At 39.4% G+C, this 57,052-nt stretch carries 62 protein-coding genes, 12 tRNA genes, 1 pseudogene and 1 other annotated feature (1 of these 76 cut by a window edge); of the genes and pseudogenes, 60 read left to right on the top strand and 15 right to left on the bottom strand.

The window, feature by feature from the left end:
• From L2716_RS16875 to L2716_RS16810, 14 genes are all read left to right on the top strand, one after another.
• Positions 1 to 391: the 3' portion of a Type 1 glutamine amidotransferase-like domain-containing protein gene (locus L2716_RS16875; RefSeq protein ID WP_236338209.1), read on the top strand. 230 nt of this gene lie to the left of the window's left edge; the window shows 391 of its 621 coding nt (coding positions 231–621); its start codon lies beyond the left edge, outside the window; its stop codon occupies positions 389 to 391.
• A gap of 127 nt (positions 392 to 518) precedes the next feature.
• Positions 519 to 893 (top strand): ArsR/SmtB family transcription factor, encoded by a 375-nt coding sequence (locus tag L2716_RS16870; protein WP_236338206.1) that lies wholly within the window; start codon positions 519 to 521, stop codon positions 891 to 893.
• Complete coding sequence (locus L2716_RS16865; RefSeq protein ID WP_408005353.1) at positions 859 to 3,012, top strand: heavy metal translocating P-type ATPase; 2,154 nt, start codon at positions 859 to 861, stop codon at positions 3,010 to 3,012. The genes L2716_RS16870 and L2716_RS16865 overlap by 35 nt, the downstream gene beginning before the upstream one ends.
• A gap of 192 nt (positions 3,013 to 3,204) precedes the next feature.
• Positions 3,205 to 3,465, top strand: coding sequence for a metal-sensitive transcriptional regulator (locus L2716_RS16860; protein ID WP_236338197.1), 261 nt, complete (start codon positions 3,205 to 3,207; stop codon positions 3,463 to 3,465).
• A 165-nt stretch (positions 3,466 to 3,630) separates the two neighbouring features.
• Positions 3,631 to 4,116, top strand: coding sequence for a DsrE/DsrF/DrsH-like family protein (locus L2716_RS16855; RefSeq protein WP_236338188.1), 486 nt, complete (start codon positions 3,631 to 3,633; stop codon positions 4,114 to 4,116).
• 74 nt (positions 4,117 to 4,190) lie between these two features.
• Positions 4,191 to 4,496 carry a rhodanese-like domain-containing protein gene (locus tag L2716_RS16850; RefSeq protein WP_236338334.1) on the top strand — a complete coding sequence of 102 codons (306 nt, stop codon included), beginning with the start codon at positions 4,191 to 4,193 and terminating at the stop codon, positions 4,494 to 4,496.
• A gap of 23 nt (positions 4,497 to 4,519) precedes the next feature.
• Positions 4,520 to 5,083, top strand: a complete 564-nt coding sequence (locus tag L2716_RS16845; protein ID WP_236338186.1) for a sulfurtransferase TusA family protein — start codon at positions 4,520 to 4,522, stop codon at positions 5,081 to 5,083.
• A 24-nt stretch (positions 5,084 to 5,107) separates the two neighbouring features.
• On the top strand, positions 5,108 to 5,503 hold the full coding sequence (locus tag L2716_RS16840; RefSeq protein ID WP_236338185.1) for a DsrE/DsrF/DrsH-like family protein: 396 nt from the start codon (positions 5,108 to 5,110) through the stop codon (positions 5,501 to 5,503).
• Between the two features lie 18 nt (positions 5,504 to 5,521).
• Entirely contained in the window at positions 5,522 to 6,655 is a 1,134-nt protein-coding gene (locus L2716_RS16835; protein WP_236338183.1) for an MBL fold metallo-hydrolase, read from the top strand.
• A 23-nt stretch (positions 6,656 to 6,678) separates the two neighbouring features.
• Positions 6,679 to 6,906 carry a sulfurtransferase TusA family protein gene (locus tag L2716_RS16830; protein WP_236338180.1) on the top strand — a complete coding sequence of 76 codons (228 nt, stop codon included), beginning with the start codon at positions 6,679 to 6,681 and terminating at the stop codon, positions 6,904 to 6,906.
• Between the two features lie 93 nt (positions 6,907 to 6,999).
• On the top strand, positions 7,000 to 7,782 hold the full coding sequence (locus tag L2716_RS16825) for a sulfite exporter TauE/SafE family protein (protein ID WP_236338179.1): 783 nt from the start codon (positions 7,000 to 7,002) through the stop codon (positions 7,780 to 7,782).
• A 262-nt stretch (positions 7,783 to 8,044) separates the two neighbouring features.
• A complete protein-coding gene (locus L2716_RS16820; protein WP_236338177.1) occupies positions 8,045 to 8,614 on the top strand; it encodes a class I SAM-dependent methyltransferase in 570 nt (189 codons plus the stop codon).
• Between the two features lie 36 nt (positions 8,615 to 8,650).
• The gene (locus L2716_RS16815; protein WP_236338175.1) at positions 8,651 to 9,688 is read left to right on the top strand and encodes a peroxiredoxin family protein; all 1,038 of its coding nucleotides are present in this window, start codon (positions 8,651 to 8,653) and stop codon (positions 9,686 to 9,688) included.
• Between the two features lie 95 nt (positions 9,689 to 9,783).
• The gene (locus L2716_RS16810) at positions 9,784 to 10,167 is read left to right on the top strand and encodes a DUF302 domain-containing protein (RefSeq protein WP_236338332.1); all 384 of its coding nucleotides are present in this window, start codon (positions 9,784 to 9,786) and stop codon (positions 10,165 to 10,167) included.
• A 305-nt stretch (positions 10,168 to 10,472) separates the two neighbouring features.
• Here the strand turns inward: L2716_RS16810 and L2716_RS18460 are convergent, their stop codons facing one another.
• Positions 10,473 to 10,556, bottom strand: a complete 84-nt coding sequence (locus L2716_RS18460; RefSeq protein WP_225066452.1) for a putative holin-like toxin — start codon at positions 10,554 to 10,556, stop codon at positions 10,473 to 10,475.
• A 257-nt stretch (positions 10,557 to 10,813) separates the two neighbouring features.
• On the opposite strand from L2716_RS18460, the gene nadE reads away from it, so the two are divergent.
• Positions 10,814 to 11,653 carry an ammonia-dependent NAD(+) synthetase gene (gene nadE / locus L2716_RS16805; protein ID WP_236338173.1) on the top strand — a complete coding sequence of 280 codons (840 nt, stop codon included), beginning with the start codon at positions 10,814 to 10,816 and terminating at the stop codon, positions 11,651 to 11,653.
• Between the two features lie 179 nt (positions 11,654 to 11,832).
• On the opposite strand, the gene L2716_RS16800 is transcribed toward nadE, so the two are convergent.
• The gene (locus L2716_RS16800; RefSeq protein WP_236338153.1) at positions 11,833 to 12,297 is read right to left on the bottom strand and encodes a hypothetical protein; all 465 of its coding nucleotides are present in this window, start codon (positions 12,295 to 12,297) and stop codon (positions 11,833 to 11,835) included.
• Positions 12,298 to 12,534: 237 nt separating this feature from the next.
• Between L2716_RS16800 and L2716_RS16795 the strand changes: the two genes are divergently transcribed.
• The 3 genes from L2716_RS16795 to L2716_RS16785 all read left to right on the top strand — a co-directional run bounded on the left by L2716_RS16795 (position 12,535) and on the right by L2716_RS16785 (position 16,883).
• Complete coding sequence (locus tag L2716_RS16795) at positions 12,535 to 13,362, top strand: cyanophycinase (protein ID WP_236338152.1); 828 nt, start codon at positions 12,535 to 12,537, stop codon at positions 13,360 to 13,362.
• A complete protein-coding gene (cphA, locus tag L2716_RS16790) occupies positions 13,359 to 15,998 on the top strand; it encodes a cyanophycin synthetase (protein WP_236338151.1) in 2,640 nt (879 codons plus the stop codon). Before L2716_RS16795 ends, cphA begins: the two co-directional genes overlap by 4 nt.
• A gap of 111 nt (positions 15,999 to 16,109) precedes the next feature.
• Positions 16,110 to 16,883, top strand: a complete 774-nt coding sequence (locus L2716_RS16785; RefSeq protein WP_236338150.1) for an SDR family NAD(P)-dependent oxidoreductase — start codon at positions 16,110 to 16,112, stop codon at positions 16,881 to 16,883.
• Between the two features lie 222 nt (positions 16,884 to 17,105).
• Here L2716_RS16785 and L2716_RS16780 read toward each other — a convergent pair whose 3' ends face one another.
• Genes L2716_RS16780 through L2716_RS16765 form a run of 4 tightly spaced genes read right to left on the bottom strand, consistent with a single transcriptional unit; the run spans position 17,106 to position 21,189 of the window.
• Entirely contained in the window at positions 17,106 to 17,447 is a 342-nt protein-coding gene (locus L2716_RS16780; RefSeq protein WP_236338149.1) for a DUF3905 domain-containing protein, read from the bottom strand.
• Between the two features lie 58 nt (positions 17,448 to 17,505).
• Entirely contained in the window at positions 17,506 to 18,588 is a 1,083-nt protein-coding gene (locus L2716_RS16775) for a Ger(x)C family spore germination protein (protein ID WP_236338148.1), read from the bottom strand.
• A 1-nt stretch (position 18,589) separates the two neighbouring features.
• On the bottom strand, positions 18,590 to 19,675 hold the full coding sequence (locus tag L2716_RS16770) for a GerAB/ArcD/ProY family transporter (RefSeq protein WP_236338147.1): 1,086 nt from the start codon (positions 19,673 to 19,675) through the stop codon (positions 18,590 to 18,592).
• Between the two features lie 17 nt (positions 19,676 to 19,692).
• The gene (locus L2716_RS16765) at positions 19,693 to 21,189 is read right to left on the bottom strand and encodes a spore germination protein (RefSeq protein ID WP_236338146.1); all 1,497 of its coding nucleotides are present in this window, start codon (positions 21,187 to 21,189) and stop codon (positions 19,693 to 19,695) included.
• Between the two features lie 213 nt (positions 21,190 to 21,402).
• On the opposite strand from L2716_RS16765, the pseudogene L2716_RS16760 reads away from it, so the two are divergent.
• Positions 21,403 to 21,954, top strand: a pseudogene (locus tag L2716_RS16760) (sigma-70 family RNA polymerase sigma factor); the annotation flags it as partial.
• The gene (locus L2716_RS16755; RefSeq protein ID WP_236338144.1) at positions 21,941 to 23,152 is read left to right on the top strand and encodes a GerMN domain-containing protein; all 1,212 of its coding nucleotides are present in this window, start codon (positions 21,941 to 21,943) and stop codon (positions 23,150 to 23,152) included. The pseudogene L2716_RS16760 and the gene L2716_RS16755, both read left to right, overlap by 14 nt.
• Positions 23,153 to 23,192: 40 nt before the next feature.
• Here L2716_RS16755 and motB read toward each other — a convergent pair whose 3' ends face one another.
• Positions 23,193 to 23,951, bottom strand: a complete 759-nt coding sequence (gene motB, locus L2716_RS16750; protein WP_236338143.1) for a flagellar motor protein MotB — start codon at positions 23,949 to 23,951, stop codon at positions 23,193 to 23,195.
• Positions 23,944 to 24,744 carry a flagellar motor stator protein MotA gene (gene motA, locus L2716_RS16745; RefSeq protein ID WP_236338142.1) on the bottom strand — a complete coding sequence of 267 codons (801 nt, stop codon included), beginning with the start codon at positions 24,742 to 24,744 and terminating at the stop codon, positions 23,944 to 23,946. The genes motB and motA overlap by 8 nt, the downstream gene beginning before the upstream one ends.
• A gap of 301 nt (positions 24,745 to 25,045) precedes the next feature.
• Here motA and L2716_RS16740 point away from each other — a divergent pair, with 301 nt between their 5' ends.
• Positions 25,046 to 26,368: a Glu/Leu/Phe/Val family dehydrogenase gene (locus L2716_RS16740; protein ID WP_408005352.1), complete on the top strand. Its 1,323-nt coding sequence runs from the start codon at positions 25,046 to 25,048 to the stop codon at positions 26,366 to 26,368.
• A 216-nt stretch (positions 26,369 to 26,584) separates the two neighbouring features.
• Here the strand turns inward: L2716_RS16740 and L2716_RS16735 are convergent, their stop codons facing one another.
• A complete protein-coding gene (locus L2716_RS16735; RefSeq protein WP_236338141.1) occupies positions 26,585 to 28,429 on the bottom strand; it encodes an LTA synthase family protein in 1,845 nt (614 codons plus the stop codon).
• A 229-nt stretch (positions 28,430 to 28,658) separates the two neighbouring features.
• Positions 28,659 to 28,870, top strand: a binding site (T-box leader).
• Between the two features lie 46 nt (positions 28,871 to 28,916).
• Here L2716_RS16735 and argS point away from each other — a divergent pair.
• Positions 28,917 to 30,614, top strand: a complete 1,698-nt coding sequence (gene argS, locus L2716_RS16730; RefSeq protein WP_236338140.1) for an arginine--tRNA ligase — start codon at positions 28,917 to 28,919, stop codon at positions 30,612 to 30,614.
• A 14-nt stretch (positions 30,615 to 30,628) separates the two neighbouring features.
• Positions 30,629 to 31,033, top strand: a complete 405-nt coding sequence (locus L2716_RS16725; RefSeq protein WP_236338139.1) for a VOC family protein — start codon at positions 30,629 to 30,631, stop codon at positions 31,031 to 31,033.
• Between the two features lie 137 nt (positions 31,034 to 31,170).
• On the opposite strand, the gene L2716_RS16720 is transcribed toward L2716_RS16725, so the two are convergent.
• On the bottom strand, positions 31,171 to 32,016 hold the full coding sequence (locus L2716_RS16720) for a hypothetical protein (RefSeq protein ID WP_236338138.1): 846 nt from the start codon (positions 32,014 to 32,016) through the stop codon (positions 31,171 to 31,173).
• Positions 32,000 to 32,590, bottom strand: a complete 591-nt coding sequence (locus L2716_RS16715; protein ID WP_236338137.1) for a sigma-70 family RNA polymerase sigma factor — start codon at positions 32,588 to 32,590, stop codon at positions 32,000 to 32,002. Before L2716_RS16715 ends, L2716_RS16720 begins: the two co-directional genes overlap by 17 nt.
• A 157-nt stretch (positions 32,591 to 32,747) precedes the next feature.
• Here L2716_RS16715 and L2716_RS16710 point away from each other — a divergent pair, with 157 nt between their 5' ends.
• On the top strand, positions 32,748 to 33,275 hold the full coding sequence (locus L2716_RS16710; protein WP_236338136.1) for a DNA-3-methyladenine glycosylase I: 528 nt from the start codon (positions 32,748 to 32,750) through the stop codon (positions 33,273 to 33,275).
• Positions 33,276 to 33,299: 24 nt separating this feature from the next.
• On the opposite strand, the gene L2716_RS16705 is transcribed toward L2716_RS16710, so the two are convergent.
• On the bottom strand, positions 33,300 to 33,788 hold the full coding sequence (locus L2716_RS16705) for a hypothetical protein (protein WP_236338135.1): 489 nt from the start codon (positions 33,786 to 33,788) through the stop codon (positions 33,300 to 33,302).
• A 14-nt stretch (positions 33,789 to 33,802) separates the two neighbouring features.
• Entirely contained in the window at positions 33,803 to 35,059 is a 1,257-nt protein-coding gene (locus L2716_RS16700) for a helix-turn-helix domain-containing protein (protein WP_236338134.1), read from the bottom strand.
• A 239-nt stretch (positions 35,060 to 35,298) separates the two neighbouring features.
• On the opposite strand from L2716_RS16700, the gene L2716_RS16695 reads away from it, so the two are divergent.
• The 9 genes from L2716_RS16695 to L2716_RS16655 all read left to right on the top strand — a co-directional run bounded on the left by L2716_RS16695 (position 35,299) and on the right by L2716_RS16655 (position 42,293).
• Positions 35,299 to 36,102 carry a hypothetical protein gene (locus L2716_RS16695; protein ID WP_236338133.1) on the top strand — a complete coding sequence of 268 codons (804 nt, stop codon included), beginning with the start codon at positions 35,299 to 35,301 and terminating at the stop codon, positions 36,100 to 36,102.
• Positions 36,103 to 36,260: 158 nt separating this feature from the next.
• Positions 36,261 to 36,653: an NUDIX hydrolase gene (locus L2716_RS16690; RefSeq protein ID WP_408005348.1), complete on the top strand. Its 393-nt coding sequence runs from the start codon at positions 36,261 to 36,263 to the stop codon at positions 36,651 to 36,653.
• A 121-nt stretch (positions 36,654 to 36,774) separates the two neighbouring features.
• On the top strand, positions 36,775 to 38,004 hold the full coding sequence (locus L2716_RS16685; protein WP_236338131.1) for a D-alanyl-D-alanine carboxypeptidase family protein: 1,230 nt from the start codon (positions 36,775 to 36,777) through the stop codon (positions 38,002 to 38,004).
• Between the two features lie 172 nt (positions 38,005 to 38,176).
• Positions 38,177 to 38,656, top strand: a complete 480-nt coding sequence (locus tag L2716_RS16680; RefSeq protein ID WP_236338130.1) for a PH domain-containing protein — start codon at positions 38,177 to 38,179, stop codon at positions 38,654 to 38,656.
• Positions 38,649 to 40,073, top strand: a complete 1,425-nt coding sequence (locus L2716_RS16675) for a PH domain-containing protein (protein WP_236338129.1) — start codon at positions 38,649 to 38,651, stop codon at positions 40,071 to 40,073. Before L2716_RS16680 ends, L2716_RS16675 begins: the two co-directional genes overlap by 8 nt.
• Positions 40,074 to 40,204: 131 nt before the next feature.
• Positions 40,205 to 40,510: an antibiotic biosynthesis monooxygenase family protein gene (locus L2716_RS16670; protein WP_236338128.1), complete on the top strand. Its 306-nt coding sequence runs from the start codon at positions 40,205 to 40,207 to the stop codon at positions 40,508 to 40,510.
• On the top strand, positions 40,507 to 40,869 hold the full coding sequence (locus tag L2716_RS16665) for a hypothetical protein (protein ID WP_236338127.1): 363 nt from the start codon (positions 40,507 to 40,509) through the stop codon (positions 40,867 to 40,869). The genes L2716_RS16670 and L2716_RS16665 overlap by 4 nt, the downstream gene beginning before the upstream one ends.
• Before the next feature lie 16 nt (positions 40,870 to 40,885).
• Positions 40,886 to 41,581 (top strand): cobalamin B12-binding domain-containing protein, encoded by a 696-nt coding sequence (locus tag L2716_RS16660; protein ID WP_236338126.1) that lies wholly within the window; start codon positions 40,886 to 40,888, stop codon positions 41,579 to 41,581.
• Positions 41,532 to 42,293 carry an STAS domain-containing protein gene (locus tag L2716_RS16655; RefSeq protein WP_236338125.1) on the top strand — a complete coding sequence of 254 codons (762 nt, stop codon included), beginning with the start codon at positions 41,532 to 41,534 and terminating at the stop codon, positions 42,291 to 42,293. Before L2716_RS16660 ends, L2716_RS16655 begins: the two co-directional genes overlap by 50 nt.
• A gap of 64 nt (positions 42,294 to 42,357) precedes the next feature.
• Here the strand turns inward: L2716_RS16655 and L2716_RS16650 are convergent, their stop codons facing one another.
• A complete protein-coding gene (locus L2716_RS16650; protein ID WP_236338124.1) occupies positions 42,358 to 42,945 on the bottom strand; it encodes a rhomboid family intramembrane serine protease in 588 nt (195 codons plus the stop codon).
• Positions 42,946 to 43,056: 111 nt separating this feature from the next.
• On the opposite strand from L2716_RS16650, the gene acpS reads away from it, so the two are divergent.
• The 14 genes from acpS (at position 43,057) to L2716_RS16580 (ending at position 54,700) form a co-directional block, all read left to right on the top strand.
• Entirely contained in the window at positions 43,057 to 43,416 is a 360-nt protein-coding gene (gene acpS, locus L2716_RS16645; RefSeq protein ID WP_236338123.1) for a holo-ACP synthase, read from the top strand.
• A 265-nt stretch (positions 43,417 to 43,681) separates the two neighbouring features.
• Positions 43,682 to 44,689, top strand: coding sequence for a LolA family protein (locus tag L2716_RS16640; protein ID WP_236338122.1), 1,008 nt, complete (start codon positions 43,682 to 43,684; stop codon positions 44,687 to 44,689).
• Positions 44,690 to 44,939: 250 nt separating this feature from the next.
• Positions 44,940 to 46,094 carry an alanine racemase gene (gene alr / locus L2716_RS16635; RefSeq protein ID WP_236338121.1) on the top strand — a complete coding sequence of 385 codons (1,155 nt, stop codon included), beginning with the start codon at positions 44,940 to 44,942 and terminating at the stop codon, positions 46,092 to 46,094.
• 143 nt (positions 46,095 to 46,237) lie between these two features.
• Positions 46,238 to 46,507 (top strand): CopG family ribbon-helix-helix protein, encoded by a 270-nt coding sequence (locus L2716_RS16630; protein WP_236338328.1) that lies wholly within the window; start codon positions 46,238 to 46,240, stop codon positions 46,505 to 46,507.
• Between the two features lie 4 nt (positions 46,508 to 46,511).
• The gene (locus tag L2716_RS16625) at positions 46,512 to 46,862 is read left to right on the top strand and encodes a type II toxin-antitoxin system PemK/MazF family toxin (protein ID WP_221569017.1); all 351 of its coding nucleotides are present in this window, start codon (positions 46,512 to 46,514) and stop codon (positions 46,860 to 46,862) included.
• 158 nt (positions 46,863 to 47,020) lie between these two features.
• Positions 47,021 to 47,845: an STAS domain-containing protein gene (locus tag L2716_RS16620; protein WP_236338120.1), complete on the top strand. Its 825-nt coding sequence runs from the start codon at positions 47,021 to 47,023 to the stop codon at positions 47,843 to 47,845.
• 11 nt (positions 47,846 to 47,856) lie between these two features.
• Positions 47,857 to 48,213, top strand: coding sequence for an STAS domain-containing protein (locus L2716_RS16615; protein ID WP_236338119.1), 357 nt, complete (start codon positions 47,857 to 47,859; stop codon positions 48,211 to 48,213).
• Between the two features lie 2 nt (positions 48,214 to 48,215).
• A complete protein-coding gene (locus L2716_RS16610) occupies positions 48,216 to 48,617 on the top strand; it encodes an anti-sigma regulatory factor (RefSeq protein WP_236338118.1) in 402 nt (133 codons plus the stop codon).
• Between the two features lie 11 nt (positions 48,618 to 48,628).
• Positions 48,629 to 49,642 carry a PP2C family protein-serine/threonine phosphatase gene (locus L2716_RS16605; protein ID WP_329610146.1) on the top strand — a complete coding sequence of 338 codons (1,014 nt, stop codon included), beginning with the start codon at positions 48,629 to 48,631 and terminating at the stop codon, positions 49,640 to 49,642.
• 60 nt (positions 49,643 to 49,702) lie between these two features.
• A complete protein-coding gene (locus tag L2716_RS16600) occupies positions 49,703 to 50,038 on the top strand; it encodes an STAS domain-containing protein (protein ID WP_236338117.1) in 336 nt (111 codons plus the stop codon).
• Positions 50,035 to 50,508 (top strand): anti-sigma B factor RsbW, encoded by a 474-nt coding sequence (gene rsbW / locus L2716_RS16595; protein ID WP_236338116.1) that lies wholly within the window; start codon positions 50,035 to 50,037, stop codon positions 50,506 to 50,508. Before L2716_RS16600 ends, rsbW begins: the two co-directional genes overlap by 4 nt.
• Complete coding sequence (gene sigB, locus L2716_RS16590; RefSeq protein WP_236338115.1) at positions 50,474 to 51,268, top strand: RNA polymerase sigma factor SigB; 795 nt, start codon at positions 50,474 to 50,476, stop codon at positions 51,266 to 51,268. The genes rsbW and sigB overlap by 35 nt, the downstream gene beginning before the upstream one ends.
• A complete protein-coding gene (locus L2716_RS16585; RefSeq protein ID WP_236338114.1) occupies positions 51,261 to 51,866 on the top strand; it encodes a PP2C family serine/threonine-protein phosphatase in 606 nt (201 codons plus the stop codon). Before sigB ends, L2716_RS16585 begins: the two co-directional genes overlap by 8 nt.
• A gap of 671 nt (positions 51,867 to 52,537) precedes the next feature.
• The gene (locus L2716_RS16580; RefSeq protein ID WP_236338113.1) at positions 52,538 to 54,700 is read left to right on the top strand and encodes a Tex family protein; all 2,163 of its coding nucleotides are present in this window, start codon (positions 52,538 to 52,540) and stop codon (positions 54,698 to 54,700) included.
• Positions 54,701 to 54,723: 23 nt separating this feature from the next.
• On the opposite strand, the gene cmpA is transcribed toward L2716_RS16580, so the two are convergent.
• On the bottom strand, positions 54,724 to 54,837 hold the full coding sequence (gene cmpA / locus L2716_RS16575) for a cortex morphogenetic protein CmpA (RefSeq protein ID WP_221569009.1): 114 nt from the start codon (positions 54,835 to 54,837) through the stop codon (positions 54,724 to 54,726).
• Between the two features lie 142 nt (positions 54,838 to 54,979).
• Here cmpA and L2716_RS16570 point away from each other — a divergent pair, with 142 nt between their 5' ends.
• From L2716_RS16570 to L2716_RS16510, 13 genes are all read left to right on the top strand, one after another.
• A complete protein-coding gene (locus tag L2716_RS16570; RefSeq protein WP_236338112.1) occupies positions 54,980 to 55,429 on the top strand; it encodes a SprT family protein in 450 nt (149 codons plus the stop codon).
• 170 nt (positions 55,430 to 55,599) lie between these two features.
• Positions 55,600 to 55,674, top strand: a tRNA-Asn gene (locus L2716_RS16565).
• A gap of 1 nt (position 55,675) precedes the next feature.
• Positions 55,676 to 55,766 (top strand) — tRNA-Ser (locus L2716_RS16560).
• A gap of 18 nt (positions 55,767 to 55,784) precedes the next feature.
• Positions 55,785 to 55,859, top strand: a tRNA-Glu gene (locus L2716_RS16555).
• 29 nt (positions 55,860 to 55,888) lie between these two features.
• Positions 55,889 to 55,964, top strand: a tRNA-Asp gene (locus L2716_RS16550).
• A gap of 33 nt (positions 55,965 to 55,997) precedes the next feature.
• A tRNA-Gln gene (locus L2716_RS16545) sits at positions 55,998 to 56,072 on the top strand.
• Positions 56,073 to 56,078: 6 nt separating this feature from the next.
• A tRNA-Lys gene (locus L2716_RS16540) sits at positions 56,079 to 56,154 on the top strand.
• A gap of 6 nt (positions 56,155 to 56,160) precedes the next feature.
• Positions 56,161 to 56,246 (top strand) — tRNA-Leu (locus tag L2716_RS16535).
• A 70-nt stretch (positions 56,247 to 56,316) separates the two neighbouring features.
• A tRNA-Leu gene (locus L2716_RS16530) sits at positions 56,317 to 56,402 on the top strand.
• A gap of 32 nt (positions 56,403 to 56,434) precedes the next feature.
• Positions 56,435 to 56,511: transfer RNA gene (locus L2716_RS16525), tRNA-Arg, on the top strand.
• A gap of 4 nt (positions 56,512 to 56,515) precedes the next feature.
• Positions 56,516 to 56,592 (top strand) — tRNA-Pro (locus L2716_RS16520).
• A gap of 12 nt (positions 56,593 to 56,604) precedes the next feature.
• Positions 56,605 to 56,678: transfer RNA gene (locus L2716_RS16515), tRNA-Gly, on the top strand.
• 9 nt (positions 56,679 to 56,687) lie between these two features.
• Positions 56,688 to 56,764, top strand: a tRNA-Ile gene (locus tag L2716_RS16510).
• Positions 56,765 to 57,052 lie beyond the last annotated feature (288 nt).

Below are 57,052 nucleotides of genomic sequence, written 5' to 3'. Positions count from 1 at the left end.
ATCGCTAGAAACATGTGACGCCATTTTTCTCTCTGGTGGCAATACATATTACTTTTTAAATAATCTCAAGAATCGAGGACTGATTTCGGTCTTACAAAGGTTTGTACAGAATGGAGGATTACTGATTGGAGTAAGTGCAGGAGCAATGATGATGTCCCATACGATTGAGATCGCAGCGAATCTTGATCCTAACGACATAGCGTTAAAAGATTTGGATGCATTGAACTTCATTCCGTTTCATTTTCTGCCCCATTATGATGAGGAGAAACACGATATACGAAAAATTGTATCAGAGCTTGGTGCTCCTGTTTATACGTGCAAAGACGGTGCAGGTATCATCCTAAGCCATGACACCAAACTCACAACCTATGGGGAGATTGAAAAATGGTAATCGTAACAAAGATATATGGTACCACTGCCTAATATCGTTCGTGCCAAACGTCTTGACATTTAGACTGGACCACTAATATACTAATATTCAAATGAACGTTTGAATGTATAAGTGAGAGGTGAATATATTGGCAAAAGAAGATGTGTGCAAAGTGACGTGTGTTCATGAAGATAAAGTCGAACGCATTTCAACAGATATAAAAGAACGGGATACGATGACTGCCGCCAAAATCTTCAAAGCGTTATCTGAAGATACACGGATTAAGATTGCATATGCTTTATCGATTGAAGAGGAGCTATGTGTTTGTGACGTCTCAAATATTGTAGAGTGTACGGTTGCAACTGCTTCCCATCATTTACGATTACTACGAAATATGGGGCTAGCGAAATATAGAAAAGAGGGAAAGCTCGTTTATTATTCATTGGATGATGATCATGTTCGGAAAATCATTCAAATGGCATTCTCTCATGCAGAGGAGGGGAAACATCTTGGCACAAGCTGAACATATGAATCAACCCCAACATGTATTTCGAATTTCAGGATTTACCTGAGCGAACTGTGCGAAAAAGTTCGAAACGAACGTTAAGCACCTGGATGGTGTTTATGATGCAAAAGTAAACTTCACAGCCTCCAAGCTAACTATAACAGGAAGTGCTGAAATCAAGGATATTGAAAAAGCCGGGGCGTTTGAGAATTTGAAAGTACGCCCGGAACATGAACAAGAAGAAGAAACGAAAGAACCTTTTTGGAAACAACATCTAAATGTCATTATTTCTGCAATCTTACTCGTACTTGGGTGGACAGTAAGTCTAACAAGTGGTGAAAGTTCTATACTCTCAAACGGACTTTATGCTGGTTCGATTCTCGTCGGTGGGTATCGTTTATTCCAGACCGGTTTAAAGAACTTAGTGCGATTTGATTTTGATATGAGAACATTAATGACGATCGCGATTATAGGTGCTGCAATTATAGGCGAGTGGGGAGAAGGCGCGATGGTCGTAATTCTGTTTGCGATCAGTGAAATTCTCGAAGCTTATTCCATGGATAAAGCGCGTCAATCGATCAAAGGCTTAATGGAGATTGCGCCGAAAGAAGCGACCATTCGTCGAAACAATGAGGAATTGACAATACCCGTTGATGACGTCCAAATTGGTGATACGATGATCGTCAAACCTGGTCAGAAACTGGCGATGGACGGAGTTGTCACAAACGGTACCTCTTCCATTAATCAATCAGCGATCACAGGTGAATCTGTACCTGTAACGATGACAACAGATGATGAAGTGTTTGCTGGCACCTTAAATGAAGAAGGATATTTAGAGGTTAGAGTGACGAAAAGGGTTGAAGATACGACGTTGGCGAAAATCATACATCTTGTAGAAGAAGCGCAAGAAGAGCGTGCGCCTTCACAATCTTTCGTAGATAAATTCGCCAAGTATTACACACCTGCAATTATTTTAGTAGCCATTGGTGTTGCGACTATTCCACCATTATTCGGTGCAAGCTGGAGTGAATGGGTATATCAAGGATTAGCCGTACTTGTCGTCGGTTGTCCGTGTGCACTCGTCATTTCTACACCTGTATCAATCGTGACGGCAGTTGGTAATGCCGCACGAAACGGAATTTTAGTAAAAGGCGGCGTATATCTAGAAGAAGCAGGTAAATTAAAGTCTATTGCTTTTGATAAAACAGGGACTTTAACGAAAGGTGTTCCTGAAGTAACGGACATCATCAACCTTTCAGACCAAGAAGATGACCATGTTCTACGAATTACGGCCCTTCTTGAAAGTAGATCGCAGCATCCACTGGCATCAGCAATCATAAAGAAAGCGGATAGTGAGAACATCAGCTTTCATTCAAACGATCTCGATGACTTTCAATCGATTACCGGTAAGGGTATTAAAGGGACGATGGGAGATGTCGTTTATTATGCAGGAAGCCTATCCTTATTTACGGATGACTTAAAGTTGGATGTACCTTCAACAACGGTTGAAACAATCGATCGATTACGTGAAGAAGGGAAGACTGTTCTTGCCGTTGGTTCAGATAAGGAACTGCTTGCGATGATAGCTGTAGCGGATACAATTCGTAAAGAAAGTGCTGACGTTATAAAATCACTACACCAATTAGGTATTCAAAATACGATTATGCTTACTGGGGATCATGAACGTACGGCACAAAGTATCGCCAAACAAATGAACCTCACAACTGTAAAAGCAGAATTGCTTCCAGAAGAAAAGCTTGAATACATTAAACAATATGAGCAAAAGTATGGAAAAGTAGCGATGATCGGAGATGGAGTGAATGATGCACCTGCCTTAGCTGCATCTACTGTTGGATTCGCAATGGGAGGAGCAGGAACAGATACTGCGATTGAAACAGCTGATATCGCATTAATGGGCGATGATCTACGCAAGCTTCCTTATGCAATCAGGCTTAGCCGTAAAACATTGAACATCATTAAACAGAACATAAGCTTTTCAATCGGAATAAAGGTACTTGCACTTCTACTCGTTGTGCCTGGTTGGCTGACATTATGGATTGCAATCTTTGCCGATATGGGTGCTACCTTGATCGTCACCTTAAACAGTCTAAGACTGTTGCGGTTAAAAGAAAAATAAGAACGGAGTTGGCTTCTCACCTAGGAGCCAACTCTTATTTTATACGCAAGGGGGTATAAACAGAACAGTTGATTAAACGTTCCATAACCCTTAAACTCGAATCAAGATACAAAGTGAATTTGCATATATTTAATAACTGTTGTATTATACCTATAGGGGTATTAAAGAAAACATAAAGGAGGGCGTTCCCTCATGGAATATACAGATCAAATGAAGAACCGCGTCAAAAGAATTGAAGGACAAGTTCGAGGGCTTTTAAAGATGATGGAAGAAGAGAAGGATTGTAAAGATCTTGTGACGCAAATGTCTGCTGTACGCAGCGCGTTGGATCGTACAATTGGTTTAGTCGTCGGAAGCAACCTTGAACAATGTGTACGCGAGCAAATGTCTAAAGGCGAAAGCACGGATGAAATGATTCAAGAAGCCGTGAACTTACTTGTAAAGAGCCGCTAAAGGCGACTTTGCAAAGGCATCACTATTAAATATAAAACAAAGGTGTTGACACATTGGCTGATGTGTAATAATATACCCTTAGGGGTATCAAAAAAACACCTTTTTATTTTTAAATAAATTAATACCTATAGGGGTATGAGTATACAAATTATTGGAGGGAATATTATGACTGAAGTAAAGAAAGATAAGACAACGATTGTACTGTTTAGTGGAGATTTAGACAAAGCGATCGCAGCATATATCATTGCTAACGGTGCTGCAGCTTACGACCATGAGGTGACAATTTTCCACACATTCTGGGGATTAAATACACTTCGTAAAGATGAGCAAGTACCTGTGAAAAAAGGAATGCTTGAGAAAATGTTTGGCAAAATGATGCCTCGTGGAACAAATAAGCTAGGACTTTCAAAAATGCACATGGCTGGAATGGGTCCAAAAATGATCAAAAAAGTCATGAAAAAGCACAACGTCCAATCACTTCCTGATCTAGTCGAAATGGCTCAAGAACAAGGCGTTAATCTTGTCGCTTGTACGATGACAATGGATCTTCTAGGATTGCAAAAAGAAGAACTCCTTGATGATATCGATTATGCCGGCGTTGCTGCTTACCTTGGAGAAGCAAACGAAGGTAAAGTGAACCTATTTATTTAATTTTTACGTTTAAAAAAAATACCCTGAGGGCTATTGTACAAATGTCATCCCATATGAGGAGGAATTTCCAAATGGTGAAAACAATTCAACCAAAACAAGTAGAAGAACAATTAACAAACAATGAAAAGATTAGTATTATCGATGTTCGTCAAAACGAGGAAGTTGCGAACGGAATGATTCCTGAAGCGACTCATATTCCTCTTGATGAACTACCAGAACGTTATAACGAAATACCAAAAGGTGAAGAGCATGTAATGGTTTGTCGTTCAGGTAATCGTAGTGGAAAAGCCGCTCAGTTCTTACAAGAGAAAGGTTTCTCAGTACTGAACATGGATGGCGGCATGTTGAAATGGAACGGTCAAACTGAACCTAAGAAGTAATCACTTTAAGGAGGAAATCAGAAATGATTAAAACAGACAAATTATTAGATGCAAAAGGACTTGCTTGTCCTATGCCAATCGTAAAAACGAAAAAAGCGCTAGGAGAAGTGGAACCAGGGCAAGTACTTGAAGTGCAAGCTACTGACAAAGGCTCCACTGCAGATATTCAAGCGTGGGCTAAGTCAACTGGACATCAATATTTAGGAACGAAAGAAGAAGGGGATGTACTGAAACATTACCTTCGAAAAGCAAGCCCTGAAGAGACGAAAGAAGATACAGAATATCCACATGTAATCAATAACGAGGAGTTACAATCGAAACTCGAAAATGATGATATCGTCGTATTAGACGTAAGAGAACCAGCAGAATATGCGTTCAGCAGAATTCCTGGAGCAAAATCGATTCCTTTAGGTGAGCTTGAAGAGCGTCATAGTGAATTGAATAAAGATGACAATATTCATGTTGTGTGCAGAACAGGAAACCGTAGTGATCGTGCATCGCAACTATTATCGGACAAAGGCTTCAACAATGTATGGAATGTTGTTCCTGGAATGTCCGACTGGAAAGGCCAAACAGAAAACGACTAATCATTAAATAGGAGGTTTTTTAACATGGCAAAGAAAGTAGCAATTATCGCAAGTAATGGAAGCTTATTTGACGCATACAAGGTGATGAACGTAGCAACAGCTGCGGCAGCATCTGATTCGGAGGTAGCAATCTTCTTCACATTCGAAGGTTTGAATCTGATTCATAAAGAGGGACACAAGCAATTACCGATTCCAGAAGGTAAAGAGCACTATCAAGAAGGATTCGAAAAATCTAACGTACCATCCATTCCAGAGCTCGTTGAAATGGCAAAAGAATTGAATGTTAGATTGATCGGTTGTCAAATGACAATGGACGTCATGGGTCTAGAGAAAGAACATTTTGTAGATGGAATTGAAGTTGGCGGAGCTGTGACATTCCTTGATTATGCAGAGGATGCAGACGTTACGCTAACGTTTTAAGAAAAGGAGAGATGAAGAATGGCATTGAAAGAAATGACTGCAAAGCAAGTTGCAGAAAAAGTAATCAATAAACAAAACTTGTTCATTCTAGATGTTCGGAATGAAGAAGCACATCAAGATTGGAAAATTGAAGGGGATTCAGTGGAAACGATCAACGTCCCATATTTTGAGTTGCTTGAAGGTGTCGATGACATTCTTGATCAATTACCTGATGATACAGAAAAGCTTGTTGTCTGTGCGAAGGAAGGATCATCTAAATTCGTAGCTGAACAGCTCGTTGAAGCTGGTGTTGAGAATGTTTCATATCTCCAAGGTGGAATGAAATCATGGAGTGAACACCTTGAGCCAGTCAAAATTGGTGATTTGAAAGATGGCGGTGCGATTTATCAATTCGTTCGCATCGGAAAAGGTTGCCTATCTTATCTCGTGGAATCAAATGGTGAAGCGATGATTATTGATAGTAACCGTATGACAGAACCATATGAAAAGTTTGTTAGTGAAAATGACTTGAAGGTGAAATACCTTGCCGATACGCACCTGCACGCAGACCACATCTCTGGTGGACGTACACTTGCCGAATTATTCGGCGCAGAATATTACCTTCCACCAAAGGATGCGACGGAAGTTACTTTCGATTATAACCAGCTTGAAGAAGGCAATGATTTAACTGTAGGAAACACGAGTATTCAAGTCCAACCGATCTACTCACCTGGACACACGATTGGAAGTACGTCATTTATTGTTGATGATCAATATCTATTAACAGGTGATATTCTGTTCGTCAAATCCATCGGTCGTCCAGACTTAGCAGGAAAAGCAGAAGATTGGGTCGGTGACTTGAGAGATACGTTATATCGTAAATATAAAGATCTATCAGATGAATTGGTTGTTCTTCCTGCTCACTTCTCAAAAGTGACAGAATTGAACAATGACGGATCTGTGAAAGCAAAACTTGGGACTCTCTATGCTGAAAATACAGGGTTGAACGTTGATGATGAGGGTGAATTCCGTAAGATGGTTACTGAGAACCTTCCTCCTCAGCCAAATGCATATCAAGAGATTCGTGAAACGAACATGGGTAAAATCAACCCTGAAGAAGAAGAACAACGTGAAATGGAAATTGGACCAAACCGCTGTGCGGTTGAAGGGTAAACAATACTAGGAGGTTTTACAATATGAACGCAGATAAAGTATTAGACGCAAAAGGACTTGCATGTCCAATGCCAATCGTCAAAACGAAGAAAGCTATCGATGAAATCGATTCTGGTCAAGTGCTTGAAATTCACGCAACAGATAAAGGTGCGAAAAGCGACCTTACAGCATGGGTGAAATCAGGTGGTCACGAACTTCTTCAAGATGCTGAGGAAGACGGCGTCTTTAAATTCTGGATCAAGAAAGCATAAGAAGCCAACCAGAATGAAACACAATTTAAGGGGCTGGCCTTCACAGAATGGCAGCCCCTTTTCTATTTGATAGAAATAGGAGGGTGATGAAACATGGAAATAGGATTTATGATAACCATATTCCTAATTGGGTTTGTTGGCTCCTTCGTTTCCGGAATGGTGGGAATCGGTGGATCCATCATCAAGTATCCAATGCTTTTATATATACCTGCGTTACTCGGTTTCTCAGCTTTTACATCACATGAAGTTTCTGGCATTAGTGCTGTTCAAGTATTCTTTGCTACCATTGGTGGTGTATGGGCATATCGTAAAGGTGGATATTTGAACAAAACGTTAATTATTTATATGGGTACGAGTATTTTACTTGGTAGTTTCATCGGTGCATATGGCTCGAAGTTACTATCTGAAGATGGAATCAACATTGTATATGGCGGACTTGCAACGATTGCTGCTATTATGATGTTTATTCCTAAAAAAGGACTAGATGATCAGGATATGCATAGTGTCACGTTTAACAAATGGTTAGCAGCTGGCCTCGCATTTGTCGTAGGAATTGGTGCAGGTATTGTTGGTGCAGCGGGTGCATTTATCTTAGTACCAATCATGCTAGTCGTATTGAAGATCCCTACTAGAATGACGATTGCAACCTCACTGGCAATTACATTCATCTCTTCAATTGGATCAACAGTTGGTAAGCTTTCTACAGGTCAAGTGATGCTTATTCCGGCATTGATTATGGTTGTAGCAAGCTTAATTGCTTCACCACTTGGTGCACAAGCAGGCAAAAGAGTGAACACAAAGATTTTACAATGGATTCTTGCCTTACTTATAGCAGGTACATCCATCAAAATATGGTTGGATGTATTTAGCGGATAACGCTTAGGTCATTGTAAGTTTCTATATACGTTTCTAAGGCAGGGTGGTACTCTTTTTCGAAGTGAAGATCAGGACAGTGTTTGATCGTCTTCAAATTGAAGAACCCCTGCCTCTTACTTAATAATGCTTTCTGACAAACGGGACAATTCTCTTTCAGAAGGCTCATTTTGAATTACACCTCCACGATTTTTAATTCATATGTGATTACTAGGAATTATAACATGTATTTACTTGTTTTTCTATTCTTAAGGAGTGGTCGATCTTGTCAGATAAACGATTCAATCCAGAATTAGCGGAAAAGTTATTTAGTGATGAACGGAAGAAGCTACTTCCACCTGATGAAATCATCAGTTCCATTGAAATAAATAAGGGAGATGTCATTGCCGATCTTGGAGCAGGAAATGGTTATTTCACCGTTCCATTTGCGAAAGCTTCTCAAAAGGTATTCGCTTTGGATATCGAACCGAAAATGTTAGATCTATTGAAAGAATATGCAGACCAAGAAAATACATCTAACATAGAATATGTCGTTAGTGGGGTAGAGGAGATAAATATCGACTCAGATAAAGTAGATTTAGCTTTTATCGCCTTTGTCATACATGAGGTAGAGCATATAGAGAAAGCTCTTTCTGAGGTTAAAAGAATTCTAAAGCCTGATGGTAAGTTAGTTGTTTTAGAATGGAAGCCTTTAGAAAATCCTAAAATGGGACCTCCTTCTCACGAAAGAATTTCTTCTGAGAAATTAAGTGACATCCTGAACAGAAATGGTTTTCGTTCATCTATTATCCTTGAGAATGAAAAGACGTATGGACTTTCGGCCTCTCTTACGTAATGATTAACACATGTAAAAGAGATGAGAGGGTAAATGATGAGTTATTTTGAAATCGGCTCGGTTGTGCTCAGGACTGAATGGATTACATTAGTCGTAGCTGCTATAGTTGGCCTATTCACGGTTTGGTTGATATTACACGAACATGAATGCAAGAAACAAATAGTAGATATGTTATTCAATGTATTTATGACTGGCATTCTCGTTTGGAAGCTGAGTATCGCCTTGTTCCAACCAATTTATGTGATTGAAAATCCAATGGCATTACTTTATTTTACGGGTGGCGCTAAAGGCGTTTTGCTGGCTTTCGTCGTTTCAATCACCCTATTCGTTTATCAGACGAAACGGAAACAACTTTATTCTGAATCACTAATCAGTTCTATTTTAGTCGGCTTTTTGGTAGGTTCGGGTTTTAAACTAATTACAGAATGGCTCTTTGGATTAAACATTTCAATATTACAGTTATCTACTTTTATCATTGGCTTACTTGTATTTTTGATTTTTTCAATGAAACAGCATGGTTTTGCCCGCGGTGGCAAGTTATTGATCGTAGTTGGTTTGGTTGGATTGATCAGTTGGTCAGTATATAATCATTTATTGCAAAAGCAGGTCGTTCAAGATGATTCAAACGTTCAAGGTGACATCTCAGTAGGAGTAAAGATCGGAAATCGTGCGCCCCATTTTTCATTAAAGACGAGCGAAGATGAAACGATTTCATTGGCTGATTTAAAGGGTAAGAAGGTCGTAGTAAACTTCTGGGCAACTTGGTGTCCACCGTGTAAGGCAGAAGTGCCTGAGATGGTGAAGTTTTATGATACGTATGAAGATGAAGATCTTGAAATTTTAGCTGTTAATTTGACGAATACCGAAAAGGGAATGAATGATGTGCGCCGTTTTAAGGAAGCGTACAATATGAACTTCCCGATTTTATTAGATGAAGATGGAGCCGTTGCATCGGCTTATCAAGCCTTTACCATTCCAACCACATATGTTCTTGATGAAAATGGTGTCATTATAGAGAAAATGGCTGGACCGATGTCATATGAATGGATGGAAAAGAACATCCTTTCAGAATAGAGGACACGTGTTTAAAAAAAGGAAGTCACGGGAATAACGGAATACGTAGCAGGGTATATGATTATGAAAGAATTTTTATGGAGGAGATGATTTTCATGTTCCATTACACAGTAGAAACCGACAAAAATATTGAAGAAGCAAGTGAAGTATTGGAAGCTCAATTAAAAGAAGAGAAATTCGGAGTCCTATGGAATTTTGATTTGAAAGGTAAGTTGAATGAAAAAGGTCTAGAATTTGATCGTGACTTTAGAATTTTAGAAGTCTGTAATCCTCAAGAAGCACAACGTGTATTGAACCAAAATGTAATGGTTGGCTATTTCTTGCCGTGTAAAATGGTCGTTTATAAAGACGGAGACAAAACGAAGATCGGTATGCCGAAACCTACTTCATTAGTAACGATGGTGGATGATGAGGAAATTACGAATATGGCAGAAGATATTGAGCATAGATTAATCGCGTGTATCGACAAAAGCGTTTAACTTCTAAATTTTTCGTGACCGCATAGAATAGAATAATTGTGTTTAACAGATTACATTTAGATGACAAATTGAACTATGCGTTTCGTGCGTTAGTTTGACGGGAAATATACTCGTACAAATGTCTACTTTATGATGACTTATACAATGACAACCTGTCCTAGTGGTGGTATAATAAAAAAAGATTTCCAAATAAAAAACGCAGGTGTTGGCGCACCTGCGTATCATACGATAAGCTCGTTCCTCTAAGCGGGATCGGCTTGGACGAAAAGTAGACCGGAACCTAAGTGTGCATGCTCAAGGACGGTCTATTTTTTATTCGGGAATGACAATACGCTGATTATCAACGTGGCAAACGAGATGGTAACCATCAACGTTTGAAACACTGTCATTGTTACACCACCCCTTTCGAGTGTAGTGCCGACCGCCCTTGAGTAGCTAAACTTATCGTATTTATACAATTCTATCACTAATGGAAAATTTTCTCATGATACATATGAACCACTTATATCACGTCGAATTTACTACAATTTTGACGGATAAGCTATCCTGTTTCGTTAAATAGGATGATAGTCTTGGTTAGTGTGTATGTGCGTAAATTCGGGTAAAGTAAATAGAGACAAACATACTTTATTGATGGAGGAGAATGATGAGCTTACAAACGTTACAAAATGAGATTATTCAAAAGTTACATGTTGAACCAACCATTGACCCAGCTGAAGAAATCCAGAAAAGAGTAGGGTTGTTGAAGGATTACGCGAAAACAACTGGCATGAAAGGTTACGTATTAGGCATAAGTGGAGGTCAAGACTCATCTTTAGCAGGAAAACTTGCTCAATTAGCAGTTGAGGAGATGAGAGCAGAGTCTGGAAAAGATTATACGTTCATTGCCGTGAGACTACCGTATGGTGTACAGAAAGATGAAGATGATGCACAGAAAGCACTTGATTTCATTGGACCTGATCGAAAGCTCACTTTTAACATAAAAGAAGCGGTTGATGCTTCGTACCAATCTTATAGAGATGCAACAGGGGAAGATTTAAGCGATTTTCTGAAAGGGAACACGAAAGCACGTGAGCGCATGAAAGTGCAGTACGATTTAGCTGCGCACTATAATTTACTGGTCATCGGAACAGACCATGCTGCGGAAGCTGTCACAGGATTTTACACGAAGCATGGTGATGGAGCTTGTGACATAGCGCCACTATTTGGCCTAAATAAGCGTCAAGGGAAGCAACTGTTGAAGGAATTAGGGGCAGATGAGGCATTGTATACGAAGGTGCCGACCGCAGACCTAGAAGATGATCGACCAGGTCTACCAGATGAAGAAGCACTTGGAGTCTCTTATGATGAAATCGATAGCTATTTAGAAGGTAAAGAAGTGGTACCTATGGCGAAGGAAAAGATCGAAAGCCATTATCTGAAAACCCGTCATAAGCGGGAAAGTGAAGTCACCCTATATGACGACTGGTGGAAACAAAGAGCATAAATAAATTGAATTTGAAAACCCTGAGCGAAAAGTTACGCTCAGGGTACTTTTGTGTTTGAAAATGCTAAATGCACGATAATTTCGATATATGCACGATAATCTGGATATATGCACGATAATCTGGATATATGCACAATAAATCAAATAAATGCACGATAAGTATTAATTCGGCTTTAATCTCAAATAAGCATATGTAGAATTGTAATAAGCAGAAAGATGTAGGATGCGTAACGGTGATATCTCCTGCGTTTCCCGGAGGATTTTATCTTTCTCAAGTACCCCGTAGCAAGAAGAGCAACCAATGCTGCAACAGCCACCAAACCTAGTTGTCCAGTTAATGTACTTGCCCATCCATTTGAGAGCATATATTTCATATGCATGAACAACGAAGCAACGCCTATCAGCGCGATAGCGATATGAAAACGTATGTACACCCGAGTGAATACCACGAGCTTCCTACGCATGTCTGTTCTACCAAGACGACCAATTAACCTTAAGAATATATATAATATAAAAGCTAATACGAAACAGGATAGCGCAGTATATGCCCATAAAATCGCCGTTGAAAGATTATAGGGACGAGAAAACATATAAATGAACCATGGCATGAAAAGTATAATCGTAATGCCGGTACTTCTCCACACATTCAAACGAAACAAAAAACGCAATATCAGCGCACTCACAAATATCACCCCATCAGCACTATTGTATCAGAGTGTCTGACACCATCAGTCTATCTGATTACCTTGGGAGTATATTTCTTCGGTTTTATGAATAAAATAGTAAAAATCACTCATTTTAGAAAAGTGGGTGATTTTTCGATTTTGCGTGTTTCATTGTTCATAAGTGTTATCACTTCAAGTTAAAGGGTGAGTTAAACCGTGACATCTAACAGTAGTGGAGATTTGTTCATCATAGGTGGGAATGAAGATAAAGAAGGCGACTTAGAAGTTTTATCAATCTTCGTACAGGATGCCATACAAAATGGCGGTACGATTGGTGTGCTGACAACAGCAACGGGCTATCCTGAAGAAGTTGGTGGGGAGTATCGGGATTTGTTCCTGAAGCTCGGAGCTTCAAATGTAGAGCTCGTACATATTGATACCCGTACTAAAGCGGAAGAAGACCGGTATACACAAGTGGTCAGTTCGCTTTCTGCCTTATTCATTACTGGGGGAGATCAGAACAGGCTATCGAGTATTATCGGAGGTACGACCTTTTTTAAGGAAGTTCAGAAGGCTTGGCAAAATGGAATGATCATTGCTGGTACGAGTGCTGGTGCAGCTATCATGAGCCGACATATGATTATTTCTGGTAAAACGAAAGTTAAGCACGACAAAATCAACGTAGAAATCGGAGTTGGATTTGGTTTCCTAGAAGATGTCGTCATCGACCAACACTTTTCACAACGAGCCCGATTTGGGCGTTTATTATATGCAATCGCTCAGAACCCACAAATCATAGGCGTTGGTATTGATGAAAATACTGCGATATGGGTAAAAGATGGGGGGAAATACTTCGAGGTCATTGGTGAACATTCAGTTACTGTGATTGATGGCTGTAAGCTTTCATTTGTCGATATTGCTGATGAAGCAGAAAGTGATGAAGTTACCATTGCAGGTGTATCGTTACATTCTATCGCAAAAGGCTATCAATTTGACATGGAGAAGCGCCAGTTAATTATGAAAGAGAAGGGAACAGCCCAATGAAAATCAACAAAGTAAAGTATCTAACCGGGCCCAATTATTATAGTTATAAACCGACGATTTGGCTTGAGTTAGACATTGGAAAATTTGAGGAGATGCCGTCAAACGAAATTCCGCATTTTACAGACCGGCTACTAGAAACGATGCCAACCTTGTATACTCATACGTGTTCACGCGGTTATGAGGGTGGATTTGTCGAGCGTTTGAAAGAAGGGACTTGGATGGGGCACATTCTTGAGCATATGGCGATTGAACTCCAGTCTCTTGCGGGTATAGATGTGAAGCGAGGGAAAACCGTTACCAGTGATCGTAAAGGGATCTACTATGTAACCTATCGATATGAAGAGAAGAAATCAGGAATTTATGCATTCGAAGCAGCGATGGAGATTGTTTATGCTGTTTTGGACGGACAAGCAATTTCTCTAGATCCTTTTATCAAGAAAATTGAAGATCTATATTATGCAAATAAACTGGGACCGAGTACTGAGGCGTTATATCATGCCGCATATGAACGTAAAATTCCCGTTCAACAACTCGGCGATGAGTGTGTCCTACAACTGGGTACAGGGCGAAAACAGAAGAGAATGGAAGCGACGATGTCCAGTCAGACCTCATTCTTATCCGTCGAATATGCATGTGATAAAGAAATGACGAAATCGATGTTAAAAGGTGTTAGTCTACCCGTACCTGAAGGCAGCGTCATTACAACAGAAGAAGAACTATTAGAAGAAGCTGAGTCTTTAGGGTTCCCATTGGTCATTAAACCGATTAATGGCAGGCAAGGACAAGGGGTTTGTACAAATATCCGTAGCATTCAGGAGTTAAAGCTTGCCTACGCACAGCATAAAAACACCGACCAGCTCATTGTAGAGCGTTATTATTCTGGAGATGATTACAGATTCACCATTGTAGATGGAAAGATGGTTGCAGTCAGTCTCCGTTTACCTCCTTATGTCATTGGTAACGGAAAAGATACCATCAAGACCTTGATTGAAAAAGAGAACGAAAACCCATTAAGAGGGAACGGGCATGAAAAGCCAATGACGAAAATACCGATGAATGAATCAGTTCAACAATACCTGAAGCATGCGGGCTTAGACTTTCATTCGATTATTGAAAATGGACAAGTCATTCATTTGTTAGGGAATGCCAATTTGTCTACAGGTGGTCTTGCTATTGATGTCACAGATGAGGTTCACCCTTCTTATCGTACAATTGCAGAAAGCTCAGCGAAGACGATTGGTCTAGACATCGCAGGGGTTGATATGATTATTGAGGATATTAACGCTGAATACAAGCCAGGTCGAGCAGCAGTGCTTGAGGTAAATGCAGCCCCTGGAATCAGAATGCATCATCACCCTAGTTCTGGAACACCGAGAGATGTAGGAGGAGCCATCGTTGATTATCTTTTTGAAGATTATCGCGATGCGGCTATACCAACTGTTGCAGTGACTGGAACAAATGGGAAAACGACAACAGTCCGATTAATCTCACACTTTCTGCAACAGAAAGGGAAAATCGTGGGTATGGCGCACTCTGATGGGGTTTATATTGGGAAGCAATGCATAGACAAAGGCGACTGCAGTGGTCCTGTAAGTGCTCGTAAAGTACTTAATCATCCTGAAGTAGATGCAGCCGTTTTAGAAACTGCTCGTGGGGGCATGTTACGGGAAGGGACGGCTTTTCGTTACTGTGACGTCGGGATCGTGACGAATGTTTCGGAAGATCACCTCGGACTCGACGGCATTGAAACGTTAGAGGAACTCATTAAGCTGAAGCGTCTGATTCCCGAAATCGTACATCCTGATGGGTACTGCATACTGAATGCAGACGACGCTGCAGTTGCAGAAATGGCAGGTTATACGAAGGGTTCGATCGTATACACGTCAATGACAGCAGACAACCCAATTATTCAAAAACATGTGAGTAAGCATGGGGAATGTTGGTATGTTGATGAAGACTGGATTGTTCATGCGAAAGACGGACAAACCATGCGGTTAATGAAGTATGCTGATATTCCGATTACGTTCAATGGACATGCAAAGCATAACGTCAGCAATCTACTACAAGCATTAGCATCTGCACACTTATTAGGTGTATCAGATGAGCGTCTATGTAAAAAAGTATTAACATTCTTTCCTGATTTCCTACAAAGCCCTGGCCGCTTTAATAAAATCGACCAAGAGGGAAGAACGATCATCGTTGATTATGCCCATAATACGGCTGGATTGAAGGCTGTTTATGATACGATTCGCTCAATTCCATGTGAGCGGATCATAACGGCTGTGTCAGCACCTGGAGACCGTTTGGATGAAGATATCCGTAATATGGGAGAGATCATTGGGAAGGAAACGCATATCGTAGTCATTAAAGAGGACGGAAATTTACGAGGACGAAAGCCGAAAGAAGTGGCATCGATATTAGAGGAAGTTTTATCTGATAAAATCCCATCCGATCGGCGAATCCTTGAATTGGATGAACGTAAAGCTTTTCAGGTTGCCTGGGAAACGTCTAGACCTGGGGACTTGCTGTTGTTCCTGTACGATTCTTTCAGTTCAATTGAGCATTTCTTTAAGGAGAACAAGAAACAGAAGCGGTTACTTACTGAACGAAAATACCGTAGAACCTCCTACTTATAAAAAAAACCGAAAGAGTCAGATCGTCTGAAACGACTTGGTTTGCACTTTATGACTTATGGTGTAACCTTGAAGCTAAGATGATTCTGACTTTTTTTTCATGGAGGAGATTGTATGGATGTATTACCGAATTTCCGATTAGACGGTAAGCTTGCTGTCATTACAGGAGCGGGAAGAGGAATCGGCCAGGCGATTGCCATTGGATTTGCCGAAGCAGGAGCAGATGTTGTCCTTCTATCTAGAACAGAAACGGATCTTGAGCAAACAGCTGAAGCTGTAAAGGAACACGGTCGTAAAGCGTTTATTCATCCGACCGATGTTACAGACCGTGACCAAGTCAACGAAATCGTGAGTCAAGTTATCGAAACACACGGAAAGGTAGATATTCTCGTCAATAATGCAGGAATGAATATCCGAACGCCTGCCTTTAAGGTAACGGAAGACGAATGGAAATCAATCATGGACACGAATCTCCAATCTGCGTTTATGCTATCTCAGCAATTTGGTCAGCATATGAAAGAAACTGGTGGTGGGCGCATAATCAACATAGCTTCTGTAGCTGGGACAACAGCTTTAAGAACAGGTGTTGTTTATGCTGCAACGAAAGCTGCGATGATCCAAATGACGAAGAATCTTGCGTTAGAATGGGGCGAACATGGCATTCAAGTTAATGCGATCGGACCTTGGTATTTCCGTACGCCATTAACAGAAAAGCTCTTGTCTGACGAAAAGTATTTAAATGACATCCTTGATCGAACCCCACTGAAACGTGTTGGGGAACTGCCGGAGCTCGTTGGTCCAGCTGTTTTTCTAGCTTCAGATGCCTCTTCTTATGTAACGGGGCAAACATTGTTTGTAGACGGAGGCATGACCATTTACGGCTTTTAAAAAGATTGCTCTGGAAGCACTAGTGTAGATATCGTGCAAAACTGGAGATTTATCGATCAAAACTCGGATTTTATCGTGCAAAACTGTAAATTTATCGATCAAAACTCGAAATTTATCGTGCAAAAAGCCAAGTTTATCGATCAAACCGCAAATCTAACTTTAAAAAGCTGACTATAAAAGGAAGACAAGATCCTTTTGAGTCAGCTTCTAAAAAATCATCAACTAATCACGGGCATAACTGACATCTTTAGTAGCATGCATGAATGTTTTGTCCTTTGGAACATGATTTTTCTCAGCCAGCGCGCGGTTCTCAGTAGAATTCCATCCAATATCATTATGAGGATGGACCCATTGATCACCAGACATGATTGCGGGATCTACATCATCACTCCAATTTTGTAATGGAGAGTTGTCTGACTCGTAATGGCTATCTCCGATTGTAACGCCATATTCATTAACGAAAGGCTGTCGATCCTTCTCATCAACCTTTTTGAAAATCGGCGCATTCGCTTGGTGAGGCATGGTTCCATCTATTGAAACTTGCTGATCTTTTTTATGATCCATTCGGTTCACCTCCACATAGAGGATATCGTTAGTGTAAACCAATATCTTGTGGATTATGTTATTCAATGACCCCAGATTCAATAATATCCGTTTTCACATTCACACTAATCTTTAATTCAGGATAAATTTCCTCCCACTTCTTCAATTCCCAGTCTCGAAAATGGGCTTTAGCCTCTCTACCGAATCCGATTGGATCAATATTTTCCTCTTGAAAGGTCTTGATTATCTGTAACAATTCTTTTCTAAGCTGTTTGTCTATCGCTTTTTCTATTTTTGGTACTTGTTTTCCTAAACTTTTGATCTCTCCATAATTTTCATTTATGATTCCTTTAAGCTTCAGGTTTATGCTTATTTCTGGTGATTCTGATGAACCACGGATTTCTACATCGCGGCTAGAATCAATGTGGTCTAAGGAAACGCTGGTATTTAGCTTTTTCAAATTTATGATTAACTTCCCATTGGACTCCCTTTGCTTAAGCATCGTGAACCGAAAAATGATCGCTTCATCAATACTTGAAACCATTTGATCCCCTTTAAATAATGCAAGGCCTTTTAATTTAACCTTTTGATTGTGAATCGTAAACAATGGTAAGAAAGGATCAACACCTTCAGCATAATGAGATTGAAGAAATAAGTGGATGTTAGTTCTCGGTATAATTTCAGAATCTATGTTGTTTTCAATGATTTTTGAAACGTACATACCAAGATCTTGATTCTCCACATTTTGTTTCTCAATAAACTCACTTATTTTCCCTTCGTAAACCGCTAACTTTAAGTTGGCACTCACACTTGGATCTCGTTGAGTGACATCTGTTGATTCAAGTACGCCTTTTCGGGCAAAAGCCTCTCCGTATAACGCGATTTCTAATTTTCCGTTACCGATTGGTTTAGGCGCATTTAACATAAATTTCTTTTCTAAATCTTTTCCGAACTCCCCATTTTCCGTGAACAATTCGTTTTGAATGACTCCGTCTGCTTGAAATATTGGAATAGAGATGGTTGCTTCAATTAGTTGATCGTCGTCTTCAACTAAGTCATACCCAACAAATGTCACGAGAGAAATATCATCCAAGATTTTTCTGCTGACGGAACAACCACTAATCAGGATACAAACGAGAAATAACAGAAATAGTCGTTTCATACTAGGAGCTCCTTCTAAATTTTAAATGGAACAAGATAAATAAAATCGGAATATATACGTAAAGGATATATAACCCTGCTTGAGAAATGGTGGTGATGAACACATCAATCAATTGCCTGTCCCTCAGATATAAATTGACAGCAAACGAAATGATGATCATTCCGATTAACAGCTTCCTTTGGCTGATTGGAACAAGTTGTTTCATTGCACGACTCGAACACCATAAGGCTATACAAATGTTAGGGAAGATGATGAGAATCCAAGTTGCAATCGCGATATATTCAAACCGCTCGACAAAAGGAAACTCAACAATTTTGAACATACTTAACGTAGCCCAAATTTTACGTTCAAGCTGTTCCTCACTAAAGTATACGAATGAAGCGATTGCTACCATTACATATATAAAGGTTGAAAAAAGTATGCCTAATTGCGCCCATTTTTGTGATTTCTCGGGATTTTTTATAAACGGATAAATGATCAGAAGGACTTCAAAGCCGATGTATTCTAATACAGCAACTTTAGAAGATGCGAATATTTCTTTAGGTGAATGGTTTAATACAGGTTGAAGAAAATCCCACTGACCATAACGAAAGGGAAAATATAAAAAGAATAACAAAAAAGAAGGGAGGAGCACTCCAAAGAATGCGACCCCAGTGACGACCCTAAACCCTCCAGAAACGGTGTAATAAATTAAGGTAAGAAATACGAGCAAAAACAAGGTCATATTCAGGTTAGGGAACATCCATGCTTGCACCGTTTCGATATAGGAACGAAGGACCGTTATGCCTAATGTTAGGAAGTAGATGACGAAGAAGAAACTCAAAGCCCCTCCAACCCACTTTCCGAACACTCTTCTATGGATAGCGATTAAATCACCATTTTCTTTATTCATCATCGAGTACATCATCCAGAGAATAATATGGATGGACAACCCGGTAATGATGATTGAAATCCATGCATCATATCCCGCATCTTTTGCAATATATCGTTCATAACCTAAGACTCCAATACCGATTTGCATCGTATGAGTCAGAAAGAATGCTAAACCAGCGGAAACGAGGAATCGGTTCTTTACTTGCGTACTCATGCGATGCTCCTTTCATCTTACTCATCAATATCCTTTTTCTGCTTTGCTTTCTTTTTGCTAAATCTTCTCGTGTCTTCTGTCTGAAGATTGAGAGGACGAAGCGATTGTGACGTAAACGGTAAACGAATGATTGTATCTTTAAAGTCTGTTATCCTCGGAGGATATAGAGGCTGAAGATAAGGTCGTCCAAGTGACTTGAGCTTTATGAGATGTACCATGACAAAGCAAAAGGCAATAACGATGCCAATCAGACCCCATAATTGTGCAAAGAACAGAAAAGGGAAGCGAATCAGCCGAATGGTATTACCCATTTTATAGACAGGTGTCGTAAAGGAGGCTAGTGCAGAAAGTGCCACGATAATGAGTAACACGTTACTCGTCAATCCAGCTTCAACCGAAGCCGTTCCAATTACGATACCTCCAACGATACCAATCGTTTGTCCGACTTTTGTTGGAAGCCTAGCCCCAGCCTCCCGAAGCAATTCAATTGTTAGCTCTAGAATGAGTGCTTCCAATATAGGGGGGAAAGGGACAGTACTTCTTGAAGTAATCAATGTACTTAAAAGGTCCTTTGGAATTAACTCATAATGAAACGTCATGATGGCCACATAAATCGGTGTGGCCAAAACAGAAAATAGAACGGAAAAGATTCGAATTAATCGAAACGCTGTTGCAATGTGCCAGCTTAGAAAGTAGTCCTCAAAAGCCGAGAAGAATTCTAATAAGTTGGTCGGTCCTATTAAAACTTGGGGAGATCCGTCTACTGCAATTGCAATTTTTCCTTCTCCCAAGACAGATGCCACACGATCAGGCCTTTCTGTATCGATTAATTGAGGAAAAGGTGAATTTTGATTGTCAGCAATCATTTGCGTAATGAAGGAGCTATCACTGATTTGGTCATATTCGATATCCTTAATACGCTGCAGGACGGTTTGGACGTTCTCGTCATTAGCAATATGATCGAGATACAATACATTAATGCGCGTCTGTGATTTTGTGCCAATTTTAAATTCCTTTACTGTCAAATTGATATCTGGCAACCGTTTTCTAATTAAATGGATGTTCGTATCCAAGGATTCTATGAAAGCCTCTTTTGGACCTAATACACTAAATTCAATTTCTGGAGCCCCAATGCTTCTCGTTGAGCTTGATAAGGCTTTAACTAAAAGACATTCTTGGCTTTTTTGATTTATTTGGAGAACGAGGTAACCCTTCAAAAAGTGTGTTTTAATTTTCTTAATATCCTTAGTTATTTCTAAGTCTTCTATTGGAATACCCATTTTGAAGTCTTCTAACGAGCGCGTTTTCATCTTCTGTAAATGAGGCAAAATATCTCTGTGCAACGTTTCAATATCAATGAGTGTCTTCATATATGAAATCCATAACGACCCATGTTGACTGACCATTTCATATCTCACAAAATCTTCTGATTGATCCGCGAGCTCAAAGAGTTCATTAAGATTCTTAGGCTCTTCATCTGATTGTTTACTCTTCTTCTTCAACCAATTCATCATATGTAAAGTTCCTCTCGAATCTAGAGTGAACGATTCCACTTTTCTTTTACGTTTACCAATTATTGTCGGAAGTATGCGATACTGAAGTAAACATTTCGAACACCAAACTGAATAGGGTCATATCCATACGGACACTTAAGTCAAGGTTCTTCTTAATCACAACATGAAACTTTTTGATTGGATAAACGACTATATAAGTAAGAGGGGGAGAATAACGTGGTGGAACACTTATTTAACCGGTTATACGTGGACTATCACCAGTCGCTATATCAATTTCTAGTTTATTTATTACGAGATAAAGATACAGCTGAAGAACTCGTTCAGGACGTGTACATTAGAGTGATGCACGCTTATGACAAGTTTAAAGGGGATAGCAGTGAGAAGACTTGGTTGTTCTCGATTGCACGAAATGTGGCGATCGACTATATAAGAAAACAGAAGCGGCAAAAGAAAACATTATTAAGCTCAATTAATCTAGACGATCATAAGAATCAGTGGATCCATCCTGATCGTCTTCCGGATGAGATCTTAGAACAGAATGAAGCTGTAAGACAGTTGTATGCTGCATTAGAACAATGTAAAGCGGAGCATCGTGAATTAATTCTTCTCAGGTATATCCACGGCTTTTCCATCCGAGAATCTGCCTCCATCATGGGATGGACTGAAGGAAAAGTGAAAACGGTCCAGCATCGGACGTTGAAAACTTTGAAGGGTATCCTTGATGACACCAAGAAGGAGGAAGAATTGTCAAATGGGACAATCTAAATGGAATGAGGAAAAGATCATTCAAACACTCCGGGAATTTCCGAAGGTGGAAGACCCGAAACCTAAGGAAGAGTTGTTTGACCAAATTCAAAATAGAATGGAACAAAAACAAAAGAACAAGAAGCCATTTCGGTTTATGCCAGTCTTCGCGGTTGCTTGCGTACTTGCAATTGCAGCCATCATCTCTCCAACAATCATGAACAGTACACTTTTTGATTCGAAGGTGCCTGAATCTTCACAAACAGATTTACAAAACAGCACAAAATTAGCACCTGAAAAGAATGGCGATGCTAATGAAAATACCGAACAGGCAGCACCACCAGCTGAAGAAGCACCACCAGCAAGTGAAATTGGACCGATGGCCTATGATGAAGGCATTACGTATCATCCCGGGATAATAGAAGTGCCAGAAGAAAAGCAAGTGATCACCGTATATTATCCAGATCAGGAAGCAATGGGTGTAGTTCCGGTTTCAATATTAACGGATAAAGAAATGAATAGAGTAACAGGAATCGAAGAAGCGCTAGACATAATTTCCGCCGAAGAATTGGGCTTATCAGAATCAGTACTTGGAGATGTGAAACTTTCAGAAAACACACCAGATAATGCATTAGTTGTCGATATTGAACCAGGCTCTATCCAAGGATCGACGGGTGACCGAATCTTTCTAGATACTGTGAAAAATACAGCTTACCAGCTAGGTTATGATCATATCTACTTTAAATCAAATGGACAAGATGGATACGAATTCTCTCATTACGGAAAGATGAGTTCTGAAACTGTAAAAGCACCAGAAAAGGGCGTCTTCAGTCAGATATCGAGTAAAGGAACGTTATTCCTGATCAACGGAATACCGTTAAACAACGCACAACCTGAATCTTTAGATGAGACCCTACAATGGATGGGGAACGTAGTCGAAGGCTTCGGATATCAAGCAACGATACCAAAGAATGTGTATATCAAAAATGTAACAGATGAAAATAATACGGCTACGGTTGAGTTCTCAGAGGGTACGAAATTAGAAAATCATACGAGGTACTTGGCGATGATCGAATCCATACTGTGGACGGCAAGTCAGTTTGGATATGAACATGTACAATTCAAAGGGGCAACCATTGATCAAATTGGACCTTATTCTCTAAAAGAGTCGATCCCTGTATTAAAAGCACCGAATCTAGTGGAACCCATAACTGAATAGAATGTATACAAAAAGTGCTGATCCATCTGGATCAGCACTTTTATTCACCAAAAGGCAGTATTTTTACTTCTACACGTCTGTTTTTCGCTCGTCCTTCATTTGTATCGTTAGAAGCAACCGGTTGGAATTCACCGAATCCTGATTGACTAAATTTAGTAGGGTCGAGCTTTTCGTTTTGTAATAATAGTTCCATGAAATTGATGGAACGCTGTGCGCTAAGCTCCCAATTGGAGCGGAAATCATGGTTCTTAATCGGGATATTATCTGTATGTCCTGCGATCACGATCCGTCTTGGTGGATCAGTCACGAGCAATTGGGAAATCTCTTTTGCTAGTGTGATTGATTCTTTCTTAACGACTGCGCTACCTGAGTCAAACAAGGCGCGGTCTAAGATTGTGATGATTAAGCCGCTTTCCGTCAGAGTCGTTTTCAAACTCTTGTTAAGCTTGTTTTCGTTAATATAAGCATCAATTTTCTCTTTGATTTCTTTTAATTGATTTTGGTCAAATTCACCATTTGTTTTCTCTTGGTCATCAATTGGTATGATCGCACTTTCACTTGTAGGGATAGAAGTCTGTTCCACAATGCTAACAGGGCTTGTGTAATCAAGCGGTCCCGTTCCGCCGTTAAGTGCGGATTTAAATGAATTCGCCATGTTTTCAAACTTTGCAGCATCAACTGTACTCACTGCGAACAACACAATAAATAATGCGAGCAGTAACGTTAGCATGTCTGCATAAGGAATGAGCCAGGATTCATCAATGTGCTCTTCGTGTTTCTTCTTTCGTGTTTTAAGCATTTAACCCCTCTCCTTCCTGAGTAACAGGAGGTTCAACGTTTCTTTGGTTCGCTGGGATATAGATTTTTAACTTATCTTCAATGACTCTAGGTGAAGCTCCATCTTGGATTGATAAGATGCCTTCAACCATTACTTGCTTGACCATTACTTCTTGCTTTGATTTCCGCTTTAGTTTGTTAGCAAATGGATGCCATAGTACATAACCTGTGAAAATTCCGAACAACGTTGCAATAAATGCAGCTGCAATGGCATGACCTAACGCTTCAATGTCATCTAAGTTTCCAAGAGCGGCAATGAGACCGACTACAGCTCCTAGGACGCCTAACGTCGGTGCGTATGTACCCGCTTGTGTAAAGATCGCTGCTGAGCTTTCATGTCGTTCTTCCATCGCGACAAGGTCTTCTACCATCACGTCCCGGATGAATTCCGGTGTTTGACCATCAATGACCATCTTCATTCCATTTTTTAAGAATGGATCGTCAATTTCATCTGCGTGTGTTTCTAATGCAAGTAACCCTTCTTTTCTTGCGATCGTTGCCCAGTCAGAAAATATAGGAACCAACTCTTCGACAGTGGTTGTTTTTTTATCTGTAAACAATATTTTGAATAACTTCGGAAGCTTTTTCACTTCTTGCAAAGGAAAGGCAATCAAGACAGATGCGGCTGTTCCTGCAAATATTATCAACAAAGCAGCTGGGTTGAATAACGCTGTAGGGTTAACCCCTTTTAGTATCATTCCTACGCCGATTGCGATTACGCCAAGTATGACTCCGATTACTGAAGCTTTATCCATAAAAAATGTCATCCTCACTATAAACATTCTGTTGATCCTTGAAGTTCGATCATAATCTTTCGTTACTACTCATATCGACATCTTGACCGTAATTGTTTAATAGGGATTTGTGAGTTGTACATACATAAGTGAAAATAACCATCCATGGACATACTACACATCAAAGTGCGAATTGAAGTTTGGGCAAAGCCGTACTCGGAAACATAGAGATTAGGTATTGTTTAAGGGAGGTTGTCATATGACGAATGATAAAGACATTCAGATTTTAAGAGAGATGATTGATGATGAATTCAAAAAAGAATTGGCTGGAGATGTGAAGTCCGAAATGCCAGCTAAAGAAGAGAAGGATGGGGATGAAATAACGAATCCGTATCATATTGCACAACGTCTCATTGAGAGAGCAACCGAGACATTAGAGCTTCAAGAAGGTGTGTATGATATTTTGAAAAAGCCGAAACGAGTCATGAAAGTTTCCATTCCTGTTCGGAGAGATAATGGAGACGTTGTGAATTATACAGGTATTCGTGCGCAACATACCGATATACTTGGACCGACGAAAGGTGGGGTTCGTTTTCATCCAGGTGTAAATGAAGATGAAGTCATCGCCCTTTCTATGTGGATGTCACTTAAAACCGCAATTGTCGGGATACCATTTGGTGGAGGAAAAGGCGGTATTATCGTTAATCCAGAAGAGCTTTCAGAACGGGAAATTGAAGAGCTTAGTCGTGGGTTCATTCGTGAGTTAGAGCCGATCATGGGGCCCGAAAAGGACATACCTGCACCAGATGTGAATACGAATCCAAAAATCATGGGCTGGATGCTCGATGAGTTCGACCGACTGAGAGGACATAATGTTCCTGGTTTTATCACTGGCAAGCCGTTAATTATTGGTGGTTCAGAAGGAAGAGTCGAAGCGACTGGACGAGGGGTAGTCATTACCATTCGTGAAGCTGCTAAACGATTGGATTATGATCTCAACAAAATGACAGCTGTCATCCAAGGCTTCGGAAACGTTGGATCGAATGCAGCCAAATACTTAGAGGAAAGTGGCGTGAAGGTAATCGGGATCACTGATGCGAAGGGCGGCGTATACAATGAAAACGGGTTGGATATTGCGAGCTTAATTGAGTATGCCAAGGAAACCAAGACAGTCAAAGGATTTCCGGGTAGTGAAGATCTATCGAATGACGATTTATTCTCATTGGAATGTGATATTCTCATACCTGCAGCATTAGAGAATCAGATTACAGGAGATAACGCGAACCAAATTAAAGCGAAAATTGTTGCGGAGGCTGCTAATGGACCGACTACACCACAAGGTAACAAACTACTGGAGGACAACGGCGTCTTTGTGATCCCAGATATTTTATGTAATGCAGGTGGTGTAACCGTGTCCTATTTCGAATGGGTACAAAATGCGATGCACTACTCATGGAAAGAAAAAGAAGTGGCCGAAAAGCTCGAAGAAAAAATGGTAGATGCATTTAAAGCCGTTTATGATATGCGTGACGCCAAAAAGGTGAAAATGCGTGAAGCCGCATACCTTGTTGGTGTAGGGAGATTAGCCAAAGCGATGATCGCAAGAGGATGGATTAAAAACTGGGAGATGCCAATTGACTGCTAATCATGCTATTTTCTAGATAAAATTTCGTTTTTCTAGATAAAAATCATTTTTTCTAGATAACTGCATCAAACACAAGCTTTCAAACATAGTGATGATGATTTTTGTACACAAAAATCGACTATATTGCTTTTTTGCGAAGAAATATCGTAAAAAGCATACAAATAAACATGAAAAAGACCTTCTCCTGAGCAGATGAAGGTCTTTTTTGTATGGATGTTAGTTATTTCTTGCCATATTTAAGAATCGTAATAAATCACCGTATATCAAACTGTCTGAGAGTTCGAGTTCTTGTAAGTGTTGCTGAGCTTCGGTACAGGATTCGGGATTCACCTCTGCACCAGATGCTCGGTCATAGCACGTATCTTTCGTGTAGACGTAAGCGTCAGTGACAACACTTCTATCTCTGAATATTGCAACGTTCTTATGCTGCTCTGAAAAGAGGTCAGTTCCAAATTGAATACCTTGTTGTCCGATACCAAGTAAATTCAAGATTGTCGGCTTTAAGTCGATTTGACCAGAAACCTTTGAAATGGTTTTCCCTTTTTGACCTGGTATATGAATGATAAGTGGCACTCGTTGCAACTGGACATTATCGTAAGGCGTAATTTCTTCTTTATTTAATACTTGAGCAAGTGCGTCATTATGTCGCTCAGAAATGCCATAATGATCTCCATAAATGATGATCACCGAATTCTCATACAATCCGTTAGCTTTCAGCTGACCAATAAATTCTTTTATCGCTTTATCCGTATAGCTTACGGTTACAGGATACCGATCGACAATGGGATCATTTGTCTCGAATGTTGGGACCAATTGGTCGCTCTCATCATACTTGTAGGGATGGTGGTTCGTTAATGTAATAAATCTCGAATAAAATGGTTGCGACATTTCACTTAAATAATCCATGGATTGCTTAAAGAAAGGTCGATCCTTTAATCCATAATTGATTTGGTTGTTTTCATTGATTGTGTAATACTCTTGAGAAATATATTCATCATAGCCCATCGTATTATACATAATGTCCCGGTTCCAGAAACTCTTATTGTTTCCATGAAAGACCGCGCTGTGATATCCCTGTTTTTTCAGAATTTCAGGAGTAGCGAAGTATTCATTCAACGGATGTGTTTGGAATACAGCGCCCCTCGGTAATGGATATAATGAATTATCGAGTAGGAATTCAGAATCAGAGGTCTTCCCTTGTCCAGTTTGATGATAAAAATTATCGAAATAATAGCTGTCCTTTATGAAATCATTCAAGAAAGGTGTAATCTCTTTCCCGCGAACCTCTTTTCCAATTACGAATTGTTGTGTTGATTCCATTGAGATCAATATAATGTTCTTTCCTTCAGCAATTCCGTACAATTCGTCATTGACTGGTACATCTTTATTTTTCGTATATTCTATAATTTCTTCTACGTCAGAGTTGTTGGCCAGTGCTTTTTGAGCCTTTGTTTTGGATTGCAACAAGAGATCGTAGACGTGATAGTTATAAGTTCCGAGATTTTTCACGAGTAGTTCTCGGTCAAACGTCCGAGTAAGCAGTTGTGGTCTTTCGGACTCGGCTAGACCTAGATTGATTGCTAGAAAAAGGGTGGCAATGATCGCAAGCTTCATAAAGCTTTTGTTCGTAAACGACGACGGTTTCAAGGTTCCTCGTTTAACGAAATAGGAAATGACAATAATATCCAGAAAGAAGAAAATGTCATACCAATAGGTTTGTGCGACTAGACTATTGCCGATGTCGCCAACATTGTTTGTCTGAAATAATACAGGTACAGTAATGAAATCATTGAAAAATCTGTAATACAACGTATTGGAATAAAGGACGATTGAGAAGATTAGGGCCAAAATCCAAGTCATACGTTTTTGGAGCTTTTTGGGGAATAGGAAAACGAGTGCCATTGTGAAGATAACGGAACTTAAAGGATTGATGATAAGAATCAATTCCTGTATCCAGTTACTTGTAGGCAAATTAAAGCTTAATTTATAAACGACGTAGGTTTTGATCCACAATATTGTTGCAGTGATCACCAAGCTGTTCCTGATCCAACGCTCTTTCATGAGAAAACCTCCGAATTGCTAAAGACATACATTCATTTTATAGACGATTAGGAACGAAGAAAGTTCCATGAATTCTTATTTGTATTCAAGTAGACTATTCATTATCATAGCAAAATTCCTGTATATGGAAAAGTGTCATAACAAAAGTATTCGTGCTACTTTCCTATTTCTTTACCCTTTGCTATTGCCAAGTACACAAAATCTAACTATAATGATTAAAAATTACCAATTACATTTGATGATGAGGAGAGTAAATTTCAGGGCACATGCTAGCGAGCTGGAGTTGGTGGAAGTCCAGTATGAGCTGAAATTGAACCGCACCTCTGAGATGCTTATTTGAAAACAAGTAGATTAAGCCGTTCCCAGCGTTAATGGGTTAAGTGGATCCAAATTTAATTTTGGATAATTAGAGTGGTACCGCGGGCATAACTCGTCTCTCAATTTATTGAGAGGCGTTTTTTTATACACAAAAAAGGAGTGAAAACGGATGTCGATTAAAGATTATACAGCGCATCAATTAAGTATCATTATAGATTCTTTGTCAGAAGAAGATTTGAAAAAATCCTTAGAGGTCCCTCCAAATCGAGAAATGGGTGATCTCGCTTTTCCTTGCTTCATACTGGCAAAGCATTTGAAACAATCACCTGTACAAATTGCAAAAGAGCTAGAGGGAAAGCTTTCAAGTTCGGACGTATTTGACCGAGTAGAGGCTACGGGACCTTATTTGAATTTGTTTTTACCGAAGAGAAAACTGACAGAGCAAGTCATCAGCGAAATATTGGTTGATGGCGAGCAATACGGAAGTGTGAAAGCGAGCGGTCACCAGATACCAATCGATTTATCTTCACCGAATATCGCCAAACCGTTTTCAATGGGACATTTACGATCTACAGTGATCGGAAATGCGGTCGCGAACCTAGCAGAAAAGAATGGCTATAAACCAATACGCATCAATCACCTAGGTGACTGGGGCACACAATTTGGCAAACTAATGACCGCTTATGAAAAATGGGGAAATGAACACGCCGTAAGAAAGAGCCCGATTAAAGAATTGAATGCACTATATGTCTTATTTCATGAAAAAGCGAAGGAAGACCCTAGCCTAGATGACGAAGGTAGAGCTTGGTTCAAAAAGCTTGAAGGCGGAGATTCCAACGCAACAGCTTTATGGAAATGGTTCAGAGAGGAATCCTTAAAGGAATTTGAAAAAATTTATGAACTCTTGGATGTATCTTTTGACGCGTATCCTGGAGAATCTTTTTACAATGATAAAATGCAAGCCATTGTAGATGAGCTCAACGAGAAAAAGCTGTTAGTTGAATCTGATGGGGCGATGGTCGTTGATTTAGAGGAATTCGATATGCCGCCTGCATTAATTCAAAAGAAAGATGGCGCTTCCTTATATGCAACGCGGGATTTGGCAGCAGCTAAGTATCGAAAGAGCACATATCATTTTGCAGAATCATTATATGTGGTCGGTCATGAACAGTCCCTTCATTTCCAACAAGTGAAGAAAGTATTGCTCAAGCTAGGTTACGATTGGGCAGAGGACATGAAACACATTCCTTTCGGGATGATCCTACAAGATGGGAAGAAGATGTCTACGCGTAAAGGAAAGACGGTACTACTTGAAGAAGTATTAAAGCAGACGATTGAACAAGCAAAACGGAATATTGAAGAGAAGAACCCGACGCTTAAAGCAAAAGAGCAAGTAGCAGAAATAATCGGTGTAGGTGCAGTCATTTTCAATGATTTGAAACAATCTCGTCTAAATGACGTGGAGTTTGACATTGAACAAATGCTTCGATTTGAAGGGGAAACAGGTCCTTATATTCAATATACCTATGCAAGAGCTTGTACGTTATTAACGAAAGGCTCTTGGGGAGAAATGAAAGAAACAAATCCACCATATAATATAGATGAAGCGTACTTATGGGATCTTATTTTAACGCTAGAACATTTTCCGAGCATAGTAGAGCGCGCATTTCATGAATATGAGCCCTCTATTCTTTCTCGTTATTTAATTGTATTAGCACGTTACTTCAATCAGTATTACGGAAAAGTCCGCATATTATCTGGCACTGATGAGGAACAACAAGCCAGACTTCATCTCGTTAAATCGGTAACGGTCGTCTTAAAAGAAGGACTTAGATTGCTTGGTATAAAGGCTCCAGAGAAAATGTAAAGTAGGTGAGAGGATTGAGCAAGAAGAAGAGGGGATGCATTCATCATATTGAGTTATATGTTTCAGATTTAGAACGATCAGTGGATTTTTGGGGATGGCTCCTTACAGAGCTTGGATATTCTGAATTCCAGAAATGGGAGCAGGGCATAAGCTACAAACTAAACGATTCTTATCTCGTATTCGTTCAAACTGAACAAAAATATTTAGATGTTCCTTACCATCGATGTCGAGTAGGTTTAAACCATTTAGCATTTTATGCAGAAAGCCGAGAGCATGTAGACGAGCTGACAAAAGATCTGAAAGCGAAGGGGACGAATATACTTTACGAAGATCGACACCCGTACGCTGGAGGGATGAACTATTACGCCGTCTATTTTGAAGACCCGGATAGAATAAAAGTAGAAATTGTTGCCCCTTAAGTAAAAGGACTCAGAGAGAGGTCCTTGCTTATCCTGAAAAAGAGAGCGGGCTTATTTCAGTACTCGCAAAAAGGTTTAGCGCTCACCTTTAAGAGAGGGTGAGCGCTAATTTCATGATTTTCAATAAACTTTAATTATTACTGCATCGGCACGAGTGTAACTGTCCAAACGTCTTTTTGTTGATCACGAATAAGTCGGAAGAATTTCTGATTTTCTCCTGTACCGCCCCATGTAATATATGCATAGGAGGATCCAAATTCGTCTATTTGATAGGTTACATCTACTTCTTTAACCTTCTTCAATTCTTTAAGGAATTTTTCAGTCCCCGCTTTAGCTTCTGGCGTATCTACTCCATCAAAATAAAATTGTTTTGATGGCATTACTCCAGCTGGATCTTGATAAAACATATGATATTGTGTCTCGTGGTCTTCATTTTGAGAGGCGTAAAAATAAATTTGCATGACTTGAAAAGCGCTAAGGTCCTTTAATACCTTTTGGTCCTGTTCCGCTTTGAGCGTTTCATAAACCGCTACTAGTTTGTCTGGCAACGGTAATATAGGTTCGTGAATCGTTGTCTTCTCAATATCTTCATTTGCTGGAGGAGAAAGTTTTTCTGAACCGGCCTTCGGTAGTTTACTTTCCTGTGCGGTTAAAGCCTTATCAGAGCTAGGACCATTTTGATCTTGGTCATTTAAGCTTTCACTCGTTGCTAACTGTGCGGACGATTCGCCTTGGTCAGGTGAATTGCTAGCATGATCTGCAGGCATGTTATCAAATGCGATTTGCACGATGGCAAGAAGGAGGACAAGGCTGACGGCTGTACTCATGATTGGTTTCCAGTTCGTACGTAGGAATGAAAACCTACCTGTACGTTTTTTTGCAATCTTATCTCTTATTTGTTTTCGTTGCTTATCTGTAAATCTACTTTCATTTGACATCATCGTATTAAGTGTTTTGTTTAAATCTTTAAGTTGATCTTCCATCATCCATGCTCCTTTCTGATGTGATGACTTCTTTTAATAGTTGTCTGCCACGATGTAAGCGGGTTTTTATAGTCGATTCATTTATAAGAAGCATTAAGCTAATTTCTTGTACGGAAAGCTCTTCAAAATAATAGAGCAGTAGCATTTCTCGATATTTTATTGGCAATGAGAGCACTTGATTGGCGAGTACCTGTTTCTCATCCTTTGCCAACAGATCACTCTCGGGTGTTTTTAAATCTCCCTTCATCCATCGAGAGATTTTATCTGTAAATTGTAGATTACGGAAAGACCAGGTTCTATGATAATCATGACAACGGTTAATCGTAATCCGGTAAATCCAAGTCTTTACAGAAGATTCACCCCGGAAAGTATCTAATTTCGTATAGCAAGTAACAAAGACTTCCTGAACGATATCCTCAGCTCTTCCCCAGTCCTTTACATAAGTGTAGGCAAGGCGAGTCAGTTTCTCCCCGTATTGGTCCATCATATGTTCAATGACTTCTTCTTTCGGGTAACGACCGATGATCTTATCCAACTGGATATTCGACCGTTGCCGCGGCTGATATTCCTCCAACCTGGTAACCTCCTTTAGCGTCCTTTAATAATCAGACGTAGCCCATTTCAAATACGTTTCATGAATGATGGAATTAATTGATTAAAACAAGTAAAGTAATAGTTAAACGTGCTTATTATCCATTATATAACTGATTGATGGTAGAGGGGGATTGTATATGGAAACGACGAAAAAACGAAGAAGATGTAACTGGTGTGAGGATGATCCAATGCTTATGGATTATCATGATCACGAATGGGGGCAGCCATTGGATGATGATAACGATCTGTTTGAGGCATTGACACTCGAAATCTTCCAAGCAGGACTAAGCTGGAAAACGATTCTTCATAAAAGGGAAAACTTCCGTACAGCATTTGATGGATTTGAGATTCATAAGGTGAGTGAATATAAAGAAGAGAAGATTGAGGAATTGTTGCAAAACAAAGGAATTGTTCGACATAGACGGAAAATAGAAGCGACGATTCATAATGCAAACATAGCACTAGAGTTGATTAAAGATCATGGAAGTCTTAAAAACTATTTTGATTCGTTACCTAAAGAAACATTAGAAAAACAAAAAGAAATAAAGAAAACATTCAAACACGTCGGACTCACAACAGCCGAAAGTTTCCTTATGGCAGCAGGATATATCCAGCCAGATCATAGTGAGGAGTGTTTTAAGACAAAAAATAGAGGAAACCTATAGCGGTTGCCTCTTCTGTTCAAGCTGTTAAATTTTTGTAAAAGGACTACTGCCTGGTTCAGGCGTTTGATCAATAGCAACTGCACTTGGATTGATAGTAGGTTCAGGCGTTTGATCAATAGCAACTGCACTAGGGTTGCTAGTAGGCTCAGGCGTTTGATCAATAGCAACTGCACTTGGATTGCTAGTAGGCTCAGGCGTTTGATCAATAGCAACTGCACTTGGATTGCTAGTAGGATCAGGCGTTTGATCAATAGCGACTGCACTTGGATTACTAGTAGGCTCAGGCGTTTGATCAATAGCGACTGCACTAGGGTTGCTAGTAGGATCAGGCGTTTGATCAATAGCGACTGCACTTGGATTACTAGTAGGCTCAGGCGTTTGATCAATAGCAACTGTACTTGGGTTGCTGGTAGGCTCAGGTGTTTGATCGATAGTGCTATTGTGGCCTTGAACTAAACTATGAACAGAAAATAATACTACTAGCCCTACAGATAAGGTAATTAATTTTTTCATTTAAGTACTCTCCTTTAAAAATATTGTTGGCTTGCTTCTAATGCTAATTTATAATACTCACTCGAGCTTTTATATTGTGAGTTATTAAAATAGTATTCTGCCAGCAATGTGGCATATTCACAAACACGTTCTAATATATTTTGTTCTTGAAAAAAAGGAATAGCTTCTTTTTTTATAAATTGCTCATATTCCTTTCCGTGATCATTATCTAGTCGATATTTTAATACTTTATAATGGATTAAATATTCTTTGTCAGGGTTCTTTTCTAGATTATTGAACGTTTTTTCAAGCCACATAGAAGAGGAGGTGGGTTCTCCTAAATTAAAATACTCTTGGGCAATAAGATAGTATGTTATGTGTATACTTTGATCTTTTATTTTTTCTTTAATTTTTATTGATTTATGATAGAATTCTATAGCCTTTTTGCCATCACCCTTACTTGAATGTACATATCCCAAATTATGGTATATAACAGATAACCCTTTACTATCATTAAAGGACTCTGCAAATTTAAGTGCTTGGGAGAAGTGATACTCTGACTGGGAATAGTTTTTAATACGCCGGTTAACAATACCTAGTAAAATTTGGCAATCAGAACTTCTGGTGAAGTGATAATCTTTATCGAAAATATTGAGAGCTTTGTTAGCATAGCTAATAACTGAAGTATTATGGGTTAAGTGAGTAAGAGTGAGCGCAATATTATAATAAAATGTTGCAATTTCAACTTCAGTTAAAGGGGTTTGAACTAAGTATGGCTCAGCTTTATAGAAGTAATCAATAGATTCCCTGTAATCGTAAGTGATATAGTTGTACAGTCCCAAAATAAAATAATGATAAAACTTTAATGAGGAATCAAAATCAATATCTTTATATTTCTTTAAATCTTTTAATAGATTATATGCATCTTCTGCTTTTTTTTCAGTGAGATACTGTCGAGTAAGGAACAATTTATATCTTAATATGATATTGGGATCCTCAATAAAAGGTATTTGATCTTCTATTTTTAAGTATATTTCTTTAGCTTCTTTACTTTTTCTTAAAGTTAGATAGTAGTTCCATTCATTTAACAATCCAATAAAATTAACATCTAATTCCTGACTTTCCGGAGAGATCCCTAGTCTCTCACACAAGAGCTGGATGACGTCATCACTGGATTTTGCGTCGCCGTTTTCTATTTTACTTAGGTAGGAGACGGAGCATATTCCTTTTGCTAGCTCTTCTTGAGTGAGGCTTTTTGTCTTTCTATAATATCTTATTCTCTGTCCTATCAAAATATCCCCCCTCCCTAACTTGGGAAAATCGACCCGAAAAACCATCAAATATTGTCTATCAAAACTACCATTTTTCCCAATACAGGACCGTATGTTCCTTTGATAAAATTAATATAACACAAAAAGGAAATCTCAGTTAGCCTTTCAAACTAGTTTTTCACTATATTGGGAAGATTGCAACATTGTTTGTAGTAAGAATGTTCTTGTTATAATTATGACATGAATGGGAGGATATCATAATGGGAAAAATGAACAATTTATTTTTCAGCCACCACGAAACGAAAGACCCGTTTTATGCTTCTCATGGAAAAAGAATAGGAATAACGGCGAAAACGTTAGATCATAAAATGATAAGAAATACCCAGGTCAGCAAAAGAAAGCTTCTAGTAGATCGAAGTAACAATAACTGGTATTATTATCCGATTGACAGAAAAGGGAAATTTGACCTTGTAGCAACGAATGATCAAACAGGAACAATCATGAATAAGAAAGTGAAGGGTACCCCAAATATTTATGAATTTGAGAACAGTGTTGTCATTGCATGTGAAGGAAATGGTGAAGTTGGTTATGTGTATCAATTTTCCAAAGACAACTTAAAACTGTTGAACGAATGGGAAATCGATGGATTCATTTGGGGTGTAATTGAATATAATGGTTCGGTTTGTGTCTCAGCGTATGTAGTGGATCTTGATACAGCTAGACTTTATATACTTAATGGTCGATCGGTTGATTTTGTAGAGCTCGGGACGCACTTTGCCCCTTCTGATCTACTCGTGTTGAATGAACGACTGTTTATCTCATCCTATCCTTTATCAGAAAACAGCCCGAAACAAATCTTAATGGTGGATGAGGAATACGACATAGAGAAGAAATTTGGAGTATCCATTTGTCCGAGGTTTTTGTTTGAGAATGGTGAGGACATCTTAATACAAGAGCTTGATGTGAAGACTGGAAGATCCGATCGTTATTCTCTATTAAACTTAAATTCTGGTGAAGAAATGGTATCAAAAAGAAGTATGCCACTTAGAATTGTAAACTTTTAGAAGAGTAGTCGAGAGACTGCTCTTTACTGTTTTTCAATACTTATTAAGTTCTAGTTTCATGAATTGTTCACAGAACCTGCAAGGGATTGTCTAACTTTTGGCAAAGGAGTAGTAGAGAGGGGTGTTGGGTGATGTGGAAAGGCTCTGCTGCTTTATGTATGAATGAAGGCAAGGTATTGATGGTTCTACAAGGAAAGCCGAATGAACCGAAGAGGTGGACAATCCCATCTGGAGGGAAGCATGATGGGGAATCTGATGAAGCATGTTGCTTAAGAGAATTATTTGAAGAAACGGGCTATAAAGGTGACATTAAAAGGCGGTTGCACGTTAAGCATGGTGAATCATACGGAATTCAGGTGATCGTTCATTATTACGAGGTGGATATTGTGGGCGGACGACCAACCATTCAAGATCCCGATGAACTCATTCATGAGATTCGGTGGATCACCTCAAGTGAATTACATAAGTTAGACCTCTCGTTTCCAGAAGATTTGGCATTCCTAGTTGAAGAACTAGAAAAGTGTGACTCCAATTTTGTAACTTTAGAATAGTTTGTTGTGTGGTGAAAAGCCTCTAATAAAAAGAAAATGGTAATTTATGAACGGTCCTGTCAAATTACCAACACCTTACGAATAGTATAAATACAACTATAAAAAATTAGGGGCTAATCAAATGAAAAAGATGAATTACATCCTTACATCTTTACTCATTGGTTTTTTTTGGCTCATACCGTTAAGTGCGAATGCTGAATCGGGTCAACCTGAGAACTTGTTTAGTGAATCGTATATGCTTATGGATGCGTCTACGGGTCAAGTCATAGCGGAAGAAGACTCAGACCGAAGGATGTACCCTGCAAGTATTACGAAGATGGTGACAGCAATTATTGCAATTGAATCAGGTAAGATGAATGAAATGGTTACAATTAGTGAAAATGCAGCTTCTGTTGAAGGGACGAGAGTGTATCTGCTTGAAGGAGAAAAGCTGCCTCTTCGACAACTTGTTCAAGGATTAATGATTAATTCTGGGAATGATGCTGCAATCGCTATTGCTGAACATTTATCTGGTAGTGTTGAGGATTTTTCTAAAGAAATGAATGCATTCGCAGAAGAGCGTTTAGGTTTAGAGAATACCCATTTTGTAAATCCGAGTGGATTGCATGATAAAGAACATTACTCCACAGCCTCGGATATGGCAAAGATTGCCCAATATTCATTAGAAAACGAGACATTCAGGGACATCGTTAAAACGAAAAAACTAGCTTGGAAAGGTAAGGGTTGGGATACGACACTTGTGAATCATCATAAACTCCTTTGGAGATACGATGGAGTAGTTGGAGTGAAGAACGGATACACAAGTGAATCTCAACATACTCTTGTTACAGCTGCAAAGAAAGAGGATACAAGCTACATTGCAGTTACGATGAAAAGTGACACATCTGAACAAGCATATGCAGACACGGTAGAGTTATTAGACTATGGCTTTGAACATTTTGAGACAAAGAAAGTGGCAAAGGGTACGGTAGTTACTGATGAAGATGGAAAGGAATATACGTTAAAAGAAGATAAGTTCTTCACCAATATTATTGGAGAAAAGTTCAACACATTTGTTGATAAAGAGGGAAACCTTGTCGTTAGCAATGAACTTGATGAAGAAATTGCTACTTTTCCAATATTGCCAGATGCGACAGCTCAGGATGAGGTAGGCGATACTTCTCAACCGACTCAAGCTGCTATGGGCAATTTGCAGCCAGAGGATGAAACGGAACAGGGAACATTGTGGGTTACCCTAACGTTCGTGAGTTTTTGTCTCCTCTTTATATTACTTCTCGTAAATTGGTATCGAATTAAATTAAAGCGAAAAAAATTACGGGTTCAACGAATGATGAACGAATTCAAAAGATAAATCACAAAACAGCACTGCTTCGTTTCTTAGCAATAAGAATGGGGCAGGCTGTTTATTTTTTTGTTCAAATTTGTAAAGTGAAGCCAGCTTACTATTATAGGAAATTATGTATGGATACGTTATAATACATTCATATTATCGACATTATTCTGTCAGAGAGGATCAATGATATATGCGTTATGAACCATCCAATCAAATTGCTAAGAGAGCTTTGACAGTATGGCGATTGAACGGTATTTTCAATAGTCTTATCTTTTTACTTGCTTCAATTGGAAGTGTTGTTCTCGTCGTATTAACTGAGGTACCTTTTTGGGTTTCTGTTATTGCCATCATCCTATCTGTTATTGTTTCATACATCATGATTCAAGTCGTACCGAAAATCCGTTATCGTGTTTGGCGGTATGAAGTTAGAGAATATGAAATTGAGTTGAAATACGGACTGTTTATTATTCGGAGAGTACTGATTCCGATGATTAGAGTGCAGCACGTAGATACGAAGCAAGGTCCTTTACTTCGTCATTATGATTTGTCCAGTGTAACCATCTCAACTGCTGCAACGGTTCATGAAATTCCTGCTTTAGATAATGAAACGGCGGATCAAGTGAGAGATTACATCTCACAAATGGCTAGGGTGACAGAAGAAGATGTATAAGCCTACAAGATTACATCCGTTAGCTGCAGGGTTATCTTTTTTGAAATTACTTAAGGAATGGTTTATTCCGCTTATTATCTTTTTCTTTATTGGTCCAGGAAATGAAACGGATATGTTTTGGGTCAAATTTGCTCCGTTTTTGTTCATTGGTTTACTCGCTGTTTATGGACTCATTCAATGGTTCCGCTTCACTTATCATATAGAAGGGGATGAATTGAAGATTGAGCATGGAGTTTTTGTGCGAAAGAAACGATACATACCTCAGAAAAGAATTCAGTCTATAGACTATACGCAAGGCATTTTTCATCGTTTTTTTAAAGTTGTAAAAGTTAATATCGAAACAGCCGGTGGTGGTATGGGAGCTGAAGCATCTTTAGCGGCTATTCGTAAAATGGATGCAGATCAATTGTCTGAAGTTTTGCGTGATAATAAGAGGACAGAGTCCCCTGAGGAATCCACCCCTTCTACTATTGAAAGTCCTTTATACACATACACGTTATCAATGAAGGATCTATTAATTGCCGCTTCAACTTCAGGGGGAATTGGTGTGATGTTACCACTAGTTGGTACCTTCGCATCACAACTAGATTCCATCATCCCAGAAGACTTTTACGTAATTGCATTTAATTGGTTAAGTGGGTTCAGCTGGGTCATTATTGCGGCATTGGCATTCATTTCTGTATTCGTTGCTTGGTTCGCATCCTTTATGGGTGTGATCTTGAAATATGCGAACTTCCAATTGAAGCGATATGATGACCGAATCGTGATCACACGAGGCTTGCTTGAGAAAAGAGAACTAACTTTTCCGTTGCATAGAGTCCAGGGAATTCGCATTGTGGAGAATGTATTACGACAACCGTTTGGATATGCAACAGTTCACGTTGAAAGTGCAGGTGGTGCTGGACCGGAAGCAGGCATGTCAGCCATGCTGCTACCAATTATCAAGCGCAAGCACCTTAATCGCGAACTGCACAAAATCATGTCTGGTTATCAGTTGCCTGACCAGATGAACACTTTACCAAGACGATCAATGAAACGCTATATTTTAAGAGGGGTTCTGCCGTCCGTACTCTTACTCCCTCTCCTTTGGTGGTTACCGTCTAGCTTATGGGTATTATTAATCGTTCCGATTGCAACGTTGGCATTGTGGGGCGTTCTTAGATATAAGGATGGCAAATGGTTTGTGAACGATAAAGCCTTCTATATACAATCGCGTGGCCTTTCAAGATCATTACTTATTACTGAGAAAAGGCGTATGCAGGACTTTGAGGTGACTGAATCCTTCTTTCAGAAAAGGCATCAACTTACATCATTAAAGACATCCATATTGTCCGCTGGAGTCGGAAAAGCATTTCGACTTATGGATGTTGACCGGGATGAAGGAAAAGACGTGTTTAACTGGTATACTCGAGAATAACGAAAGAGAATGTTAATGTAAGGATAAGAAAGCTCCAATCATTGGAGTTTTCTTTAATTACAAAAGTTTTTAAAGGATCACACTTATAAGTGTAGAAACGAGTAATATTAATCAGGAAATGAGGTCATTGTATGTTCATTGTCCACTCTACAGTTAAAGTACCAATTGATAAGACAGAGGAAGTCATTGATATTTATCGAAATCGGTCACGACAAGTAGATCAAGCAGAAGGGTTCCACTCTTTCGAATTATTACAAAATGATAAATCCCCTGAAGAATTGACTGTGCAAATTAAATTTACGAATAAGAAAAGTTATTTGGAATGGGTCCGAAGTGATGATTTCAAACGTATTCACGAACTTGAAAAGAAATACCCTGACAAAGAACTAGCTGACATTATACCAAAAGTCCAGATGTATAGTGTTGTGGCTACATGAATAAAGTGATTGACCCTCAAATAATAGATCAAGTAATTGAACGGCTTTACGAAATGTACCCCTCACTTGAGGAACGTTTTGGTGAAAAGGGTAAGAAAAAATGCCGTGAAGATAATGAACATCATTTCGCTCATTTAGAAACATCTTATGAACTGCAAAACACCCAATTTTTTGTAGACTATGCACACTGGTTAAACGGCATTCTTCAAAAGCACGGTATGACATCCGAGCATTTATACAATAACTTCAAAATCATTGAACAAGTCATTACTCAAGACATAGGTACAGATAGAAAAAACCACTATAAACAATCATTAGCCCAGGCGTTTGTAGAGTTAGAGAATATTGAATCAAAATAAATGTGGGGGAATTACGATGGAAGGGAAAGTTAATTTGTTTACAAATTACCTACTTGCGGGTGATGAGGCAAGTTGCGAAATGCTTATTGAGGATTTGCCCGACAAAGGTAATATTTTCATCGTTTTTCAACTACTAACTCGGTCCATGCAGCGTATAGGTGAGTTATGGGAAAACAATGAGATTTCAGTTGCTGATGAACACCTTGCAACAGCTACTTGTGACTTCATTCTTTCCCAATATAAATATAGGTATATTACGAAAAAGCAAACTAAGAAAAACGAGAAAAAAGCGATGTTTTTCTGCTTAGAGAATGAACAACATTATTTAGGAACGAAAATGATTGCTAGCTTGTTTGAATATAATGGATGGGATGTTCGGTTATTCGGAGCGAACTTACCGCTTGAGTATGCTCAGTCTCAAGCAGAAGAATGGAAGCCGGATTTAATCGGTATTTCCGTTGCGATCATGTACCATTTACCTAAACTGAAAAGCTATATCGATACACTGAGTCAAACTTCTATTCAACCGTGTATGTTAGTAGGCGGCCGTCTTGCTGGAATTTATGATTTGAGGCCGTATTGTTCTAAGGAAACCGTGATTATGAAGGATATTAAAGATGTTCAAGACTGGTTAGATCAAGTAAGTAGTGAGGGGAATTCTAATGTCACACGTAACCAACATTCCAGTTCCATACTTTCAAATCAATCATGATTATAAGATTTTAGCACGTTCTAAAGTGGCAGACGAGCTCTTTCCTTTGGTAGCGGGTTTTCTTGAGCTTGTAGACGGCGACAGTATGACGAAGGCTACGAAATACTTGCGTATCAAAAGTGGTACATCTCAATTTGAGCTTGTAATGCAAACGACAACGAACCCCTTCTCGCTATTTGAAGTTCACCTTTCATGGAATATGGATCATACTTGTGAAATTGTTTGTATCAACAAAGACGATCAAAGCAATCAGTTGTTCAAGCAAGTTGACCGCCTGCACTCTAGATTAGAAAATACAAACTATGAGCTGCTGGAGAAAAAGAATGAATTAGAGTATGCGATGCAAAAAATTAATGAACTCTCAGGTCCTATTATTTCTTTAACAGAAAAAGTCGCTCTCGTACCACTCTTTGGTGAGCTAACCGATGAAAAAATGCATTATATTGCAGAAAAGATTTTGCGTATTGCCCATGAGAAAAATCAAGAACGTTTATATTTTGATTTCACAGGTGTGGGAGAAGTAACCCAAGAAGGGGTTGATGAATTACAGGGATTGTTTAAAACACTTTGGTACATGGGACAAATCGAAGCGATTATTATTGGAATTACACCTAAACAAGCGGTAGTGCTGAACCATCTAGATACTCAATATCCACTGAAATTTGTATCTACTTTAAAAGATGCAATTAAAGATTTATATCAGAAAGTGTAAGAAAGGGACCCAATGTATCCACCGCAATGGATAATCGGGCCCCTTCTTTTATACGGTGGAACAATTAATACCGTGATTTACGGGACATTAAAAGGATTGGTCCTAAAGCTGCGCCCCCAACAAGTCCGAATAAATGACCGAGAATGTTGATTCTTGGTGTAACGAATGTCATAACAAGACTTAGCACAAGAATTGTCATCACGAGTTGTGAATTCTGTTGATCTATAAGTTCTTTACGAGCATAAATAATGTAGACATAAAGACCAAATAATCCGAAGATGGATCCTGAAGCACCGATATGTGAATACCCAGGTCCTTGTAGAAAGAGCGTTGCGATATTTGCAATGACACCTGCCCCAATATAACCAATGATAAATTTATATTTCCCTAGAATACGTTCTAATGCTGGTCCGAAAAGGAATAGTGAGAACGAATTGAACAGGAAGTGAGGGAATGCTTCGTGCACGAATATAGGTGTTACGAGCCTCCAATATTCACCTGCTAAAATATATATGTTAAACCCTGCTGTTAATCTTAGTAAATCTGTGGATAAGTTCACGCCAATAAAGAAAAGGATGTGAATGGCGATAATTATGGTGATAATAGGATAAAGACGGATGAAAGAACGAAAATTCTCAGTCCGGACAAACATGACGAATCCCTCATTTTCGAATTTGATTTGATCCATTTATTTTACCATATTCACATCAGACAGTCTGAATGTAGGTTTTATTCACTTTTATTAAATAGGAGTTGTATTGTAATGATCGTCGGAATTGGTATAGATATCATTGAAATTGAACGAATTGAACATACATATAAACGTCAACCGAAATTTGTAGAACGAATTTTAACGGATCAAGAGATGGGACACTTTTTATCCTTAAATGAAAGAAGGCGAATTGAATTCCTTGCTGGACGATTTGCTGTAAAAGAAGCATATGCGAAAGCGACAGGAACCGGAATAGGAGAAAGCTTAAGTTGGCAGGATATCGAAATTGTCCCTGATAATATGGGGAAACCAACCTTGCGTTCAAACTCCGAAAACATTGCCCACGTATCGATATCTCATAGCAAAGAGTATGTAGTCGCACAAGTAATCCTCGAAAGCCCGTCAAGCTAGTCTGCATATTGCTAGAAGTTGTCTCATATATTTGTAGTGCGGTTAGAGGGAACGCTGATGCATATGCGCAGTTGGTCTTGTGGATGCAACCGCCAAAGGTTTTAAACAAGGGGGTGTAGAGGTAAAAAAGATGTTTGCATTCACGATAAAGATGAATCGAAAAAGCATTCCTATGAAGGTATACCCCGTGGCGGGAATGTCGCAGACCATCTGAACCTGAGCATATGAAACGTCCCTCTTTTGTCATCTATATGAGGCAAAGGAGATGAATAATTTGAAAAGAGCACTCTCACTTCTAGTTATTGCACTTTTGATTACGGTATTGGCGGCATGTGGTTCGAAGAGTCAAAAGGATGTACTTTCTGATCTCGAAGGTACGATGAAGAAAATGTCCAGTTATAAATCAGAAGCTACAATGACGTTGCAAACTGGAGAGCAACCGATTACTTACAATATTGAGATTTGGCATAAGAAACCAAATTTCTATAAAGTGAGCCTAAAGAATGCTGAGAAAGACCAGAGCCAAATGATTTTGAGAAACAGTGATGGTGTGTTTGTGCTAACTCCTGCCTTAAATAAGAGCTTTCGATTCCAAAGCGAATGGCCGGAGAACAGTAGCCAAGTTTATTTAATGGAGTCGCTAATAAGCGACATTTTAAATGATGATGAACGGAACTTTAAAGCAGGGGAAAAGGGATACGTTTTCAATACGAAAACCAATTATCAAAATAAGAATCTATACAAACAAGAAATCACCCTAGATAAATCTAACTTGATGCCAAGTAAAGTCAAGGTTATGGATAAAGATATGAAAATTCTAGTAGATGTGAAGTTTAAGAAAACAAAGCTGAATTCTAAGATTGATGATGGGGCTTTCGATATGGAAAGAAATATGGAAGGTGCTCAACTTGAAGTGCCAACGATGGCGGCAGGAGAGAAAGAGCTAACTCCATTATTTCCGAAGTTCATACCTGAAGGATCCTCGCTATTGAATCAATTAGCAAATGATGATGGGGATGAGATCATCTTAACATATGCCGGAGACAAACCATTTACAATCATTCAACGTCAAGCAGTCGTTGCGCCTGCAATGAAAATGCTTACGATGCATGAAGGAAACCTAGTTGATTTAGGTTTCGCAGTGGGTGTACTTAGTGGGAAAACTTTGAACTGGTCGGTAGATGGGGTAGATTATTACCTTTCATCGAGTGAACTTACACAAGAAGATATGGCCGCAATCGCTTCCTCTATGATGAGTACACAAGGTAAATAGAAAACTCGGAGGCTGGAAGAATGGCACAAACATTCTTCTCAGCCTGTTTTTACACTTAGGCTTTGTTGATTAGTTAAAAGTTACGTATAACGTGTAAGGACATATAAGGCTCATCTATGCCAGGGCTTGGATGAGCCTTACTTTCTTTATAGATCACGAGCATGAAACGCCTACACAATATAAAGGATAATGAAACTGAGAAAGAGTTCATGTACAATAGAGAGAAACTTATTGTGTAGGAGTCGTTTTCATGCATTATTTCAGAGATACATGGATAGAAGTGAATCTGGATGATATTAGTGAAAATTATCTAAAAATACAACATCATCAACGAGATGGCACTAAGGTCATGGCCATAGTTAAAGCAGATGGATATGGACATGGGGCTTACCAGGTGGCAAACCACTTAATTGAAAGTGGCGTTGACTATCTGGGTGTTGCTCTTCTAGATGAGGCAATTGCTTTGAGGCAGAGTGGAATCGAGGTCCCCATTCTTGTTCTAGGATGGGTAGCTCCTGAACATGCGCCGATTGCTTCAAAGAATGGTATTTCACTCACAATCTTCCAAAATGAGTGGTTACAACAGGTCGCTCTCCAAGAGAATCCATTGAATCTTCATGTCAAATTTGACACTGGAATGGGACGTCTTGGTATAAATGATGAAAATGAGGCAAAGCTAATCATTAATAAAATAAAAGAAAATCCGAGTTTAAAGTTAGAAGGCGCTTTTTCCCACTTCGCAACAGCAGATGAACTAGATTCTGAGCTTGTTCAACTTCAGAAGAACAGGTTCTCAAACTACTTGTCATTAATTAATGCCGAGGGGCTTTCAGTAGAAATGGTTCACTTCGGTAATAGTGCAGGTGCAATTCGGTTTCCAGATGATGAGCAGCATTATGTAAGGGTCGGCATATCGCTTTACGGCCTTTCGCCTTCGGAGGAAATGAAGAGCGTTATTCCTTTCTCTCTTAAACAGGCTTTCTCTCTCCATAGTAAATTGACCCATGTTAAGCAAATAAGCCCAGGGGACACCATTAGCTATGGTGCAACATATCAAGCTGATGAAACAGAATGGGTTGGTACTGTACCAATTGGATATGCGGATGGATGGATTCGCCGATATGCAGAAAAAGGTCATATCCTTGTTCAAGGTCATCGTTGTAAAATTGTAGGGAGAATTTGTATGGATCAACTAATCGTGAAATTACCGTTCCAAGTAGATGTTGGAACACAAGTCACATTAGTTGGGAAGCAGGCAGATGATGAAATTACGATCGATGAAATTGCCCAGCAAAATGATACGATTAACTATGAAGTTCCATGCTTAATTTCTTCTAGAGTGCCAAGAGTCTACAAAAAAAACAACCAAATTATTGAAACAGTGAATCAAATCCTTAATAATTAGTAAGTTTTTAAAGGAATTAGGCTAATTTTGGCGAATGACTGATATAAAGATGGCTTTGCAATATATCGTGTCTAATGGTACTATTAATAAGGGATTTTACAGAGAGCGAAGCAGTTAGCTGGAGGTGGATTTTTGTGTCAGATATGCACAAAAAGCAAATCGTAATAAGCTTACCGGAGCAACTGATAAAAAAGGTGGACGGAGCGATTATGAACGAGAACTTGAACAGAAGCGAGTTTATTCATCAAGCAACCGAAATGTATCTGCAGGAACGGGAAAGCCGGCATATCCGTGAATCCATGCGTCAGGGGTATATGGAAATGGCTAAGATCAACTTAAATATTGCATCAGAAGCCTTTCTTGCTGAGGAGGAAGCTGATCTAACTTTGGACCGCTTAGTAAGCGGGGTGTAATGATTTGATAGTTAAGCGTGGCGACGTTTACTTTGCAGATCTTTCTCCAGTAGTAGGGTCGGAACAAGGCGGAATCCGCCCGGTATTGATTATACAAAATGATATCGGTAACCGGTTTAGTCCTACTGTAATCGTCGCGGCCATTACAGCCCAGATTCAAAAGGCTAAACTACCTACTCACGTTGAAATTAGTGCTAAGAAATATAAGTTTGAACGTGATTCTGTTATATTGTTGGAGCAAATTCGTACCATAGATAAACAGAGACTGACAGACAAAATCACACATTTAGATGACGAAATGATGAAAAAAGTCGATGATGCTCTACAAATAAGTTTAGGACTCATTGATTTCTAGATTTGATTGCTCCAAGTAAGCTGCTAATTATGGCGGCTTTTTTTATTGTTTAAATTTCTTTTGTTTGTTAAATTGTGGCTCTAAGATCAAAACCATTGAAAGATTTGGATAATAATGAAATAATATTTTTATGTATGATATCGATCGGAGGCATATGGATGAATTCAAGTGTATATGAAGTTATGCAGAAGAATCGTTCTTCTATAGAAGAAGCGTGGCAAGATAAAATGTTAAACTTCAGAGAAGAAGAACGTGAACTATCGAATGTGACGAAAGATGTATTCCTTAATTCGAATACTGAGTTTATAAATAATTTAATGAAACATGTAGTAGAGCAACGAAGTGATGTTGGACCTGATCTTCAAGATTTCTTTGAAAGAACAGTACAAATTGGTTGGCCGCTTAGCTACGTAACAAAAGGTCTACAAGTTTTCAGACGGATCGGTCTTAAAACAATTATTAATGACAAGGAAGATTTAGATGAAGTAATGGATACGTTTGATGCATTTGACCGTTCTGTGGACAACCTTTTTGAAGCGATTGTTTCTTATTCTACACAAAACTGGAGAAATACAGTTTCGGTTCAGAAGAAAGCATTGCTTGAACTGTCTGCACCTTTAATACCTGTTTTTGAAAACATTAGTGTAATGCCTCTAATCGGAACGATTGATACCGAAAGAGCAAAATTAATTATGGAAAACCTTTTAGATGGTGTCATTGAAAATCGATCTCAGGTTGTATTGATTGATATTACAGGAGTACCTGTTGTAGATACAATGGTTGCTCATCATATCATTCAAGCAGCTGAAGCTGTCCGTTTAATCGGATCGAAATGTATTTTAGTTGGGATTCGTCCGGAAATCGCACAAACAATTGTCAACTTGGGAATTGATCTAAGTGACTTTCCAACCAGAAGTACGCTACTTAAGGGGATTGAGTCTGCATTAGAAATAACAAATAAAAAAATTGAAACCTTATCCTAGGAGGGCTACGGATGAGAGTACCTATTCTAAAGTTACATGAGTATCTTTTAATTTCAATACAAGTAGAGTTAGATGATAAGACTGCGCTACAATTTCAAGAGGATTTATTAACGAAAATACACGATACTGGAGCAAAGGGAATCGTTATTGATTTGACATCTGTCGATATGGTGGATTCTTTTATTGCAAAAGTATTAGGCGATGTTGTTAAAATGTCTAATTTGATGGGAGCAAAGGTCGTATTAACTGGTATACAACCTCCAGTTGCGATTACACTTATTGATTTAGGAATTCATATGCGAGATGTGCCTACAGCTCTAGACCTTGAACAAGGTTTAGACAAACTTCAACTGGATTTGGAGGGATGACGATGGCCGTCCAATCCTGTATAGATGTAAGAAATGAATGGGATATTGTCAGCGCAAGACAACTTGGAAGAGACCTTGCGAAAGAATTAGGGTTTTCAAGTGTAGACCAAGCAAGAATTACGACAGCAATATCTGAATTAGCCCGAAACATATACTTATATGCAGGTAATGGTAGAGTTTGCATAGAACCAATTGAAGAGGGTAATAGAAGAGGGCTACGCATTAGTGCGAACGATACAGGTCCTGGAATACAAGATATTCGCAAAGTAATGGAAGATGGATATACAACATCTGGTGGACTAGGAGCAGGTTTGCCAGGCGTAAAACGACTCATGGATGAGTTCGCGATTCAATCTACAGTGGATGTAGGGACTGAAATATCGATTACAAAATGGCTCCGGTAGGAGGATAAATGATGTTGGGGGATAAAGGAATCCTAGTAGAGCGATATGAACAATTCTTATCAGCTTACTTAAGCGGAAGAACAGAACAAGCATTATATAAAGCACAACAGTTCAGCCGAAAGATGATTGAACAAAATATCTCCCCAGAAGAGGTTATTAATATCCACTATACGGTTTTAGAATCCTTGAATGGTGACATACCAGAAGACGTCAAGGATTCTTTTGACTTTTTAATTGAAGTAATGATGGGTTATGGAATGGCTTATAGGGAACATCAAATATTACGAGATAAACAGATGGCGCTAGAGTCTGAAATTGAGGTTGCAGCAAGTATGCAACAAACTTTACTTCAAGGTGATATTCCAAACACTGATCGTTTGGAAATAGGAGTCATTAGTAAAGCCGCAAAGAAAATGAGTGGAGATTATTATCACTTTGTTCAAGATGGATCAGCATCAATCAGTGTTGCGGTTGCAGATGTCATTGGGAAAGGTGTTCCTGCGGCATTATGTATGTCCATGATTAAGTATGCGATGGACAGCTTACCTGACCAACAGAATGATCCAAGCTACGTTTTAGAAAACCTAAATAGAGTTGTAGAACAGAATGTCGATTCTACAATGTTTATTACGATGTTTTATGGTCATTATAATATGGATCAGAATCGTTTCTTTTATGCTGGGGCTGGTCATGAACCAGGTTTTTATTTCAATGCAAACACAAATGAGTTTGAAGAGTTTACTGCGAAGGGACTCGTATTAGGTGTATCAAGAAATACAAAATACACACAGTATGAGAAAAGTGTAGAAGTTGGAGATATGATTGTCTTGCTTTCTGATGGTGTCACAGAATGTCGAACTAGCAACGGTTTTATTTCTAGAGATGAAGTGATCTCGCTCATTCGATCATATATGCATCTATCACCACAAGAGATTGTTGACAATGTCTATTCTGACCTTGAGGAATTACAGGAATTTGAATTAAGGGATGATTTTACCTTAATCATTTTGAAAAGGTCGGTTTAAGGTCGTTGCGATTGTGGTATGGATATATAAATGCATGCCTATAACCAAGGGGGAAGAACAATGAACTTACAAATTCAAATAGAAGACTCGAATCAAAATACGGATAAATTGCTACTGAACGGCGAAGTAGATGCGTATACAGCACCTAAGCTAAAAGAAACATTAATCGGGCTAACCCAAAAAGAAGGTCATAAAGTGATTGTCAATCTTAGTGGGGTAGATTATATGGATAGTACTGGACTAGGTGTATTTGTTGGAGCATTGAAATCATCTCAACAAAGCGGCAGTACGCTGATCTTAACTGGTATGACCGAAAGAGTTCAACGATTGTTTGAAATCACAGGATTAACTGAAGTTATGAACATTGAGCCAGCAGCAAAGGGGGAGGCGCGATGAGTGATATGATTGAAATGGTGATCCCAGCCAAACCTGACTTTGTTGGTGTAGCGCGTTTGACTGTGTCTGGCATAGCGAGTCGAATGGGCTATACATTTGATGAAATAGAAGACATTAAAATTGCGATTTCAGAAGCGATTACGAATGCAGTTAACCATGCTTATGTTTCAGATGAAGATGGCGAAATCCGTTTATCCTATGGAAAGTTTGAAGATAAACTTGAAATTACTGTTATGGATAAAGGAAAGAGCTTTGACGTAAATGAAATTAAGGAAACAACCGGACCAGTTAATGGCAAACCTGTTGAGCAAATCAACGAAGGAGGGTTGGGACTTTTCTTAATTGAAACGCTAATGGATGAAGTAAATATTCGCGAAGATGCAGGCGTTGTAGTCATGATGACGAAATACCTAAATAGAGATGGGGTGGATGAAAGTGTCGACCAATACAAGCAAGCCCCGTCACAATAAAGAACACATCTATGAATTACTAGAACAATTAAGAGAGGATCCTGAGAATCAGGAGATTCAGACCATTCTTGTTGAGAACTATAAAGATTTGGTTCACTCTCTTGCTCGAAAATTTTCTAAAGGGAAAAGTATTCATGATGACCTCGTCCAGGTTGGAATGATTGGTCTTCTAGCTGCATTTCGCCGTTACGACCCTGAATTCGGTAGAAGCTTCGAATCATTTGCTGTTCCAACGATCATCGGTGAGATTAAGCGATTTATTCGAGATAAAACTTGGAGCGTACACGTTCCGAGAAGGATAAAAGAGCTAAGTCCACGAATTAAGCGGGCGGTTGAGGAATTAACCAATGACCTTCAACGTTCGCCGAAGGTTGCTGAAATAGCTGAATACCTTGAATCCTCTGAAGAGGAAGTCCTTGAAACGATGGAGATGGGCAAGAGTTATCAAGCCTTATCTGTTGATAGTTCCATTGAAGCAGATCAAGAAGGTAGTACAGTCACGTTATTAGATCTTGTCGGAAGCACAGAGAATGGTTACGAACAGACTGACCAACGGATGCTCCTGCAAAAGGCGTTCGCTGTACTAACTGAACGAGAACAAGAAATTCTTCAATGTACGTATTTTGAAAATTTAAGTCAGAAGGAAACGGGAACTAGATTAAATATTTCCCAAATGCATGTTTCAAGGTTACAACGTAGAGCGTTAGAAAAATTAAAAGATGCGATTCGCGTCGATTCTTCGGAGGCTTTAAATGATTGAAGAGCATTCAGTTGATCAAAGAATCGATTTAAGCACATTTCAGCGATCGAAAATCGAAGGTCAATGTAATGGAGATAGCTTTTTCACGAAAGAGACCGATGATTATTTTGTTTGTCTCGTTGCGGATGGTCTAGGTAGTGGGCAGCTGGCTCATGATGCCTCTACCAAAGCTGTTAAAGTTGTAGAAGAACATCACGATGATGATGTGGAAATGTTAGTCCAAAGATGCAATCAAGCACTTTCAAACACTCGAGGAGCCGTTTTAACACTGTTTAAAGTGCACTTCAAATCTAATGTATTAGAATACTGTGGGGTAGGTAATATTCGCTTAATTATTGGCCTACCATCAGGGAAGTTAATTCATGCCATCCCTAAGACGGGATTCCTTTCAGGGAAGCCGACAAAGCTTCAAGTAAGACAAGTTGATTATCCGGAAGGTTCAATGTTCGTCGCTTATTCAGATGGTGTAGAGCTAAGTTCTCCTGACAAAAGGAATGTTATGAGAGCAAGGAGCCCTAAAATTGCAGCAAGCTTATTGAAACAAAAAGCCCTTGCAACGAAAGATGACATGACTTGTGTAATAGGTAAGCTAACTTAGAAAGAGTTTTCTCACACGATGAGGGAGCTCTTTTTTTGTTAGTGAGTGAAATTAGTATAAGTGCACAAGCTGGTAGCAACGGAAGTGATGCACCGCACGAAGAAAAAGCAACTGCTTTTTCGAGGATCTAAGGTTCAATCTTCGCTTCACTTGACTTCACCAAGATTTCTTTATACGTGGTTGGTGATCACTTTTCAGCAATGGTGATTAAACGACGTAGAGGAAAAGTGTAGGAAACCAGTATAAGTGCACAAGCTGGAAGCAACGGAAGCGATGCACCGCACGAAGAAAAAGCAACTGCTTTTTCGAGGATCTAAAGCTCAGCCTGCGCTAATGCTTGGCTATCGCTAAGATTTCTTTATACGTGGTTGGTGATCACTTTTCAGCAATGGTGATTAAACGACGTAGAAGAAAAGTGTAGGAAACCAGTATAAGTGCATCTAAGGTTCAATCTTCGCTTCACTTGATTTCACCAAGATTTCTTTATACGTGGTTGATGATCACTTTTCAGCAATGGTGATTAAACGACGTAGAGGAAAAGTGTAGGAAACCAGTATAAGTGCATCTAAAGCTCAGCCTGTGCTAATGCTTGGCTATCGCTAAGATTTCTTTACCTTTACTTATTTGGTACACTTGATTCTATATCGTTAATGTAATGAGGAGGAACGCAGGTGGAGCTTAATAACGAATTGATTAAACAGATCGCAAGTGAGACAAAGCTCTCTATTAAGTATGTAAAGAATATAATTGATTTATTAGTTGAAGGGAATACGGTACCATTTATCGCGCGTTATAGAAAAGAAATGACAGGCGCGGCGGACGAGGTTCAAATTCGTGACGTGTCCGAGGCGTGGGAATATAAAAACAATTTAGAAAAACGTAAAGAAGAAGTGTTACGTCTCATTGAAGAACAGGATAAACTGACAGATGAATTGAAGTCTGATATACATAAAGCGACAAAGCTCCAACAAGTCGAAGACCTCTATCGCCCCTATAAGCAGAAAAAGCGTACTCGTGCGACCACTGCGAAAGAAAAAGGATTAGAACCTTTAGCGGACCTTATTATGGAACAACGTAAAGGATTAAATGTTGAAAATGAAGCTCGTGCATTTTTATCTGATGAAAATGAAGTAGTTGCGGTAGAGGATGCAATACAAGGGGCAGAAGATATTATCGCTGAGCGTGTCTCAGATGATTCAGACAATCGCACTTGGATTCGTACACTCACTTTCCAAGAAGGCATGGTGGAAACGAAAGTGAAATCCAAGAAAGTGGATGAAGAAGACGAAAAGACATTTGAGATGTACTACGATTATCAAGAACCTATCAAGAAAATCGTTCCACATCGTACATTAGCGGTTAACCGTGGAGAAAAGGAAGGCATCCTAAGAGTATCAATTAGCGCTCCCTCGGATAAAATTATTCGAAGGCTGAATGAAAAGTATGTAGTGGCTGACTCTTCTTCGAAAATGTACATTGAACGAGCCATTCTAGACGGATATAAGCGTTTAGTTGCGCCTTCCATAGAACGAGATATTCGAAATGAGTTAACCGAACAAGCAGATGCACAAGCGATACGAATTTTCTCTGAAAATCTGAGGCACTTATTACTTCAACCACCATTGAAAGGTAAGATTGCACTAGGAATTGATCCGGGCTACCGAACAGGTTGTAAAATTGCAGTCGTTGACGATACGGGGAAAACACTCGATATCAACGTTATGTATCCGACACCCCCTCGATCGGACATTGAGAAATCTAAAGAAATCTTACAAAAGCTAATTGAAAAACATGGCGTAGAAATTATCGCAATCGGTAACGGTACAGGTTCGAGGGAAACCGAGCAGTTTGTGGCAGACTTAATTAAAGAGCAGAACCGATCTTTAGCCTACATCATTGTAAATGAGGCTGGAGCAAGTGTTTACTCAGCATCTGATGTTGCGAGACAAGAATTTCCCGATATGAAAGTGGAAGAGAGAAGTGCGGTTTCAATCGCGCGAAGACTCCAAGATCCATTAGCGGAGCTCGTAAAAATCGATCCAAAATCAATTGGTGTCGGTCAATATCAACATGATGTTGCTCAGAAGCAATTGAATGATTCTTTAACATTCGTTGTAGAGACAGTAGTAAACCAAGTTGGGGTGAATGTAAATACCGCCTCCTCATCCTTGCTGCAATATGTTGCAGGGCTATCAAAAACAGTTGCAAATAATGTTGTCAAGCAAAGGGAAGAAGAAGGAAAGTTTACAAGTCGTGCGCAGCTTAAGAAAATTCCTAGACTAGGTGCGAAAACGTATGAGCAGTGTATCGGGTTTCTTCGCATTATGGAAGGGAAAAACCCTTTAGATCAGACACCTATTCACCCAGAAACATATAACGACACGAAGAAGCTACTCGAACTATTAGGTGCAACGACAAAAGATATTGGATCTGAAGAAATCAAAGCAAAATTACAATCACTTGATGTAGCTGAATATGCGAGCAAGTTGGACATTGGAGAATTAACTTTAAAAGATATTATTGATGCGCTTGTTAAGCCGTCTCGAGACCCTCGTGATGAAATTGCAAAGCCGTTATTGAAGACAGATGTACTCAAAATGGAAGATTTAGAAGAGGGTATGGAGCTTGAAGGGACGGTTAGGAACGTTGTTGATTTCGGTGCGTTCGTTGATATCGGCGTTAAACAAGACGGTCTTGTCCATATTTCAAAACTGAGTAACCGATTCGTTAAACACCCGATGGATGTCGTCCATGTCGGGGAGGTTGTTACCGTTTGGGTGGACCAAGTAGATGTGAAGAAACAAAGAATTGCATTAACGATGGTTAATCATTAAAACCCATTAAAAAGCACTGCTTACTAAGAGCAGTGTTTTTTTCTGTAGAAAAACCAACATTGGTTAAGTAATTTGATTTGATAACGGTCTTTATTGAAATAAGCATTCCTTAACTGCTTTTTAAACCAGTAAGGCATGATAAGCCCCTCCTCACTATGCTACTGGTGGTTATTAGTCTATGTGAGACGGCTTGCCTATGTTCGTGACGATTCTTTACTTTTCTTTTCGAAGGAATTTTGGCAAAATAAAAGAGATGAAGATCTCAAAGGGTGGAAGAGCATGGAGCAAAGCGAGCTGCAACAACTAGTAGAAGAAATATCATTACAGTCGTTTAATCGGTCATTTACCCATAACGCACGATTTAACCAGCGCCTTAAAACAACAGGTGGTCGATATCTCCTAAAAAGTCATGACCTAGAATTCAATCCAAAACAGTTAGAGGTTCATGGGATAGAGGAGTTCAAAAAAATTATTAAGCACGAGCTGTGCCATTATCATCTACATATCTTAAATAGAGGATATCGTCATCGGGATCAAGATTTTAAGCAACTATTAGAAGCGGTTGGCGGGAGTAGATACTGCCAGATCATCCCTGGTCAACGTAGGCAGGAATCCATTAAATACTTATACCGTTGCAAGGCTTGTGGTATAGAGTATCGGAGAAAACGCAGAGTAGATACGAATAAGTATGCTTGTGGTAAATGTAGTGGTAAATTAATTCTTAAATAGATATTGACTAAGATTATGGGTTATGTTACTTTTATTAAGTCGCTAATGGAGACAAGCGCTCATTCGACAAGGCTTAACAAAAAGATTTTAAAACATAAAAAAAGCTATTGACTTCGCTTTTCATCTGTTGTAAGATACTTATTGTCGCCAAAAAACGAATTACACGTTATTCCACAGTAGCTCAGTGGTAGAGCTATCGGCTGTTAACCGATCGGTCGCAGGTTCGAGTCCTGCCTGTGGAGCCATGGAGAAGTACCCAAGTGGCTGAAGGGGCGCCCCTGCTAAGGGTGTAGGTCGTGTAAGCGGCGCGAGGGTTCAAATCCCTCCTTCTCCGCCATTCAAACTTTTAATAAACGGCCCCTTGGTCAAGTGGTTAAGACACCGCCCTTTCACGGCGGTAACACGGGTTCGAATCCCGTAGGGGTCACCATTTAAATGATTCAAAACGATTTTATAGCTGGACCCGTGGTGTAGGGGTTAACATGCCTGCCTGTCACGCAGGAGATCGCCGGTTCAAATCCGGTCGGGTCCGCCATTAATATTCAATTTAAAATGTAAGTTAAATCATTGGGCTATAGCCAAGCGGTAAGGCAACGGATTTTGATTCCGTCATGCGTTGGTTCGAATCCAGCTAGCCCAGCCATTTAACGAGCCATTAGCTCAGTCGGTAGAGCATCTGACTTTTAATCAGAGGGTCGAAGGTTCGAGTCCTTCATGGCTCACCACTTTTTGCGGGTGTGGCGGAATTGGCAGACGCGCTAGACTTAGGATCTAGTGTCCTTGCGACGTGGGGGTTCAAGTCCCTCCACCCGCACCATTATTTATTTAAATGGTGCAATGCGGATTTACAATAAAGTGCATCACTAGTTTTAAACATCAACAATTTAGCGGTCGTGGCGGAATGGCAGACGCGCTAGCTTGAGGGGCTAGTGGGTGTATACCCGTGGAGGTTCGAGTCCTCTCGACCGCACCATAAATTAATTTCATATCTACATTATATGTTTTGCGCCCGTAGCTCAATTGGATAGAGTGTCTGACTACGGATCAGAAGGTTAGGGGTTCGACTCCTCTCGGGCGCGCCATTTACGGGAAGTGGCTCAGCTTGGTAGAGCACCTGGTTTGGGACCAGGGGGTCGCAGGTTCAAATCCTGTCTTCCCGACCATCACAATTTAATGCGGGTGTAGTTTAGTGGTAAAACAAGAGCCTTCCAAGCTCTGGTCGTGAGTTCGATTCTCATCACCCGCTCCATTCAAAAATGGGCCTATAGCTCAGCTGGTTAGAGCGCACGCCTGATAAGCGTGAGGTCGGTGGTTCGAGTCCACTTAGGCCCACCATTAACAACTCCTTTGGAATATTGAGTTTCTCTATCAATTTGATTCTCTTTATCATCGATTAAAACAATCCAATAATTCATTCAAAAAAGTTATTGACATTGTATTTGCGAAAATGATACATTAATTAAGTCGCAAAAAACGACAAACAAACACGCCGATAAACGACAGCATTTGCAGTCGAATCGGACGATCAGCTCTTTGAAAACTGAACAAAAGCCAAGCGTGAAACACGGGTCTTTTTATAAAGAACCCTGAATCAATTTCGATTTAAAATTATGAGCAAGTCAA

Source organism: Pseudalkalibacillus berkeleyi, assembly GCF_021608225.1.
In the GTDB taxonomy this organism is placed as follows: Bacteria; Bacillota; Bacilli; order Bacillales; family Fictibacillaceae; genus Pseudalkalibacillus; species Pseudalkalibacillus berkeleyi.
The sequence above is the reverse complement of the archived record's forward strand: the minus strand, read 5'-3'. Positions and strand labels throughout refer to the sequence as shown.

Coding starts and splice junctions, on each gene's coding strand:
- L2716_RS16860 (WP_236338197.1), top strand. CDS start 3,205: ATGGAATATACAGATCAAATGAAGAACCGCGTCAAAAGAATTGAAGGA.
- L2716_RS16855 (WP_236338188.1), top strand. CDS start 3,631: ATGACTGAAGTAAAGAAAGATAAGACAACGATTGTACTGTTTAGTGGA.
- L2716_RS16845 (WP_236338186.1), top strand. CDS start 4,520: ATGATTAAAACAGACAAATTATTAGATGCAAAAGGACTTGCTTGTCCT.
- L2716_RS16840 (WP_236338185.1), top strand. CDS start 5,108: ATGGCAAAGAAAGTAGCAATTATCGCAAGTAATGGAAGCTTATTTGAC.
- L2716_RS16835 (WP_236338183.1), top strand. CDS start 5,522: ATGGCATTGAAAGAAATGACTGCAAAGCAAGTTGCAGAAAAAGTAATC.
- L2716_RS16830 (WP_236338180.1), top strand. CDS start 6,679: ATGAACGCAGATAAAGTATTAGACGCAAAAGGACTTGCATGTCCAATG.
- L2716_RS16825 (WP_236338179.1), top strand. CDS start 7,000: ATGGAAATAGGATTTATGATAACCATATTCCTAATTGGGTTTGTTGGC.
- L2716_RS16815 (WP_236338175.1), top strand. CDS start 8,651: ATGAGTTATTTTGAAATCGGCTCGGTTGTGCTCAGGACTGAATGGATT.
- L2716_RS16810 (WP_236338332.1), top strand. CDS start 9,784: ATGTTCCATTACACAGTAGAAACCGACAAAAATATTGAAGAAGCAAGT.
- L2716_RS18460 (WP_225066452.1), bottom strand. CDS start 10,556: ATGACAGTGTTTCAAACGTTGATGGTTACCATCTCGTTTGCCACGTTG.
- nadE (WP_236338173.1), top strand. CDS start 10,814: ATGAGCTTACAAACGTTACAAAATGAGATTATTCAAAAGTTACATGTT.
- cphA (WP_236338151.1), top strand. CDS start 13,359: ATGAAAATCAACAAAGTAAAGTATCTAACCGGGCCCAATTATTATAGT.
- L2716_RS16785 (WP_236338150.1), top strand. CDS start 16,110: ATGGATGTATTACCGAATTTCCGATTAGACGGTAAGCTTGCTGTCATT.
- L2716_RS16780 (WP_236338149.1), bottom strand. CDS start 17,447: ATGGATCATAAAAAAGATCAGCAAGTTTCAATAGATGGAACCATGCCT.
- L2716_RS16775 (WP_236338148.1), bottom strand. CDS start 18,588: ATGAAACGACTATTTCTGTTATTTCTCGTTTGTATCCTGATTAGTGGT.
- L2716_RS16770 (WP_236338147.1), bottom strand. CDS start 19,675: ATGAGTACGCAAGTAAAGAACCGATTCCTCGTTTCCGCTGGTTTAGCA.
- L2716_RS16765 (WP_236338146.1), bottom strand. CDS start 21,189: ATGATGAATTGGTTGAAGAAGAAGAGTAAACAATCAGATGAAGAGCCT.
- L2716_RS16755 (WP_236338144.1), top strand. CDS start 21,941: ATGGGACAATCTAAATGGAATGAGGAAAAGATCATTCAAACACTCCGG.
- motB (WP_236338143.1), bottom strand. CDS start 23,951: ATGCTTAAAACACGAAAGAAGAAACACGAAGAGCACATTGATGAATCC.
- motA (WP_236338142.1), bottom strand. CDS start 24,744: ATGGATAAAGCTTCAGTAATCGGAGTCATACTTGGCGTAATCGCAATC.
- L2716_RS16735 (WP_236338141.1), bottom strand. CDS start 28,429: ATGAAAGAGCGTTGGATCAGGAACAGCTTGGTGATCACTGCAACAATA.
- argS (WP_236338140.1), top strand. CDS start 28,917: ATGTCGATTAAAGATTATACAGCGCATCAATTAAGTATCATTATAGAT.
- L2716_RS16720 (WP_236338138.1), bottom strand. CDS start 32,016: ATGGAAGATCAACTTAAAGATTTAAACAAAACACTTAATACGATGATG.
- L2716_RS16710 (WP_236338136.1), top strand. CDS start 32,748: ATGGAAACGACGAAAAAACGAAGAAGATGTAACTGGTGTGAGGATGAT.
- L2716_RS16705 (WP_236338135.1), bottom strand. CDS start 33,788: ATGAAAAAATTAATTACCTTATCTGTAGGGCTAGTAGTATTATTTTCT.
- L2716_RS16695 (WP_236338133.1), top strand. CDS start 35,299: ATGGGAAAAATGAACAATTTATTTTTCAGCCACCACGAAACGAAAGAC.
- L2716_RS16690 (WP_408005348.1), top strand. CDS start 36,261: ATGAATGAAGGCAAGGTATTGATGGTTCTACAAGGAAAGCCGAATGAA.
- L2716_RS16685 (WP_236338131.1), top strand. CDS start 36,775: ATGAAAAAGATGAATTACATCCTTACATCTTTACTCATTGGTTTTTTT.
- L2716_RS16680 (WP_236338130.1), top strand. CDS start 38,177: ATGCGTTATGAACCATCCAATCAAATTGCTAAGAGAGCTTTGACAGTA.
- L2716_RS16675 (WP_236338129.1), top strand. CDS start 38,649: ATGTATAAGCCTACAAGATTACATCCGTTAGCTGCAGGGTTATCTTTT.
- L2716_RS16670 (WP_236338128.1), top strand. CDS start 40,205: ATGTTCATTGTCCACTCTACAGTTAAAGTACCAATTGATAAGACAGAG.
- L2716_RS16665 (WP_236338127.1), top strand. CDS start 40,507: ATGAATAAAGTGATTGACCCTCAAATAATAGATCAAGTAATTGAACGG.
- L2716_RS16660 (WP_236338126.1), top strand. CDS start 40,886: ATGGAAGGGAAAGTTAATTTGTTTACAAATTACCTACTTGCGGGTGAT.
- L2716_RS16655 (WP_236338125.1), top strand. CDS start 41,532: ATGTCACACGTAACCAACATTCCAGTTCCATACTTTCAAATCAATCAT.
- L2716_RS16650 (WP_236338124.1), bottom strand. CDS start 42,945: ATGTTTGTCCGGACTGAGAATTTTCGTTCTTTCATCCGTCTTTATCCT.
- acpS (WP_236338123.1), top strand. CDS start 43,057: ATGATCGTCGGAATTGGTATAGATATCATTGAAATTGAACGAATTGAA.
- L2716_RS16640 (WP_236338122.1), top strand. CDS start 43,682: ATGAATAATTTGAAAAGAGCACTCTCACTTCTAGTTATTGCACTTTTG.
- alr (WP_236338121.1), top strand. CDS start 44,940: ATGCATTATTTCAGAGATACATGGATAGAAGTGAATCTGGATGATATT.
- L2716_RS16630 (WP_236338328.1), top strand. CDS start 46,238: ATGCACAAAAAGCAAATCGTAATAAGCTTACCGGAGCAACTGATAAAA.
- L2716_RS16620 (WP_236338120.1), top strand. CDS start 47,021: ATGAATTCAAGTGTATATGAAGTTATGCAGAAGAATCGTTCTTCTATA.
- L2716_RS16615 (WP_236338119.1), top strand. CDS start 47,857: ATGAGAGTACCTATTCTAAAGTTACATGAGTATCTTTTAATTTCAATA.
- L2716_RS16610 (WP_236338118.1), top strand. CDS start 48,216: ATGGCCGTCCAATCCTGTATAGATGTAAGAAATGAATGGGATATTGTC.
- L2716_RS16605 (WP_329610146.1), top strand. CDS start 48,629: ATGTTGGGGGATAAAGGAATCCTAGTAGAGCGATATGAACAATTCTTA.
- L2716_RS16600 (WP_236338117.1), top strand. CDS start 49,703: ATGAACTTACAAATTCAAATAGAAGACTCGAATCAAAATACGGATAAA.
- rsbW (WP_236338116.1), top strand. CDS start 50,035: ATGAGTGATATGATTGAAATGGTGATCCCAGCCAAACCTGACTTTGTT.
- L2716_RS16585 (WP_236338114.1), top strand. CDS start 51,261: ATGATTGAAGAGCATTCAGTTGATCAAAGAATCGATTTAAGCACATTT.
- cmpA (WP_221569009.1), bottom strand. CDS start 54,837: ATGCCTTACTGGTTTAAAAAGCAGTTAAGGAATGCTTATTTCAATAAA.
- L2716_RS16570 (WP_236338112.1), top strand. CDS start 54,980: ATGGAGCAAAGCGAGCTGCAACAACTAGTAGAAGAAATATCATTACAG.